58 protein-coding genes (2 of these 58 cut by a window edge) are annotated in these 57671 nt (G+C 40.9%); 14 read left to right on the plus strand and 44 right to left on the minus strand.

Features of this window, described 5'->3' with window-relative positions; all coding sequences use genetic code 11:
* Positions 1 to 827 carry the end of a MacB family efflux pump subunit gene (locus F935_RS12635; protein ID WP_016139268.1) on the plus strand. It extends 1168 nt beyond the left edge of the window, so 827 of the gene's 1995 nt are visible here — the last part of the coding sequence; the start codon falls outside the window, past its left edge; the stop codon is at positions 825 to 827.
* A 22-nt stretch (positions 828 to 849) separates the two neighbouring features.
* Positions 850 to 2244, plus strand: coding sequence for an efflux transporter outer membrane subunit (locus F935_RS12640; protein ID WP_080645766.1), 1395 nt, complete (start codon positions 850 to 852; stop codon positions 2242 to 2244).
* Between the two features lie 68 nt (positions 2245 to 2312).
* On the opposite strand, the gene F935_RS12645 is transcribed toward F935_RS12640, so the two are convergent.
* The 3 genes from F935_RS12645 to orn form a co-directional block, all read right to left on the minus strand.
* On the minus strand, positions 2313 to 3116 hold the full coding sequence (locus tag F935_RS12645) for an enoyl-ACP reductase FabI (RefSeq protein WP_035366526.1): 804 nt from the start codon (positions 3114 to 3116) through the stop codon (positions 2313 to 2315).
* 137 nt (positions 3117 to 3253) lie between these two features.
* Complete coding sequence (locus F935_RS12650) at positions 3254 to 3985, minus strand: Bax inhibitor-1/YccA family protein (RefSeq protein WP_016139271.1); 732 nt, start codon at positions 3983 to 3985, stop codon at positions 3254 to 3256.
* A gap of 154 nt (positions 3986 to 4139) precedes the next feature.
* A complete protein-coding gene (gene orn / locus F935_RS12655) occupies positions 4140 to 4706 on the minus strand; it encodes an oligoribonuclease (protein WP_004794671.1) in 567 nt (188 codons plus the stop codon).
* Between the two features lie 124 nt (positions 4707 to 4830).
* On the opposite strand from orn, the gene rsgA reads away from it, so the two are divergent.
* The 4 genes from rsgA (at position 4831) to secB (ending at position 7156) form a co-directional block, all read left to right on the plus strand.
* Positions 4831 to 5892, plus strand: a complete 1062-nt coding sequence (gene rsgA / locus F935_RS12660; RefSeq protein ID WP_016139273.1) for a ribosome small subunit-dependent GTPase A — start codon at positions 4831 to 4833, stop codon at positions 5890 to 5892.
* 98 nt (positions 5893 to 5990) lie between these two features.
* A complete protein-coding gene (locus F935_RS12665) occupies positions 5991 to 6407 on the plus strand; it encodes a rhodanese-like domain-containing protein (RefSeq protein ID WP_003654928.1) in 417 nt (138 codons plus the stop codon).
* A gap of 11 nt (positions 6408 to 6418) precedes the next feature.
* Positions 6419 to 6676: a glutaredoxin 3 gene (gene grxC, locus F935_RS12670; protein ID WP_016139274.1), complete on the plus strand. Its 258-nt coding sequence runs from the start codon at positions 6419 to 6421 to the stop codon at positions 6674 to 6676.
* 27 nt (positions 6677 to 6703) lie between these two features.
* Entirely contained in the window at positions 6704 to 7156 is a 453-nt protein-coding gene (gene secB, locus F935_RS12675) for a protein-export chaperone SecB (RefSeq protein ID WP_016139275.1), read from the plus strand.
* Between the two features lie 57 nt (positions 7157 to 7213).
* Here the strand turns inward: secB and F935_RS12680 are convergent, their stop codons facing one another.
* The 33 genes from F935_RS12680 to F935_RS12840 all read right to left on the minus strand — a co-directional run bounded on the left by F935_RS12680 (position 7214) and on the right by F935_RS12840 (position 38608).
* Positions 7214 to 7882 carry a 4'-phosphopantetheinyl transferase family protein gene (locus F935_RS12680; RefSeq protein ID WP_016139276.1) on the minus strand — a complete coding sequence of 223 codons (669 nt, stop codon included), beginning with the start codon at positions 7880 to 7882 and terminating at the stop codon, positions 7214 to 7216.
* Positions 7883 to 7906: 24 nt separating this feature from the next.
* On the minus strand, positions 7907 to 8341 hold the full coding sequence (locus tag F935_RS12685; protein WP_004794675.1) for a hypothetical protein: 435 nt from the start codon (positions 8339 to 8341) through the stop codon (positions 7907 to 7909).
* 11 nt (positions 8342 to 8352) lie between these two features.
* Entirely contained in the window at positions 8353 to 9579 is a 1227-nt protein-coding gene (locus tag F935_RS12690) for a beta-ketoacyl-ACP synthase (RefSeq protein ID WP_016139277.1), read from the minus strand.
* Positions 9579 to 10304 carry a 3-ketoacyl-ACP reductase FabG2 gene (locus F935_RS12695; RefSeq protein ID WP_016139278.1) on the minus strand — a complete coding sequence of 242 codons (726 nt, stop codon included), beginning with the start codon at positions 10302 to 10304 and terminating at the stop codon, positions 9579 to 9581. The genes F935_RS12690 and F935_RS12695 overlap by 1 nt, the downstream gene beginning before the upstream one ends.
* 23 nt (positions 10305 to 10327) lie before the next feature.
* The gene (locus tag F935_RS12700; protein ID WP_016139279.1) at positions 10328 to 10753 is read right to left on the minus strand and encodes a hotdog family protein; all 426 of its coding nucleotides are present in this window, start codon (positions 10751 to 10753) and stop codon (positions 10328 to 10330) included.
* Positions 10753 to 11955: a beta-ketoacyl-[acyl-carrier-protein] synthase family protein gene (locus tag F935_RS12705; RefSeq protein ID WP_016139280.1), complete on the minus strand. Its 1203-nt coding sequence runs from the start codon at positions 11953 to 11955 to the stop codon at positions 10753 to 10755. Before F935_RS12705 ends, F935_RS12700 begins: the two co-directional genes overlap by 1 nt.
* Positions 11952 to 12497 (minus strand): DUF3261 domain-containing protein, encoded by a 546-nt coding sequence (locus F935_RS12710; protein WP_016139281.1) that lies wholly within the window; start codon positions 12495 to 12497, stop codon positions 11952 to 11954. The genes F935_RS12705 and F935_RS12710 overlap by 4 nt, the downstream gene beginning before the upstream one ends.
* 2 nt (positions 12498 to 12499) lie before the next feature.
* Positions 12500 to 13795 (minus strand): NAD(P)/FAD-dependent oxidoreductase, encoded by a 1296-nt coding sequence (locus tag F935_RS12715; protein WP_016139282.1) that lies wholly within the window; start codon positions 13793 to 13795, stop codon positions 12500 to 12502.
* Positions 13796 to 13824: 29 nt separating this feature from the next.
* Positions 13825 to 16140, minus strand: a complete 2316-nt coding sequence (locus F935_RS12720) for an MMPL family transporter (protein ID WP_016139283.1) — start codon at positions 16138 to 16140, stop codon at positions 13825 to 13827.
* Positions 16115 to 16744, minus strand: a complete 630-nt coding sequence (locus tag F935_RS12725) for a LolA family protein (protein WP_016139284.1) — start codon at positions 16742 to 16744, stop codon at positions 16115 to 16117. Before F935_RS12725 ends, F935_RS12720 begins: the two co-directional genes overlap by 26 nt.
* Positions 16744 to 17172, minus strand: a complete 429-nt coding sequence (locus F935_RS12730) for an acyl-CoA thioesterase (RefSeq protein ID WP_003654902.1) — start codon at positions 17170 to 17172, stop codon at positions 16744 to 16746. The genes F935_RS12725 and F935_RS12730 overlap by 1 nt, the downstream gene beginning before the upstream one ends.
* Positions 17173 to 17181: 9 nt before the next feature.
* A complete protein-coding gene (locus F935_RS12735; RefSeq protein ID WP_016139285.1) occupies positions 17182 to 18717 on the minus strand; it encodes an HAL/PAL/TAL family ammonia-lyase in 1536 nt (511 codons plus the stop codon).
* Between the two features lies 1 nt (position 18718).
* Positions 18719 to 19645, minus strand: coding sequence for an LpxL/LpxP family acyltransferase (locus F935_RS12740; protein WP_016139286.1), 927 nt, complete (start codon positions 19643 to 19645; stop codon positions 18719 to 18721).
* Positions 19646 to 19647: 2 nt separating this feature from the next.
* A complete protein-coding gene (locus tag F935_RS12745; RefSeq protein WP_016139287.1) occupies positions 19648 to 20388 on the minus strand; it encodes a glycosyltransferase family 2 protein in 741 nt (246 codons plus the stop codon).
* 2 nt (positions 20389 to 20390) lie between these two features.
* Positions 20391 to 22049, minus strand: a complete 1659-nt coding sequence (locus F935_RS12750; RefSeq protein WP_016139288.1) for an ApeI family dehydratase — start codon at positions 22047 to 22049, stop codon at positions 20391 to 20393.
* 9 nt (positions 22050 to 22058) lie between these two features.
* Positions 22059 to 22613 carry a COG4648 family protein gene (locus F935_RS12755; RefSeq protein ID WP_016139289.1) on the minus strand — a complete coding sequence of 185 codons (555 nt, stop codon included), beginning with the start codon at positions 22611 to 22613 and terminating at the stop codon, positions 22059 to 22061.
* The gene (locus F935_RS12760) at positions 22610 to 22864 is read right to left on the minus strand and encodes an acyl carrier protein (protein WP_080649511.1); all 255 of its coding nucleotides are present in this window, start codon (positions 22862 to 22864) and stop codon (positions 22610 to 22612) included. Before F935_RS12760 ends, F935_RS12755 begins: the two co-directional genes overlap by 4 nt.
* Positions 22865 to 22869: 5 nt before the next feature.
* Complete coding sequence (locus F935_RS12765; protein ID WP_016139290.1) at positions 22870 to 23130, minus strand: phosphopantetheine-binding protein; 261 nt, start codon at positions 23128 to 23130, stop codon at positions 22870 to 22872.
* A 1-nt stretch (position 23131) separates the two neighbouring features.
* Complete coding sequence (locus tag F935_RS12770) at positions 23132 to 23935, minus strand: lysophospholipid acyltransferase family protein (RefSeq protein WP_080645605.1); 804 nt, start codon at positions 23933 to 23935, stop codon at positions 23132 to 23134.
* Positions 23920 to 24534, minus strand: a complete 615-nt coding sequence (locus F935_RS12775) for a beta-ketoacyl synthase chain length factor (RefSeq protein ID WP_016139292.1) — start codon at positions 24532 to 24534, stop codon at positions 23920 to 23922. The genes F935_RS12770 and F935_RS12775 overlap by 16 nt, the downstream gene beginning before the upstream one ends.
* Positions 24535 to 24729: 195 nt before the next feature.
* Positions 24730 to 26139, minus strand: coding sequence for a ribosome biogenesis GTPase Der (gene der / locus F935_RS12780; RefSeq protein ID WP_016139293.1), 1410 nt, complete (start codon positions 26137 to 26139; stop codon positions 24730 to 24732).
* A 185-nt stretch (positions 26140 to 26324) separates the two neighbouring features.
* Positions 26325 to 27470, minus strand: coding sequence for an outer membrane protein assembly factor BamB (gene bamB / locus F935_RS12785; RefSeq protein WP_016139294.1), 1146 nt, complete (start codon positions 27468 to 27470; stop codon positions 26325 to 26327).
* A complete protein-coding gene (locus F935_RS12790; protein WP_016139295.1) occupies positions 27470 to 28168 on the minus strand; it encodes a YfgM family protein in 699 nt (232 codons plus the stop codon). Before F935_RS12790 ends, bamB begins: the two co-directional genes overlap by 1 nt.
* A gap of 28 nt (positions 28169 to 28196) precedes the next feature.
* A complete protein-coding gene (gene hisS / locus F935_RS12795) occupies positions 28197 to 29489 on the minus strand; it encodes a histidine--tRNA ligase (protein WP_016139296.1) in 1293 nt (430 codons plus the stop codon).
* Positions 29486 to 30601: a flavodoxin-dependent (E)-4-hydroxy-3-methylbut-2-enyl-diphosphate synthase gene (gene ispG, locus F935_RS12800; protein ID WP_016139297.1), complete on the minus strand. Its 1116-nt coding sequence runs from the start codon at positions 30599 to 30601 to the stop codon at positions 29486 to 29488. The genes hisS and ispG overlap by 4 nt, the downstream gene beginning before the upstream one ends.
* Positions 30602 to 30622: 21 nt before the next feature.
* Positions 30623 to 31414 (minus strand): helix-turn-helix domain-containing protein, encoded by a 792-nt coding sequence (locus tag F935_RS12805; RefSeq protein ID WP_016139298.1) that lies wholly within the window; start codon positions 31412 to 31414, stop codon positions 30623 to 30625.
* On the minus strand, positions 31405 to 32202 hold the full coding sequence (pilW, locus tag F935_RS12810; RefSeq protein WP_016139299.1) for a type IV pilus biogenesis/stability protein PilW: 798 nt from the start codon (positions 32200 to 32202) through the stop codon (positions 31405 to 31407). The genes F935_RS12805 and pilW overlap by 10 nt, the downstream gene beginning before the upstream one ends.
* 15 nt (positions 32203 to 32217) lie before the next feature.
* Entirely contained in the window at positions 32218 to 33453 is a 1236-nt protein-coding gene (gene rlmN, locus F935_RS12815) for a dual-specificity RNA methyltransferase RlmN (RefSeq protein WP_016139300.1), read from the minus strand.
* A 123-nt stretch (positions 33454 to 33576) separates the two neighbouring features.
* On the minus strand, positions 33577 to 34008 hold the full coding sequence (gene ndk, locus F935_RS12820) for a nucleoside-diphosphate kinase (protein WP_003654870.1): 432 nt from the start codon (positions 34006 to 34008) through the stop codon (positions 33577 to 33579).
* A 113-nt stretch (positions 34009 to 34121) separates the two neighbouring features.
* Complete coding sequence (gene iscX, locus F935_RS12825) at positions 34122 to 34322, minus strand: Fe-S cluster assembly protein IscX (protein WP_003654869.1); 201 nt, start codon at positions 34320 to 34322, stop codon at positions 34122 to 34124.
* Between the two features lie 99 nt (positions 34323 to 34421).
* Complete coding sequence (locus F935_RS12830) at positions 34422 to 34973, minus strand: phosphatase PAP2 family protein (RefSeq protein WP_016139301.1); 552 nt, start codon at positions 34971 to 34973, stop codon at positions 34422 to 34424.
* A 24-nt stretch (positions 34974 to 34997) separates the two neighbouring features.
* Positions 34998 to 36287 (minus strand): glycosyltransferase family 4 protein, encoded by a 1290-nt coding sequence (locus F935_RS12835; protein ID WP_080645607.1) that lies wholly within the window; start codon positions 36285 to 36287, stop codon positions 34998 to 35000.
* Positions 36288 to 36424: 137 nt separating this feature from the next.
* Complete coding sequence (locus F935_RS12840) at positions 36425 to 38608, minus strand: carboxy terminal-processing peptidase (RefSeq protein ID WP_016139303.1); 2184 nt, start codon at positions 38606 to 38608, stop codon at positions 36425 to 36427.
* 192 nt (positions 38609 to 38800) lie between these two features.
* On the opposite strand from F935_RS12840, the gene nagZ reads away from it, so the two are divergent.
* Both nagZ and F935_RS12850 read left to right on the plus strand, forming a co-directional pair.
* Entirely contained in the window at positions 38801 to 39820 is a 1020-nt protein-coding gene (gene nagZ, locus F935_RS12845; protein ID WP_016139304.1) for a beta-N-acetylhexosaminidase, read from the plus strand.
* Positions 39821 to 39903: 83 nt separating this feature from the next.
* Positions 39904 to 40746, plus strand: coding sequence for a class I SAM-dependent methyltransferase (locus F935_RS12850; RefSeq protein ID WP_016139305.1), 843 nt, complete (start codon positions 39904 to 39906; stop codon positions 40744 to 40746).
* Positions 40747 to 40801: 55 nt separating this feature from the next.
* Here F935_RS12850 and F935_RS12855 read toward each other — a convergent pair whose 3' ends face one another.
* The gene (locus tag F935_RS12855; RefSeq protein WP_016139306.1) at positions 40802 to 42115 is read right to left on the minus strand and encodes an alpha/beta fold hydrolase; all 1314 of its coding nucleotides are present in this window, start codon (positions 42113 to 42115) and stop codon (positions 40802 to 40804) included.
* Between the two features lie 299 nt (positions 42116 to 42414).
* Between F935_RS12855 and F935_RS12860 the strand changes: the two genes are divergently transcribed.
* Entirely contained in the window at positions 42415 to 43680 is a 1266-nt protein-coding gene (locus F935_RS12860) for a glutamate-5-semialdehyde dehydrogenase (RefSeq protein ID WP_016139307.1), read from the plus strand.
* A gap of 115 nt (positions 43681 to 43795) precedes the next feature.
* Here F935_RS12860 and F935_RS12865 read toward each other — a convergent pair whose 3' ends face one another.
* The 5 genes from F935_RS12865 to edd form a co-directional block, all read right to left on the minus strand.
* Positions 43796 to 45424 (minus strand): NADP-dependent glyceraldehyde-3-phosphate dehydrogenase, encoded by a 1629-nt coding sequence (locus tag F935_RS12865; protein ID WP_016139308.1) that lies wholly within the window; start codon positions 45422 to 45424, stop codon positions 43796 to 43798.
* A gap of 158 nt (positions 45425 to 45582) precedes the next feature.
* On the minus strand, positions 45583 to 46095 hold the full coding sequence (locus F935_RS12870) for a gluconokinase (RefSeq protein ID WP_016139309.1): 513 nt from the start codon (positions 46093 to 46095) through the stop codon (positions 45583 to 45585).
* Between the two features lie 17 nt (positions 46096 to 46112).
* The gene (locus F935_RS12875; protein WP_016139310.1) at positions 46113 to 47471 is read right to left on the minus strand and encodes a GntP family permease; all 1359 of its coding nucleotides are present in this window, start codon (positions 47469 to 47471) and stop codon (positions 46113 to 46115) included.
* Positions 47472 to 47657: 186 nt separating this feature from the next.
* A complete protein-coding gene (gene eda, locus F935_RS12880) occupies positions 47658 to 48287 on the minus strand; it encodes a bifunctional 4-hydroxy-2-oxoglutarate aldolase/2-dehydro-3-deoxy-phosphogluconate aldolase (protein WP_016139311.1) in 630 nt (209 codons plus the stop codon).
* A 20-nt stretch (positions 48288 to 48307) separates the two neighbouring features.
* Positions 48308 to 50161, minus strand: a complete 1854-nt coding sequence (gene edd, locus F935_RS12885; protein ID WP_016139312.1) for a phosphogluconate dehydratase — start codon at positions 50159 to 50161, stop codon at positions 48308 to 48310.
* A 659-nt stretch (positions 50162 to 50820) separates the two neighbouring features.
* Between edd and F935_RS18550 the strand changes: the two genes are divergently transcribed.
* From F935_RS18550 to F935_RS12905, 5 genes are all read left to right on the plus strand, one after another.
* Positions 50821 to 50940, plus strand: a complete 120-nt coding sequence (locus F935_RS18550; RefSeq protein WP_080645608.1) for a hypothetical protein — start codon at positions 50821 to 50823, stop codon at positions 50938 to 50940.
* A complete protein-coding gene (locus tag F935_RS12890) occupies positions 50922 to 52124 on the plus strand; it encodes an acetate/propionate family kinase (protein ID WP_016139313.1) in 1203 nt (400 codons plus the stop codon). The genes F935_RS18550 and F935_RS12890 overlap by 19 nt, the downstream gene beginning before the upstream one ends.
* A gap of 41 nt (positions 52125 to 52165) precedes the next feature.
* Positions 52166 to 54310 (plus strand): phosphate acetyltransferase, encoded by a 2145-nt coding sequence (gene pta, locus F935_RS12895; protein ID WP_016139314.1) that lies wholly within the window; start codon positions 52166 to 52168, stop codon positions 54308 to 54310.
* Between the two features lie 231 nt (positions 54311 to 54541).
* Positions 54542 to 56068 carry a fumarate hydratase gene (locus F935_RS12900; RefSeq protein WP_016139315.1) on the plus strand — a complete coding sequence of 509 codons (1527 nt, stop codon included), beginning with the start codon at positions 54542 to 54544 and terminating at the stop codon, positions 56066 to 56068.
* A gap of 141 nt (positions 56069 to 56209) precedes the next feature.
* Positions 56210 to 56764 carry a DUF2059 domain-containing protein gene (locus F935_RS12905; RefSeq protein WP_003654848.1) on the plus strand — a complete coding sequence of 185 codons (555 nt, stop codon included), beginning with the start codon at positions 56210 to 56212 and terminating at the stop codon, positions 56762 to 56764.
* Between the two features lie 24 nt (positions 56765 to 56788).
* Here the strand turns inward: F935_RS12905 and F935_RS12910 are convergent, their stop codons facing one another.
* Together F935_RS12910 and clpX are read right to left on the minus strand one after the other, a co-directional pair.
* Entirely contained in the window at positions 56789 to 57505 is a 717-nt protein-coding gene (locus F935_RS12910) for a DUF2846 domain-containing protein (protein ID WP_016139316.1), read from the minus strand.
* A 154-nt stretch (positions 57506 to 57659) separates the two neighbouring features.
* Positions 57660 to 57671: the final stretch of an ATP-dependent Clp protease ATP-binding subunit ClpX gene (clpX, locus tag F935_RS12915; RefSeq protein WP_005302193.1), read on the minus strand. It continues 1302 nt past the right edge of the window; 12 of the gene's 1314 nt are visible here — the last part of the coding sequence; its start codon lies off the right edge, out of view; its stop codon occupies positions 57660 to 57662.

The raw sequence follows: 57671 nt of genomic DNA on the forward strand, positions 1-57671 counted from the left end.
ATTATTTCGATGTAAAAGGTTTAGTCTTTAAAGATGGCCAAACTTTTGACCAACGTAGTGTGCGTGATCGTTCACAAGATGTAGTGATTGATACCAATACACAAAAACAATTCTTTAGTGATGGTACTAACCCAATTGGACAAGTGGTGTTACTTGGTAGTGTACCGGCCCGAATTATCGGAATTGTAGAACCTCAAACCAGTGGAATGGGTTCAGATGATACATTAAATGTATATATGCCTTATACCACGGTCATGAGCCGTATGTTAGGTCAAGCCCATGTCCGTAATATCGTGATTCGCATTAATGACAAATATTCAACTACAGCCGCGGAAAATGCGATTGTAAACTTATTAACTCAGCGCCACGGTGCACAAGATATTTTCACCATGAACAGTGACAGTATCCGTCAAACCATCGAGAAAACAACCAGTACGATGACCCTTCTGGTTTCAGCAATTGCCGTAATTTCACTGGTGGTTGGTGGTATCGGGGTGATGAATATTATGTTGGTTTCGGTGACTGAACGTACTCAAGAAATTGGCGTGCGTATGGCTGTGGGCGCGAGACAAAGTGACATTTTGCAGCAATTCCTGATTGAAGCAATTTTAGTGTGTTTAATTGGTGGTGTGCTTGGCGTCTTACTGTCGCTTGGCCTTGGACAACTTATTAATAAATTTGCTGGCGGTAACTTTAGCGTGGCTTATTCAAGCACTTCTATTATTGCAGCATTTGTCTGTTCAACACTGATTGGTGTCGTTTTTGGTTTCTTGCCTGCCAAGAATGCCGCGAAACTTGACCCTGTTGCCGCACTATCTCGAGAATAAGGAAAATTGCATGTCTTTCTCTATGACTAAACTCAGCACAGCACTTCTTCTCACGGGTTCTCTTGTAGGATGTGCAGCTGTAGTAAAAACCCCTTATGAAACACCTGTGGTACAAGTTCCGGGTAGTTTTCAGTATGATGCCACCAAAGCAAAAACCATGTCTGCCGATCAATATTCTGATCGGTGGTGGACGCTTTTTGGCGATGCACAGCTTAATCAGCTCGTAAGCAATGTATTAGAGCGTAACAGTGATTTAGCAGTTGCCGGAATTGCATTGAAGCAAGCACGTCTACAAGCTGATCTAACTGCAAACAAACAAGGTTTACGTACCAGCTCTAGTGTTTCTACAGGACATTCTTTCGATTTAAATTCGGGAGATGATAGCTCTAAAGGTCTATCAATGAGTGCGGGTGTAAGCTATGAGCTTGACTTGTTTGGCAAGCTTGCACGCCAAACCGAAGCAAGTAAATGGGAAGCTTTAGCAACTGAACAAGATCTACAAGCCACTGGGCAAAGTTTAATTGCCACCACTGCCAAACTCTATTGGCAACTTGGTTATTTAAATGAGCGTTATACAACTGCACAGCAAAGTCTAGCAACTTCTCAGAAGCTTTATGACTTGGTACAGATTCAATATAAAGCTGGCGCAGTTTCAGGTGTAGATCTGACTCAAGCAGAACAATCGGTACAAAGCCAGAAAGCGAGTTTAAGCCAGATTGAACAACAATTGGTTGAAACACGAACGGCTATTGCAGTGCTATTACATGAACCATTGCAACAGTTAAATATTCAAGAGCCTAAACGTTTACCACGCAATGCACTGCCGGTAATTGGTGCGGGCTTACCCGCTGATATTTTATCGCGTCGTCCCGATTTACAAGCCTCTGAGCTTCGTTTGAAAAAAGCACTCGCGACTAAAGATGCTACTAAGGCGAGCTACTATCCATCGATTAGCTTAACCAGTAGTTTGGGCTCAAGCAGTACATCGTTGACAGAACTGTTACGTAACCCTGCCCTGACGCTTGGTGCAAGTTTAAGCTTACCATTTTTGCAATATAACGATATGAAGAAGGATATCGCGATTAGCAATCTGGATTATGAAAAAGCGATTATTCAATATCGTCAAACGCTTTATCAGGCTTTTGCTGACGTAGAAAATGCTTTATCGAGTCGTACCGAACTCGATAAACAAGTAGCACTACAAGAACGTAATGTTGAACTTGCAGAAAAAACTGAACGTTTAACTGAAGTCCGTTACCGCTATGGCGCTGTTGCATTAAAGACGCTTCTTGATGCTCAACAAACCACACGTACTGCACGGTTAAGTCTTGTTGAAACCAAGCAAAGCCAATACAACGCTTATGTCACCCTCATGCAAGCTTTAGGTGGTTCACCTGTAAAAGAACTTCCTCAATAACTTGCACCAATTAAAAAAGCCGTAGTCCTTCAACTACGGCTTTTTTATGGCTGAATAAATTTTAAAACTTATTCATCATCCATCATAGATTGGCTCATACCTACAGTATTGAAACCAGCATCTACATATAGAATTTCACCAGTAATACCTGAAGCCCATGGCGAACAAAGGAATAATGCTGCATTACCCACTTCGTCAATGGTCACATTACGTTTTAACGGAGCAACTTTTTCATTAGCATCTAACATCTTACGAAAAGATTTGATACCAGAAGCAGCCAATGTACGAATTGGACCTGCAGAAATCGCGTTCACACGAATACCGTCAACACCCAAGCTTGATGCCAAGTAGCGAACACCCGCTTCTAAAGAAGCTTTTGCCATGCCCATAACGTTATAGTTAGGCATAACGCGCTCAGAACCTTGGTAAGTCAAAGTCAATAAACAACCTTGGCGAGCTTGTAACAATGGTTTTGCAGCGCGAGCCATCGCAATAAAGCTGTATGCGCTGATGTCATGAGCAACTTTAAAACCATCACGGTCAGTCACGTCAGTAAAGTCACCATCAAGCGTATGTGCAGGAGCAAAGCCAATAGAGTGAACTACGCCATCAAGACCGTCCCAATGTTTTGCAAGTTCTGCAAATGCATTGTCAATTTCACTATCAACTGCTACATCACATGGAAACACAAGCTTAGAACCGAATTGCTCAGCAAAGTCATCCACACGTTTTTTTAATTTTTCGTTTGGATAAGTAAACGCAAGCTCTGCACCTTCGCGGTGTAATGCTTGGGCAATACCAAAAGCAATTGATAATTTACTAGCAACGCCTGCAATCAAAAAGCGTTTACCTGCTAAAAGTCCTTGTGTCATGCCGATCTCACTCAAAACAATTTCAAGCATAATGCCAATATTCAACGTTTTTCGAAATTGCATAATGCATCTTTTTTCAAAAATCGCACGAAAAAAAATCGCTCCTCATAAGGAGCGACTTCTAGGTGAACACAATCTTAGTCGTCAGATAACAAACCAATCAAACGTAAAAATGAGATATACATCCAAACTAAAGTTGAGAGTAATGCAATTCCACACAGCCACTCCATAAACTTTGGAGCACCGTAAGCTGCGTTGGTTTCAATTAAATCAAAATCTAAAATCAGGTTAAGTGATGCAATCACAGCAATAAATGCAGCAAAGCCAATGCCTAACCAGTTACTTTCAAAAATATAAGGAATGCTTGAACCAAACGCTAAACGCATGATCATCTGCACAATAAATACAAGAAAAATAGCCAGAGATGCAGAAATCACAACTGACTTAAATTTTTCAGTTGCACGTACAATCTTGAATTTATAGAGACCAAACATGACTAATGTTGTCACGAAAGTGGCAAGTAAGGCCTGTAACGGTACACCTGGGTATTTCATTTGAAAAGTAAAAGAAATACCACCTAAAAATGCGCCTTCAAAAAGTGCATAAGGAATTGCCAAGGTCGGTGCAGTGGTTGGTTTAAATGTGGCAATCAAAGCTAAAACCAATCCACCAATTGCACCAACAATTGAAGCGGCGTAAGCAATACCAACATTTGCAGTAAAAGCTGCGTATAAAAATAAAGCAATGCCCACAGTCGCTGCAATGACTGTCAGCATAATAGATTTTTGAATCGCACCTTGCACAGTCATCGGTTGACTATAGTCACTGACCGTTTCAACACGGGTCAGTATCGGGTTATTACTTTGCATAAATGCTCTCTTTTTATAATAAAAAATTTAAAACATCATTTTAAGCAAAATGAATATGAAAGCCAAATCAAGCGATCGGCATTATTGTAACAATCCCCTTTAAACAATAAAAAAGGAGGCAATAGCCCCCTTTCATATCACGCGGGCAAAATTATTAATCTTTACCGTCAGTGTTCATGATAAAGAAATATTCACGGTAGTATTTCAACTCAGAAATCGAGTCACGAATATCATCCATTGCCAAATGCGATGCATTCTTTTTCAGACCGCTCATGATTTCAGGGCGCCAGCGTTTTGAGAGTTCTTTTACCGTAGATACATCAAGATTACGATAGTGGAAATACTGCTCTAGTTCAGGCATAAGACGATGTAAGAAACGGCGATCCTGACAGATCGAGTTACCGCACATCGGTGAAACTTTTGGATTAACCCATTTTTTTAGGAATTCTAAAGTCTGTAACTCAGCATCACGAGCGGTTAATTTGCTGCGACGAACTCGTTCAACCAACCCAGATTGCCCATGTTGGCGAGTATTCCACTCATCCATTGCATTTAAAATACGGTCAGGCTGATGAACGGCTAAAACCGGACCTTCGGCAAGTACATTTAAATGATCATCTGTAATAATTGTTGCGATTTCAATAATTTGGTCATTATCGGTATCTAAACCGGTCATTTCCAGATCAATCCAAATTAATCGTGTATTTAAAGTACTGCTCATGTATGTACGTTCTAAATGCCGTAAAAACATCAATAGTAGCAAATTTCTTGCATCTGCGCTGTAATTCTATAGCCGCTTCATGCTATTTTTGCCATCTTCAAACAGTGGTTTTTTTGGGATATGAATGGCTTTAATTCGTAAGCGTCGTTTAACTGAACAACAGCAACGTCGTATTGAAAAACAGCACAAAACTCGCCAAGAAGAGGCAGATACTTCACAAGATCTGGACGGACTCGTTGTACAACATTATGGCCGCCAACTCGAAGTACAGGCACTCTCCGTACCTGAGCATCACCCAGAAAAACCTCAAGTTGCCGAAGGAGAGCCAGAACCTTTCTGGAAACCTATCGAGCTCAAAAGCGTATGGCGCTGTCATACTCGAACAAACCTTGAGTTACTTGTGACTGGTGACCGAGTTAAATGGCAAGCTGACCCAAACACGGGTTTAGGCATTATTACTGCTATTCATCCACGCAACTCGTTGCTTACCCGCCCAGACCGTTATCACAAGGTTAAACCAGTTGCAGCAAATATCAGTTTGATTGTAATTGTATTTTCTCCCCTTCCTGAGCCAGCTCCGACATTAATCGACCGTTATTTAGTAGCTTGTGCAGACGCTAACATTCCCGCACTTTTAGTCTTAAATAAATCGGATTTGCTCACTGAAAATGACCCAATTCTTACCCTATTAGAAGAATATAAAACTTTGGGTTATGAGGTGATGATTTGTCAGTCTAAACAGGGAGATATCTCTGTTTTATCTGAACGTTTAGATGGTGAAACAGTAGCTTTCGTTGGACAATCGGGTGTAGGAAAAAGCTCTTTAATTAATGTGCTTATTCCAGATGCAGAGCAGAAAACAAATATTATTTCTGAAAACTCTGCCCTCGGTCAGCACACAACAACATCTACACGTTTAATGAATTTCGGTAAAAATGGTGCGTTAATCGATTCACCGGGAATTCGTGAGTTTGGACTTTGGCATCTTGATTTAGAAAAAATTCGTATGGGCTTTCCAGAAATTGAAGCACATTTGGGTTCTTGCCAATTCCGTAATTGTACCCATACTCATGAAAAGAACTGTGGGTTAAAACACGCTGTAGAATCTGGTGAAATTTTACCACGGCGCCTAGATAGCTTTTTGCGTTTAAATGATGAGATTCAAGAAGCACAGCAAAAAAACTAATTTTCTGTCCGCTTTGCCCTTGAAGTGGTGATTTTGATCACCATCTATATACGCTATACTCTAGGTCAATTTTGTTTTTAATTTTTTTTAGGTGACTTGTGGAACGCTGGTTAGAGTTTATGGGGAATCACCCCATTTTGTTTGGTACGCTCGGAGTCTTGGTCGTGTTGTTCTTCATTTTCGAAGGTCAACGTAACGGTCGTAAAATTTCACCACAGTCGCTTGGTATTTTAGTGAAAGCAAAAAATGCCATACTCATCGACTTGCGCGATAGTAAAGATTTCCGTGAAGGTCATATTAGTGGCAGCCGCAATATTCCTTTCAGCCAAATTGCAAGTCATGCTGATGAATTAAAAGCAAGTGAGCGTCCATTAGTATTTATTTGCAACCTCGGGCAAGTTGCTGGTAGTGCTTTGCAAAAAGTTGCTCACCATGACAGCTATCGTCTTGATGGTGGTATTAGTAACTGGAAAGCACAAGGCTTACCTCTTGTTAAAAGCAAACCAAAAGCTTAAGGAGAATTATTATGACTGCAAATGTCATTGTTTACTCAACTTCTGTATGCCCGTATTGCGTTCGTGCTAAACAGTTACTTGAGCGTAAAGGTGTTGCTTACAAAGAAGTAAATCTTTCTGTTGAAGCACCAGAAGTACGTGTTGAATTAATGCAACGTACTAATCACCGTACTGTCCCACAAATTTTTATTAACGATCAGTTTATTGGCGGTTTTGACCAACTTTACGCTTTAGAGCGTGAAGGTAAACTTGACGAATTATTGGCTTAACATCGCATCCATATTAAGGAAAAAACAATGAGCGAAGAACAACAAGTTCAACCACAATTAGCTTTAGAGCGTATTTATACAAAAGATATTTCTTTTGAGGTTCCTGGGGCGCAGGTTTTTACTAAACAATGGCAACCTGAACTCAATATCAATCTTTCTTCTGCTGCAGAAAAAATTGATCCAACTCATTTTGAAGTTTCTTTAAAAGTTGTGGTGCAAGCCGATAACGACAACGAAACAGCGTTCATTGTAGATATCACTCAATCAGGTATTTTCTTGATTGATAACGTTGAAGAAGATCGCTTACCGTATATTTTAGGCGCTTATTGCCCAAATATTTTGTTCCCGTTCTTACGTGAAGCGGTAAATGATTTAGTGACTAAAGGTAGCTTCCCACAGTTACTTCTTACTCCAATCAACTTTGATGCAGAGTTCGAAGCGAATATGCAACGTGCTCAAGCTGTTGAAGGTCAAGCTTAATTTTATAGCTTGCTTTAAACTAAAAAAACCGCGTAATTCGCGGTTTTTTTATATGTGCTATTTGGCGGACTCACCATCAAGTGAATGAAGCTGAATAGTAGGAAACTGAAAACCACGGCAAGATAATTCTGAGCGCCATGCCACTGTTAGCATCATATTGCCTACAACGAAGTTTTGATAAGCAAATGTCCCAATAAGTGCATGAGAACATATTCCGCCACGGTCTGTAGGATGTGCTTGGGTATTTAAAGTATTTAAATCTAGGCGGATGCCGAGACCTGAAGCTTTTAGAACAGCCTCTTTAGTTGTCCAGACTTTAAACCAATATTCTCTGTCTTGTTCTAGACTTTGCCATGTTGCATATTCATCGGGATGAAATGCATGCTGAGCTAATGCTTCCAAACGTACTTTACGATCTAGGTCTTCAACGTCTACGCCTATATCTTTAACCTGCTGACTCATCGCTAAAGCATAATATTGTTGGCTATGAGAGTGATTAAAATCGAAATCGTGATTCAATAAATATGGTTTGCCCTGCTCATGCTTTGCAAACGCTAAATCCGTTATTGTAATTTGTAATTTCTGTGCTATCAGCTCATTTCTAATATTATGTATTTGCTGTTTTTTATAATGATTAAATGTGCGAAAGTCTGGGAAATCTTGTTTAGATTTTAAAAGAAGCTGGGACAATGTCTGTGTATAGACTTCAATATTACGTTTAGACATTATCCCGACCTTATTTAAAATTAATTAGAATTTAACCACGTCGCCTTTTAAGGTAACACCCGCCATCATGGCACCTTTATAGCAATCGTAAGTCGTGGTACTTGTGGTTTCATTGGCTTTAAAATAGCTCACAATATTGGTAACAGCGTTTGCACCTTGTGCTTTAGCATTGTTTTGCATTTGGATCAGTGCTGAACGCAAAACCCAGTCACAAGACGTTGCTGCTGACTTACCAAAACCATTGGTCTTTTTATTGGTTACCGCATCTTTTTGAATAATTTTACCGCCAGACTTTGTACCCTTTAAATAAAACTTTACTGAACCATCTAAAGTTCCATCTGCAACTGCACGGTCTACAGCTTCTTTAAAATTTAACTGATGTACTTCATCTCCAGCCTGAACAGTGGCAGTAAAACCCGCACTTAGCATTGCTACAAATAAAAGTTTTTTATTTAACATTGTTGTGTTCCTTATTGTTTAACACGTTTAAAAATAAGCGAAGTATTTATTCCGCCAAAAGCAAAGTTATTGCTCATAATAATGTCAGCATCCAAAGTTCTCGGTTGCTGAACGATATAATCGAGATCACCGCACAATGGGTCTATTTCATCTAGGTTTAAAGTTGGAATGAAGCGGCCACGATTCATCATTTCAATGCTCAGCCAAGCTTCAATAGCTCCACACGCCCCCAGCGTATGTCCAAAGTAGCTTTTTAAAGAGCTGATCGGTTTACGCCCCAAAACTGTTGCTGTCGCCTGACTTTCAGCCACATCACCCTGATCAGTTGAAGTGCCGTGCGCATTCACATAAGCGATGTCTTTAGCTTCTACAGATGCATCTTTAAGTGCCAATTGCATACAGCGCCCCATCATCTCGGCGTCTGGTTTTGTTACATGTTGCCCATCGGTATTGCTACCGTAGCCAATCACCTCTGCATAGATATGAGCACCTCGAGCTTTGGCATATTCGTATTCTTCTAAAATTAAACAACCTGCCCCTTCACCAATCACCAACCCATCTCGCTTCGCATCAAATGGACGTGGTGTTTTTTCTGGTTGGTCATTCATGCCACTGGTCGCGAACAATACATCAAAAACCGCTGCACCTGCTGCACTGAGTTCCTCAGCACCACCCGCAATCATGACCTGTTGTTTACCATATTTAATCGCTTCATAGGCTTGACCAATGGCCATAGAACCAGAGGTACATGCACTTGAGGTCGGTAAAGTTAAGCCTTTTAGACCAAAATATACGGTCATGTTCACTGCACTTGTGTGAGCCATCATGCGAATATAGGTTGTTGCATTAATCTTACTCATGCTCTGATGAAGCAACATGCTGGCAAACTCACCTACGGCCTCTACACTACCCGCAGAGGAACCAAAAGCAACACCAGCTTCGCCACTAGACAAAATTTCATGCCCAAGCAAACCAGCATTTTGTAAAGCAGTTTCGGCACAAACTACAGACATAAGCGCTACACGTCCCATCCCACGCGTAACCTTACGGTTAAAATGTTTTGGAACATGGAATGTTTCAACAGGCCCACCAAGCTTGGTCCGAAGGTCAACATATTGCTCCCACTCTGGCATATAGCGTATACCGCTTTTGGCAGCGTCAAATCGAGCAAAGATCTCATCGGAGGTTTCACCTAAAGAGGTAATCCCAGCCATTCCCGTTACAACCACACGTTTCATTAAATGAGCCCCCCATTCACAGAGATAACCTGTCGGGTTATATAAGAGGCTTCGTCTGAACATAAGAATTTTACTACGCTCGCCACTTCATCGACCTGTCCCATGCGTTGCAATGGAATCATTTTAAGCGCATGTTCTTTAACTTCATCGGTGACCATTTCAGTTTCAATCAGTCCAGGGGCTACACAGTTCACGGTAATTTTTCGCTTTGCCAATTCGAGTGCCAAAGCTTTGGTCGCACCAATCAATCCTGCTTTTGCAGCACTATAGTTGACCTGACCACGGTTACCCATAATCCCAGAAACCGAAGATAAGGTGACAATACGACCACCTTTACGCAAATGAATCATTGGCATAACTAATGGTTTTAATACGTTATAAAAACCGTCTAGGGAAGTCGAAATCACTTCATCCCAATCTTGATCGGTGAGTGCAGGAAAAGCTCCATCATGAGTAAGACCTGCATTGAGTACAACACCATAGAATCCGCCGTGCTGTTCTACATCTTGTTCCAAAATCTGTTGAACAGTTTGGCGTTCATTTACATCAAACATTAAATAATGACTATTTTGTCCTAACGCTTGAATCTCTTGTACGACTTGCTCAGCCTCTGCCTGACGCGAACGTGCATGCACAGTTACATCAAAACCAGCCTTTGCAAGTTGTAACGCAATTGCTTTCCCAATTCCTCGACTTGAACCTGTTACTAAAATTCGTCTTGTCACAATGTATTCCTAATTCTTTGTGGTTATTTAAATGGTGTTTCTGTTGGCTCAAATACACTTAACGTTGCCTGAATGCAGTGTTCAGCATATTGAATTTCACAGGAAAATTGCCCAAGTCCTTCATGAAAATATTGTTGTTCTATTTGAATGATCAATCGAGAACCCAAGGCGAAATAAGGGATCGGTAAATTTAACTTACGCGTTCCCAATAAAAAACCGACTTTTGGCGCTTGTTTTGACTGCTGACCTTGCCAGCCTGAATAAGCACTAATCGTTTGTGCCATAATTTCAATGCTTGCCCATGTCGGCAAACCTTCTGCTTCACAAAACATCAGCTCTGGCGTAATCGTGAGTTCTGCTTGCGCTCGCCCTTCTTCAACCTCGGTTAAATGATCAACAAATACCATCGGTTGCTCATGAGGAATATATTGAATTGCATCGAGTTTCATCAGGGCTTCACTCCAAAAACAAGACTAATATTACTTCCCCCAAAAGCGAAAGAATTACTCATGACATAGCGAATGGATTGTTTTAGTTCAGCATCTTGCACATAGTTTTGGTCAGCCAAATCTGGATCAACCTCAACATTTTGATGTACAGGCAACCAACTTTGATCTTTTAAAACTTGCTCACAAATAAAAGCTTCTATGGCACCCGCTGCACCGAGACAATGTCCAGTTTTATGTTTTGTACTACTTAAAGCAACTTGGTAGTCGCCAAAAACTTGCCTTACAGCCTTAATTTCCATTGCGTCATTTTGTGGAGTTGCTGTTCCGTGCAAGTTGATATAACCCACTTCTTGAGCGGAAATATGTGTCATATCTAATGCACGTTGCATAGCTAAAGCTGCACCTTTGCCTTCAGGATGCGGGGCCGAAATGTGCCATGCATCCATAGATTCACCCGCCCCCATTAACATGACGGGTGCGGATGCTTTACTTAAAACAAAGAATGCAGCAGCTTCACCAATATTAATACCATCACGGTTTACACCGCAGGGCTGGCAAACATGTTCAGATAAACTTTCTAGGCTATTAAATCCATTTAGGGTCAACTTACACAAGGTATCGACGCCACCCACCAGCACAACATCGGCTAAGTCTGCGTGAAGTAATCTCTGCCCTGCAGCTAATGCTTTAGCGCTTGAAGAACAAGCTGTTGAAATCGTATAAGCTGGCCCTTCCCATCCTAAGTATTGCTGTAATGCTTTCGCTAAACAACTCATTTCTTGGGGATAGTGGGATATCGATAGATCGGTTTGTCCTTGAAAATATTGCTTAAGTAACAATTCATTATCTGCAATACCAGAAGTAGAGGTGCCCACCACAATGGCCAAACGTTTATTTTCAAAGGATGCCGTATAGGCTTTTAACTCTATTTCAATTTCAGATAATGCGGTTAATGCAAAACGTAGATTACGTGAATCTACAGACTGTAAAGCATCAGGTACGCTCGAACATAATGGATGCGTATATTGTCCCACCCAAACATCACGATCAGCGATTAAATCATTACGCAAACTTAAGGTTTGCTGCGGCTGTTGTAATGCTTGTTTAATTTGATTAAGTTCGCAGCCTAATGCAGATAAACCAACACTAAATTGTATGCCTACTGCCATTGGAGCTGCGTTTTCTGAAGGTAAATGTTTCATTGCGTAGGACTTTCTTCTGTCTGCAAGGTGTTCTCAATCGAACTCAGCGTCATGGTATAAGGGACTTGTTCATTAATCAATTCAATGCTTCCTTGCCCTTGTTTAACCTGCAACACAGGCTGCTTTTCAATATAAACAATCTGCTTGTCTGCTTGTTGTTTCATCTCTACAGCTTGCTGCCCTAAATGCGAAAACTGAGGGTATGTCGCAAACAAAAGGTCACGCACCACAAACTCAAAAGGCAATAAACGCATTTGATCAATACGCTGTTCAACATGGACCCAATGCCCATCAAACTGTAACTTAAATAATTGTTGGCCTGTCAGGCTTAAAGCGACCATATCCAGTACAGCACCCTTTTGCTGTTGATATAACAAGAAGCTAAAACTTTGCTGCTTCCACTGAACTTCAACCTGATCTTGCCGTTGATAAGTCTGAGCCTGCCATAGAGGACTTTGCAGTCCTTTGGCATGTGGCATGACCTGACAACCATTTAAAAATATAAAGCTACTGAGTAATATCGTTGCCCATTTGCGTTGCATGGTTATCCCTCAAGTACCTGTTCTTGCGCCAAGCCTTCACGACAATATTCTGCCAAGGTGCTGAGTCTACGTTTGGCATTTTTATGGATTGGATTTTTTTCATCCCATGCATAACCAGCCAATAATGAAGAAATCATACGGCGAATACCTTCATTCTGATTTTGCGAGAACACCACATCTTGGAACTCACCTTCGTACCATGACTCAACATAGGCACGAAATACCTGAATGCCGCGGCGTAATGGTTTTTCATATTCTTCTAACCAGTCGACTTGCTCACCTTTTAAAACTCGTTCAACTAAAGGAACCGCCAAACTTGAAGATTTAAGCGCAATCGTCACACCTGATGAAAAGACTGGATCAAGAAACTCACCCGCATTACCTAATAGTGCATAGTTGCGGTCTGCCAAATGTTTTACATTCGCTGAGTAGCCCACCAAAGTACGCACTGGTGTATCAAACTTTGCACAGCGCAAGACATGTGACAAACTTGGCTCATCGGCTAAAATGCGTTTGAACATTGCCTCAGGCTCATTATCTTCAGCATTTTCAACTGTGTATTTATCAAAAAAATCTTGTTCTGCAACGATACCAAAAGAAGCCCGTCCATCTGCAAATGGAATCAGCCAATACCATGCACGGTGATCTTTTTCATGCACCGTAATTAAAATTTTATTGCGGTCAAACTCTGGGTCATCTGTAATTCCATCTTCAATATGGGTAAACAGTGCACGTCGTACTGGAAAATTTGATGGGCTCTCTAAATCTAATAACTTTGGCAAAATTCGCCCAAAGCCACTCGCATCTAATAAAAACTTAGTTTGAATCTGATAACGCTGTTGTTCTTCATCTATTACAGTAAGTACAGGCTGTTCAGATGCAACATCCACATCTAAGACTTCATGTCCGAAGCGTATATCGGCACCATAAACTTGAGCCTGTTTGGCAAGTAAATTGTCAAAATCTGCACGGCGAACCTGCCAAGTAGTCCCCGGACCATCCGTAAATTTTTCTGTAAAGTTATAAAAGCTATGTTGTTTGCCGCGTAAAAAAGCGGCCCCATTTTTAAATTGAAAAGCATATTGCTCGACATGCTCACGGACTGTTTCTAATAAACCAGCTTCTTCTAAAAATGCCATAGATTGAGGTAGCAATGACTCACCAATCGAAAAACGAGGAAAATACTGTTTTTCAATGACCGTAACGGTATAGCCTTTTTTTCGAAGAAGTGCAGCAGCAGAACTACCTGATGGCCCAGCCCCAATAATCACGACGTCAATTTTTTCTATAGTGCTCATAGCACAATTTCCTTTTTAATTTATTCAAATTATGAATGGTCTTTTAAATTTACAATATGTTTTTCATCTGCGGGGGTTAACAAAGTCGCATAGATAAATGAGAAGATAACCCCAAATAAAACCGTTAAACCAAAACAATGAATTGCATATGTATGGCTAAATGAAAGTAATCCAAAGCCGAGTAAGGTCGACATCATACATAAAAATAATGCCATTCCAACTACTTGCGGGTGATCATGTCCATGTCGATAAAAAATTGCATAGTCAACTCCAATCCCAATAATCAGAAAAGTCGCCATAATGCTAAACAAGTTAATTTCTACACCTAACCATGCCTGAACAGCAAAAGTGCTCAGTAATGCCAAGCTGACTGGTAGGACCAAAGGTACAATCGAACTTAATCCATAAATAAGCGCTAAACCAACCGCCAGACCAATTAAGGCATAAATCAGAAGATGTTGAGCCTGTACTCGATGTTCAGCAAACATTTGCGACATTTCGCTAATCGGTTGCTGGAAATGTATTTGATCATTCTGAAGTTGCTTTAACACGTCAGGTTGTTTTACCCCTGTCACCATGACTAATCGTTCATTGGTTTGAGGCTGTAAAAAAGCTAAAGGGTGACCTTTAAATACTGAAAAATCTAATAGTGGTTGTGTCGCCAGTTGCTGTTGCCACTGTAAAACGTCATTAACATTTAGCCCCATGCTTTGGGCATATTGCTGCAAAGTCGCTTTTGGAATATTTTTTAAAAGTTGTACATTGTGTTGCTGCTCTGCCAATGGTGGAATCCATTGTCCCAGAGCTTGAAATGCACTGATTTTTCCGCTTGTTTGTAACTGTCGCAAGTGTCCAATCAGTTTCTGCTCTTGTTGCTGCATTTCATTTGCAGAAGCTGCTCGTACTACAAAATAATCACTGCTTTGTTGCTGGCCAAATTGTTCACGAACCGCTTGGTCTTGCTGTTTTAAGCTCGCGTCCATACCTTGTAAATTACGAATATCATCGTTACTTTTAAGATAGAAAAGACTCGCCGTACCTACTGCTAAAATGATTGCAATCAAGCTATAACGTATCTTCGCTCGCTCTTGGAACCATAACCGCGCTTGTCCAATCCACGACAGTGCTTTTATTGCTGGCTGGGCATTGAGTGCAGGTAATCTTGGTAATAGTAGAACACTACTGATCCACGCCGCAGTTAATCCTACAATTGAAAAGACCGCAATCTGCTTAAATCCTGGAAATGGAGTAAAACTCAAAAAGATGTAAGCAACCAATGTGGTCATTAGGCCCATGAACAAGCTTGGCAATAATGGTTTTAAAATCTGGAACCCACCAAGCTTTCTATGCTGCGATTGCATCGCCATAAAATAAAATGAAAAATCGACACAAACACCAATTAGACTCGCACCAAAGACCAACGTCATCAGGTGAATTTCACCAAACACCCAATGGGTGACTGCAAATGCTACAAAGCTGCCAGTCGAAACTGCAATAAACTCGGTCACCAAAGGTCGCAGTGAGCGAAAGCCAAACCAAACCAGAAAAATTAAGCCCAATGTTGAGCCAACACCAATGGTTGAGATTTCCTGTTTGGCCGATTGCGTCCCAAAATTTGAAAACAAAATAGTTCCAGTCCAATGAGATTTTAATCCCATTGCAGCTAACTTTTGCTTAGTTTGCTCAATCCAAGTAGAGGTCTTTTCTTGATAATCAATATTGTATGGGCTTTGCGTCAACTGTAATACGAAAAGCCGAGAAATGCCTTGCTCATGATGAATGGTGGCAAAGCCCTGCTCCATTTCAATATCTTGTTGTGACGGCGTTGCCAACTGCATGGCATAACGAGGGAACAATAACAGCGGGTCTTGCTTAAGTGACTCAGCAGTGACAGGCATACCTGGACTCATCATCTGCATCAGACTTTGTTCAGCCAGCGCCTCGTAATCCTGTTTTTGCAATAAGGCTTGATCTTGCGCACCCAACAAACCTGTTCGATGTTGATACAACTGTTTTGCAAATTGATCAAAATCAAGTTGTGGTTTGAGCGGTTGCCATAACGCACTTTGCTTAGCTTGTGCTGTTAGAAACTCGGTGGCGTATTGTATCGCAGCTTCATCTTTGGCATCTACCACCACAAATACTTTATTGTTGAGTTGCTCATTCATGTACTGCTGAGTACGTGCAAGTTCTGGGTCTTGCTGAACTTTAGGCAATAACGCAAAAATATTAGTTTGAATATGAATATCTTTATTCAGCCACGTCACGCCAAGCCCCACTGCAATGAGCAGCAGAGCAATTAACCAAAGCGCGGTGAACTTATTTTGCCAATTGGAAAATCGCATGCTCAGCAGCCGTTAGAGTCATCGGTTGAGAAGTCTGGTGACTAAAGCGAATAGTCGTTAAATTATTCGCTTTCTCGGTAATCACGATTTGGTTGACATACTGTTGCCCTTGAGCATCAACACGTACAAACAGCTTTTTAAACAAGCTACTTTTCGGAGTTAAGCTCATGCTCCAACCCGCTGGACTATAATTCGCACTTACCACATTAAAATTCTTTGCCAAAGCCTGTTCATTACCAGACATGAGCTGTAAGAATAAAGTCGCGACCGAACTATATGGCGATTGATCAACTTGTATTTGGCTAAATGTACGCTGAGTTTTCTGTACCAATTTGGTTGGGGTAACAATCAAATCTGCCTGCACAGGACGTTTGATTTGCCACGCTACACCATAAGATTTTGAGAACAACAAAGAGCCGTTGGATACAAAAGTTTTATTCAACGATGGCAATTTTTTTTGCTGCTCAAAATCAGCACGAACCGTAGGAGACTGTGACAGTTGCTGAAAAATTTGAGTGATCTGTGTTGGCGCTGCATAGACTGCACTTAAACTGCTCATCCAAACAGCAGCACCTAAACCTAAAGTTTTGATGAATTGAGACATCACGTATTCCTCTTCGGTTGAAACTCAGACCATGCATTTAAGCGATCAAATAAAACCTGTGGCGACTGGAAACACATTTCACGAGCTTCAATATTCACCGCTACCTGTGTGGTATAACCCTTGGTTAAACGTTTCCCTGACTCAGCATCAAAAATCAAATAATCAATTTTCAAACGGTTTTCCCATTCTTTTAAAATGGCCCGAACCCGAATCTTTTGTTCAAACTCGATACCGTATGCATAGCGAACATGGCTTTCAATCACAGGCCATGCATAGCCTGATTCTTTCATCTGCATATAGTTGTAATGAAATTGATCGAGCAATTTACAGCGCGCAATTTCAAAATATTTTAAATAGTGCCCATGCCAAACCACATTCATGGTATCGACATCATGAAATGGAATTTCAATGATTACATCTGCATGCATTGGCTCACCTTATCCCATAAATTCTGGTTGATTAAACAATTCAAGTTGGTCTAAACGATCAACAATATGTTGTAATTCGGTTTGTAATGGTCGGTCTTCTTCGACAAATGCAAAGCTTTGTAAGGTCCATTGCATAAATGCTTGTAATGTCGGACTTAACTGTGTGGTTAAACCTTTCAAATGAATTGCCTGCACACTCGCGCAGCAAAGTGCTGCAATGACTTGCTGTGTTAAGGTAATTACGCGGCTCGCATCACGGGCAGCAATGGTTCCCATGCTGACTTTGTCTTGGTTATGACATTCGGTTGAACGTGAAAAAATTGAAGCTGCCAAAGTGTTTTTCAAAGCTTCAGCCGTCCACGCCGACACTCCGATTTGTACCGCTTTAAAACCATGATTCAATGGTAAACGTTCAGCCGTTGCACCCGTTAAATTACGTGGTAAACCATGATTCATTTTATGATCGACCAATTGTGCAATCTGTCTGTCCATCAGATCAGCAATATTGGCAATCATAATTTTTAAGCTATCCATTGCTTGTGCAATGTGTCCACCGTAAAAATGACCGCCATGCAATACACGCATACCGACTGGATCAATCAGTGGATTGTCGTTACTTGAATTCAGCTCATTTTCAGTAAACTGACGCAACCATACTTTTGAATCTTCAAACACACCAATAATATGCGGTGCACAGCGCAACGAATAACGGTCTTGCAAACGTGGACTTTGATGTGCTGTTTGTACTTCACTGTTCAGCCAGTCACGTAATTGCTTGGCAATTTTCTGCTGTCCCGGATGCGGTTTTTGTGCAAACAGTACTTCATCAAAATGACTAGGATTACCTTCTAAAGCCAATACATTTAGAGCAGTAATTAAAGTACTTGCAAGTGCAATTTGCTCTGCTTTTTTATAGTTCAAACAAGCAATTGCCGTCATCACTGCTGTGCCGTTCATGAGCGCCAAACCTTCTTTAGGTCTAAGCGTTAAAGGCTGCATATTCTTTTCAGCATAGACTTGAGTAACAGGAACAATTTGTCCATCGACATAAACATCACGCTCACCGACTAAAGTTCCCGCAATATAAGACAACGGCGTTAAATCGCCACTTGCCCCGACTGAACCTTCAGATGGAATGACTGGAATTACATTTTCATTCAGCAACCAAACCAAGCGCTCAAGTAGTGCTATCGATACACCCGAATAACCGCGAGCCAAAGAACATAACCGTGTCACCACTACTGCACGTGCAGTGATGACATCTAAATTTTCACCTAAACCACAACCATGAAAACGTGAAAGATGCAGCGGTAATTCATTAACCTGATGTAATGGTACTTCAACCAAACATGAGTCACCATAACCCGTGGTCACACCATAGATAACGCCTTCTTCTTCAAGTAACTGATCGAGAAAATCAGCACCTTTTTGAATCAGTTCACGCCACGAAGATGATTCAGGTAAAGTCACCTGACATTCGCCTCTGGCTACAGAAACGACATCTTCAATACTCAGTGGTTGTTCACCTACGGTTAACACACGCATGTTATTTCGTCCAAAAATTATAAAAATTAAACCATTGATAAGGGGCACGCATGCAATGCTGTTCTAATATAGCAACATAAGTTTTAGTTAAAGTTTGCATGCCTTCAATCCGATTAGCGCGGGGTAAATTTACCTGCTCGGCAATTGAATGAATATGCACTTGAAAATGCTGCTGCATGCGGTAGCAAAAAACTGCAATAACAGGCACTTTGAGTAAGCTTGCCAGAATCCATGCCCCTTGCGGGAAAGCTGCTGACTCCCCTAAAAAATCAACATGCTGTACACGATCTGACTGCACAGGGACTCGATCTGCCGCCACAATGACCCACTCACCTTGCTGCATTTTATCTTGCAGCAACATCGCGGTTTCAATACCCAACTCATCGACTGATAAAAGACAGACATCCGCCTTATCATTTAGTTTTTTCAAAAAATCATTAAATTTTGTCGCGTGCTTTTGATAAACCAGCACGTTAATTTTCTGTGGATGCTCAGACTTAATGGCTCGAAGCAATTCAATATTGCCAAAGTGAGAGACAACAATAAGAGCGCCTTTTTGATAATGCTGCGAGAAGTTTTCATGTCCAAAAACTTCTAGATTTTGCTCGGAGATATGACCTAGCCAACCTTCAATCTTATCTAAAATACATTCGCCAAATTGCATAAAATGCGCATAGCTATTTGCCCACGTTGGCTGGTGGTTAAACGGCGACTGTGCTCCAGCAAAATGATGCAGTTTACTTAAATAAAGTAAGGAGGCCTGTCTTGCTGTGACAGCAAATAACCAGTACCACATAATGACAAAGTACATCACCAACTTGCATAACCAACGTCCACCAAAACGGTAAAACCACAACACGAGCATAAGGGGCAACATGCCTCCTCGCTCCTTAATATCGTTCCATTTTGGAGAGGCTGAATCTGTCATAATTAACCTTGAAGCTTTTGCTTTAACAGCTTAGGTAAACGAATCAACATACCCATAAACAAAGTTGCATGTGCTTTACTCAGGCCTAGGTTATCTCGCCAAGCATGAAAATGAGAGATACCCTGCTCTGGATAAACCACAGGTGTTGGTACATTAATAAAAGGGGTATTTTCCCATTTTAAACGCACTAAAATTTCACTATCAAAGCCCATACGTGGCTGGAATTTAGCGCTATTCAATACCTTCATTGTGCTTTCAAGCGGGTACACGCGAAACCCGCACATGCTGTCTTTAATTTCAAAAGACAAACTATTTAACCACACCCAAAAATGGGTGATGTAACGACCATATAAGCGCTTTTTAGGAATAGAGGCATCAAAGTACGGCTGACCAATCACCATTGCATCTGGATGTTGTCGAGACTGCTCAATAAATTTTGGAATATCATCCCAGCAGTGTTGACCATCTGAATCGAGTTGTAATGCATGACTTAAATCAAGCTGATGAGCTGCACGTAGTCCAGTCATGACTGCCTGACCCTTACCCTTATTCACCTCATGTTCAATAAGATGAATTTGAGAATATTGCTCTGCCAATCCTTTTAAAATTTGGCTACAAGCATCATCACTGCCATCATTGACCAACACAATCGGTAAATCAAAACCGTCCAGATAAGAAATCAAATCTGCTAAATAATGTGGATGATTATAAACTGGGATAACAAAGCCATAGTTGGTCTGCATTTTTAACCCTCTACTTCCGTTTGCAAAGCGAATAATAAACGCCCAGAAGCCAAAATCTGTTCTGAATCGCGTAGCTCAAAACTCACTTTATGCTCTTTTCGAGAAAGCTTAAGTTGTACAATTGCATAAGGACGGATCAGGTTTTGAAATTTTAGTTGTTCATAACCCTGACACCAATTTAAGTCCGACCAAATTGATTTAGCAAAATGTTGTAAGAAACCAATCTGCCCAACCCCAGGATAAATCGGTTGTGTTGGAAAATGTCCTTTAAAACAAGCCAATTCAGGTGGAAACTCAAGGCTAAAAATAGAGCCTTCGGAACTGTGTGACTGCGACAGCACCACGGGTTGTAACATCGGCTTAAAGAGAGTCTCTAAATAGCTTTTATTGAGTTTAGACTGCGAGTTCTGCGGTAGCTGACTTAAGAATCGCCATTGACGTGGAATCGCAATCGTTTCCAAGTAATCTTTCAACTGTTGTTTTAAGTGACCAACAAAAGCAGACTTACCTAGTTGCTGTAACTGTGCTCGAGCTTGTTCTGTCAGAACGACAATACAACCCAATATTTGACGCTGCTCATGTTCAAGTACCAATACATGACATTGTTGGACCGCATCCAAAGCTCGAATGCTTTGCTCGATTGCATCTAGACTCAAACGCTTTTCTTCAAGTTTTACAATTCGATCTGTACGCCCCATCAGCTTAAAGGTCTGACACATTTCATCTGTCCATGCTGCGCCATCACCTGTGGTAATCCAATCATTCTCATAAGCATGATTACTCTTGACCATGAGGTGTTGCTCTTCAATCCGAATAGCTACATTACTAAAAGCAGTCCAAGCATCTTCATCTTTAGCGCGATGGGCAATACCACCAGTTTCAGAACTTCCTAAAACTTCAATAATCGGACGATTTAATAAAGGACGAACACCACTTTCCAGTTTGCCACCAGAACTAAAAACCATCTGGCAGTTTTGTAAAATAACATCGGTTGTCCAGCGTTTTAATAATGCAGGACTTGAGATCAAATAATTTCTAAAACCTAGTGTCTGTAGTTGTTTTTGAGCTTGCACAACATCTTCAGGAAATGCCATTTGAAGCACATAAAAACTTCGACCTGTAGCAAGTGGTAGCAGTAATTTAAACAGTAATCCATAAATATGTTGATGACTGACCGTTGCAATCGCAATTGCATGTTCATCAAAACTAAAGCTTTGGCTTAACCCTTGAACTTCGTTGAGTAATTGTTTGAGTGTTCTTGGGATTTTTTTAGGTTCACCAGTTGAACCTGATGTATAAAAATAGAGTTGCGCCTGCTCTAAAAAAGCATCATCCAAGGTTAAAGATAAAGGAACAACTTTTTCAGTGTTTTGGCGCTTTAAAAAATAAATCTGCTGTGCTGCAAATTGCTGCTCTAGTTCACGTACTCGATTGGGTGGTAAAAGTATTTGCTTTTTCGCGAGCAGAGCAGCAAAGAATAAGACCAGAAATTCATAGCTATCTGCTTCCCATAATGCCCAAGTTAAATTTTCCATTTGAGCAATTGCAGCAGCTTGTAAGGCCACGTCCTGCCAAAATTGAGTAAAACTGGTCGAATGCAAAGCACTATCTATACAAAGTGGCTGAACTGAATCGATGAATTTCTGAAAATGACAATGCATAGTTTTTAATTAATGATTTGAAGAATGTAAACGCTGATGTCGCTTACGCAAAATAAATTCACCAAGGAACAAAATGCCCATCAGCACATAAGAAATAAAGCCATTATAAATGACCCAAACCTGCATTGAAGTAAAAAGTACAGTGGTCAAAGCAATTAATGCATTACACAAAAAGAAAACACACCAGACTTTAGTCACCTGTCTGGTCCACTGCACGCCAGAAGCAGGTAAATCGGGCTCAACGAGCCGGGCAAAGCGTTCAATCATAGACGGTGGCTTGATGAGTGTCAGCGCAAAAATAATTAATGCACCTAAACTCATACCGACTGGATATAACTTTAACCAAGCATGATTATGTGACAATAAACTTAGACTGCCACAAACAATGGCAAAACCAGTTAAAGGCCATAATAACGAGTTGCCTTTACCAAAAAGTCTGACGACACCCAACCCGATGAGTAATAGGCTCACCCAAATGAATTGACCGTGTGTCAAACTCCAACCCACAATAAAGGGATACAGCACAAAAAGTGCTGCAACTATCCCTTTAAGAATAAATTTCATTCAGCAGTCATGTTCTGGATTACCGTCACAACATCGAGTACGGTTCTTACATTTTTAAAGTCTTCAGGCTTTACTTGTTTGCCCGTTAACTCTTTAATTTTTACAACTAAATCAACCGCATCAATACTGTCGACATCAAGGTCTGAATAAAGGTTCGAATCAAGTTGAACAGACTCTGGTTCAATTTCAAACAAATCTTCCATCCATTCGCGGAGTTTAGTTAATACTTGTTCTTGAGATAACATCATCACGCTCCTTATGACTTCTGTTGTGCTTTAACTAAAGCAACCAAACTCTGGATTGATTTAAAATGCTGTTTGGTTTCATCCGACTCTGCATTTAAATGAATGTTGTAACGCTTTTTTAAAGCCAGTCCCAACTCAAGTGCATCAATCGAGTCTAATCCTAAGCCTTCTCCAAATAATGGAGCTTCTGTATCAATATCCGCAATAGTGATATCTTCTAGTGCCAAAACATCAATAATCATTTGCTTTAGTTCATCAGCAAGATTGCTCATTTCAAGATAACTCTTCATCAAAAATTTTATAAAAACTACGACTTAACTGACGAACTTGTTTAGGTCCTACTGTTAAATCATCTAACAAATCTGATACCTGTACAGCATCTAAAACCTTGACCTCGATATGAAAGGGTTGAGATGGTACGTGGTACCATTTTTCATTCTTGGTTAATGTCGATGGTGTGCAGGTAATAATTACTGGGCGAATTGGTACATTTGCACGAATGGCAATGTTGGCTGCACCACGCTGAAATTCGTTTAGGGTCATCCCTTTTTCAGTGCGCGTTCCTTCCGGAAAAATTAAAAGAGAAGCCGAATTATTTTCTTTCAGACGCGTCACACAGTCTTCAACAAATTGCTGAGAGCCAGCGTTCAAAATATAACCCGCACTTTGTACAGGTCCTTTGGTAAAAGGGTTTGACCAAAGAGACTGCTTCACTACACAGTTAGCCTGCTGCATCATACCAATTAGTACTACAACATCAATCAAACTCGGATGATTGGCGATGACTAGCTCTTGACGACTATTCTGTAGCTTTTCCAAACCTTCTACCGAATAAGTCATGATGCCCAGTTTGACCATCATTTCAGTAAAGCCTTTAAAGCTATACTTAATCACATTCTGTGCACGTTGCTGACGCTTTTCAGAGTCAGAGGTTGTGGCATTCAGTACTGGTGCAATGACGGTGGCAATTGCCATACCACCCAAACCGAAACTGGCAAAACTAAAACCAGTTGCAGCTACACGCCAGCAATAATTACCTTTTTGTTTCAGTTTTTTAAGATTTAGCATTTGTTCCACCCAAATGCAGATATTAACTGGTCAGCATCCTGCCAAAAATGAGCAAAAGTAGGACCATCTGCTTCATCTGTATGCGTCCACGCAGTAATTTGTAAATTAGGTTGCTCTAGAGTAACGACCGCAGCCATAGCATAAGCAGGGAAATCGACTGCCTCAGCATAAATGGAAGGTAAAGGTTCATCATAAGCAACGACTAATACCCGCTGGATATCTTTCATTGACTTTAAAAGTGCATAGGCTTCAATCAAACTTTCAGTCCATGAACAGCTTAGGCTAGTAGATGGCGTATCATCCTGACATAAAATAGAATAAAGCCCAGAAATTGCATTATGGACAGACGTTGAAAATTGTGTGGGTGATGGCGTTTGCTCACTTAAAACGTCTTTCAATATATTCAACGTTTTAAACTCGTCACCATATCGTGACACCCAAACAATATAATCGGCTTTACTACCATTTAATGCACCAAGCGCGCTGTTCAAAGCAAGTTTAGCCAATGGCGATAACCGTCTACGCTGCATAGCTGGAATACAGTCAAGGGCTGTATATGAGGGCTGAGCATGTGTAAATGCAAGCTGAGCAAGATGTAATGTTACCATGCTAAAAGTGAACCCTAAGCAGCGTTATTCTGTCGGAATATAAATTATTTTATAAAGATGCTGATTATAGCATTCGTTATGAAATTTACAAAAAATTACGTTTATCACTCACATTTTTTCATAACTCTTGGCACAGCTCATTTATTTGCAATAAAAAACCCAAAGAAAACTTTGGGTTTTTGAACTTTAAAAAGCTTAACGTTTAAACTTTTTCTCAGCTTTTTTGAATTTCTGTACATAACGACGTTTACGTGCCGCAACGCGCTCATCCACTTGTGACTTACGTCCTTCAAATGGGTTGTCCGACGTTTTAAAATCGACACGCACTGGCGTTCCTTCCAGTTTGTAAACTTTGCGGAACACATTCTCAAGGTAACGACGATAATCCGCTGGGGTTTTATCGACTTTATTACCGTGAATTATGATCGTTGGTGGATTTTGTCCACCCATATGCGCATAACGCATTTTAATACGTTTACCACCCACCATTGGTGGCTGATGTGCATCTGTAGCATCATTCAAAATTTGGGTTAATTTCGCAGGTGAAACTTTTAAATGTGATGAGTCATAAGCACGATGGATGGATGGGTACATTTCCCCTACACCAGTGCCATGCAATGCCGAGATTAAATGAACTTTCGCCCAAGGAATAAAGTCAAAACGACGATCAACATCCAACTTACACTGTTTACGATCGTATTCAGTCATGTTGTCCCATTTGTTAATGGCGATCACCATGGCACGACCAGCTTCAAGCGCGTAACCAATCAAATGTAGATCTTGTTCAACTACGCCTTCACGAGCATCCAACACCACTACAATCACATGTGCATCTTTAATTGCTTGTAGTGTTTTCACGATTGAGAATTTCTCAATCATTTCATCAACTTTACCTTTACGACGCACACCTGCTGTATCAATAAGGGTATATTGACGACCATCACGTTCAAATGGGATGTAAATCGAGTCGCGCGTTGTTCCTGGTTCGTCAAATGCAACCACACGGTCTTCGCCCAGTAAACGATTGACCAAAGTCGATTTACCCACATTCGGACGACCAATAATCGCTAAACGTAAGCCTGTTGCTTTGTCATGTTCTTCTGGATTTTCATCTTCAGGTACGTCTACTAAGACATCCTCAAGCATTTGCTGTACACCACGACCATGGCTGGCAGCAACTTGTAGGGGTTCACCCATACCAAGTTTGTAGAACTCAACCAACGCAGCTTCTGCATGAACACCATCAACTTTATTGGCAACCAAGTAAACTTTTTTACCCAAAGTACGCAGCTCACGTGCAATTTGTTCATCTGAAGCCAATAAGCCAGCACGGGCATCAACTACAAAAATGATAATATCTGCTTCATTGATCGCCGTTTTTGACTGCTCGGCCATGTAGTTATCAATACCACCTTCATTTTCACCAATACCGCCAGTATCAACAACAATGAAAGACTTATTCTGATAAGTTGCATCACCATATTTACGGTCACGAGTCAGGCCCGCAAAGTCGGCTACAAGTGCATCACGACTCTTGGTAATCTGGTTAAATAACGTTGATTTTCCGACATTCGGACGACCAATGAGCGCAATAACGGGTTTCATACAATAACCTTAATTCAAGACCTGCCATATCTCATGGCATGAGCATTAAAAACAGTACAGGAGATATTTTTAAGGTCAGAGATGACCATAATAAAAGACGGGGCTTTGAACTGATTTAATTCAAACACCCCGATATTTTAACAGCATAATTTGTTAAGCGCTTATTTTAGCACAAGCGAACGAAATTAACGATTCTGCCAAATACTTAAATCGCCTTTTCTGGTCGAAACATAAAGTTGATTTTCGATAACACGTAATGTATTAACTTCACCACTTGTTTTTGAACGACCAATTAATTTACCTGTTGCCGGTTCAACAAGATGCAATACGCCATCTAAATCACCTACAACAAGATCTTGTCCTAGCACAACTGGATTACTTAAATGACGGTTTAACAAACTATCATTTTCCCAGATTTTTTCACCAGATGCTAAATCGTAAGCTGTTAACTTACCATCTGTTGAAGATACAAATACTTTGTTGTCATAAACTTCTGGGCGTTTAGTACTGCTCGAATCTTCACTCCAAACTACACGTTGAGAAGCAAGATCGGTAACAGTTACTTGACCTTGAAAACTGGTCGTTACCATAAACTGTCCAACTACAGTTGGATCGCCATCGATATCAATTAAACGTTGAATATCAGAACGACCTTCGCTCACTGCAACACGACGTTGGAAACGTGGAATACCACTAATCGTATCAATTGCATAAACATACGCATTGGCAGATGCAATTAATACAGTACGAGGATCAAGGCTCACTGGTGATGCCTGACCACGTAAACTAAATTGGACATTTGGTAATTTATAAGCCCAAACTTGTTGGCCCGAAGTAGCATCATGCGCAAACACAGTACCATCATTCGCAATGGTAATAACGCGTCCAGATTGAACCAATGACGGGCTTAACAATGCACCCGATAACTGTGCAGTCCACTTCTGTTCGCCTGTTGCCTGATCTAGTGCAAAAAGTTGCCCTTTACTATTACCAACAACAACAATTCCTTCAGCAGCTTCAACACCAGAGCTCAAGCCTAATTTGCTGACTTTCTTTTCCCAAATGCGTTGTTTACCACGATATGCAGCGACTTCACCTTTTGGATCAAGAGTGAAAACCACACCATCATTTGCATCAAGTTGCAAACGTAATGGATCAGCCTTATCAGTAGAAGAAACACTACGCGAAAACACTGGCGTTAAGGTCTTTTTCGACTCGGTCAATTTCGGTAGCGGATTAGGTTTTACTTCTTTTACTTTATTACTCGAACATCCCACCAGTACAGCCGATGCGATTGCAATTGCCAAAGGCAGTTTGAATTTCTGATTCATTAAGACTCTTCCACCTGTGTTTCCAAAATTGGGCGCTCAATCTGTGGATCTTCAACTAAAACGCCAACACTTTCGAGTTTAATTTGTAAAATTTGTCGCTCTTGTTTACGTTCTAGTAACGTATTCCAAGCTGCCTGATACGCTTTTTTAGCAGAATCAACATCTTTCTTAGCAACAAAGATATCGCCACGTAACTCTTCTACCGTTGCTTTAAATGCAGGATCGACGTTACCAGACAAGGTTTTTAATGCTTCATCATATTTGTTTTGTGCCAATTGTGCATCTGCTAAACGCAATTTCACAACCTGAATCAAACCTTCATCTTTTACTTTTGAATTTTCAACTTTTTTTAATGCTTTTTCAGCAGCAGCATAATCCTGTTTTTCATAGGCTAATTTTGCTAATACAAACTGAGTCTGTATGGCCTGAACAGAATCGATATCATCTTTTACAATTTTATCTGCCGATGCAGTTACTGAGCTTAAGGCATTAGGATTATCAGCACTCGCATTTGCATCATCCATTAACTGCTGTACTTTTGCAGTTTCGACTTGGCTAGTTGCCAAATTCTTTTTTTGCCAGTATGTCCACCCAAAAAAGGCAATCAACGCAATGAGAATTCCGCTAATCATGGCAGAACCATATTTTTTGGCGAACGACTTTAAGCTGTCGAATTGTTCTTCATCACTTACGCTCATGTGATTGTCCTTTTCCAGATGTTTCAGTTTATTTTGTAAATTTTTGGATTAAAAATGGTACGAGGTCAGCAATTGCAACTTGTGACTGCTCAGCTGTTGCCAACTCTTTGATAGCAAGCTGCTGCGCTTCCCACTCTCGTTCCCCTAAAATCAAAGCAAAGATTGCTCCAGCCTGATCAGCTTTTTTCATCTGGCTTTTCATGCTGCCTTGCGAACCTGTTTTGATTCGAATACTGCTATTTGCAGCTTCTAACTGGTCACGTAATTGTTCTGCCAAAATCAAAGCGTTCGTTTGATAAGCAGGTTCTGCAACCAAAAAGACTTCACAATCACGAATGACTTCGGCCTGTTCAACCTGCTCAAGCAGAAGCAATAAACGCTCCATACCCATTGCAAAACCAACAGCTGGGACAGATTGATCTGGCTTACCTTTTAACTGACCAACTAAACCGTCGTAACGTCCACCAGCACATACAGTACCTTGTGAACCAAGTGCTGTAGTTGTCCATTCAAAAACAGTCTTGTTGTAATAGTCCAGACCGCGTACTAACTTCTGGTTAATTACAAACTGGATACCAGCAGCAGTCAAATAATCTTGTAACTGCTTAAAATGATCCAAACTATCTTCTTTTAAGAAATCGTGCAATTTCGGCGCATTTTCCAAAATTTTCTGGGTAGATTCAGTTTTAGAATCTAAAATACGTAACGGGTTTGTCGTTAAACGACGCTGAGAATCCTCATCCAACGCATCTTTATGTTCATTTAAGAACGCAACCAATGCATTGCGGTATTCAGCACGTTCATCTGCCTCACCTAAAGTATTCAACTCAAGTTGAACCTTATCAGCAACACCCATACGTTTCCATAAGCGTGCAGTCAACAAAATCAATTCGGCATCAATATCAGGTGTTGCTACGCCAAAAGTTTCCACACCAAACTGGTGAAACTGACGATAACGGCCTTTTTGTGGCTTTTCATAACGGAACATAGGTCCCATATACCACACACGCGGTGTAGCACCACGCAACAAATTATGTTCAAGCATAGCGCGAACACAACCAGCCGTACCTTCTGGACGTAAGGTTAACGACTCAGGTGGATTGCCTTTGTCAAAAAAGGTATACATTTCTTTTTCAACAATATCAGTGGCATCACCAATAGTACGTTTAAACAATCCCGTTTGTTCAATAATCGGCAAACGAATTTGTTGATAACCATAAGCATCCATTAAAGATGCTAAATATTTCTCGAGACGTCTCCACGCTACTGTTTGCGTTGGCAAGACGTCATTAAAACCTTTGATTGCGACTATTGAACTCATGATGAACTACGAATAATTTCTTTAGATTTAGCTTCTTCAAGCTCTTGGACACGTTGACGAACCATTGTTTCGATTTCATCAACCAATTGATCGGTATCGATTAAATGGCTTTTCTCACCATTACGATAAACCAATGAGCGAGGCGCGGCCCCAACAACCCCGATATCGGCTTCTTTTGCTTCACCCGGGCCATTTACCTTACAACCAATCACAGACACATCCATTGGAGTACGAATATCTTCTAAACGTTCTTCCAAAGCTTGCATCACTTGAATAACGTTAAATTCTTGGCGCGAACAACTCGGACAAGCAATAAAGTTAATTCCGTTAGAGCGAAGCCCCAATGATTTTAAGATATCAAAACCAATCTTGATTTCATCTTCTGGTTCGGCAGCAAGCGAAATACGCATCGTATCGCCAATACCTTCCATCAACAATCCGCCCAGGGCAATCGCTGATTTCACAGTACCAGTACGGTAAATACCCGCTTCAGTTACACCAAGATGTAATGGATTATCGATTTGTTTTGAAAGTAAACGGTAAGCATCCATCGTTAAAAACACATTAGATGCTTTTACACTGACTTTAAATTCATGGAAATTGAGTCGATCTAAAATATCAATATGGCGTAACGCTGACTCAAGCAGCGCCTCACCTGTAGGTTCGCCATATTTCTTTTGTAAATCTTTTTCTAGAGAACCGCCATTAACGCCAATACGTATTGAAATACCATGATGACGTGCAGCAGCAACGACTTCACGAACTTTCTGATCTGACCCGATATTCCCCGGATTAATACGTAAACAGTCTGCACCAAAATCTGCAACTGCTAGAGCAATTCTATGGTCAAAATGAATATCGGCAACTAATGGTACTGAAACGCGCTTACGAATGGCGCCAAATGCCTCAGCAGCTTCCATAGATGGGACCGAAACACGCATAATATCAGCACCTGCATCAACGCAACGCTCAATCTGAGCAACGGTTGCATCAACATCGCAAGTTTCAGTGTTTGTCATACTTTGCACACTAATAGGTGCATCGCCACCGACATACACCGACCCAACACGGATTTTACGTGTTGGTCGACGTTTAATTGGGTTCTCTATCATTGTATCGCTCAACTCATGGTATTAGCGGGATAAACGGAATTCAGCTTTACCGTTTACCGTATATGGAGACAATGAAATCTGTTCTTGGTTTAAACTTAATGACACAGCAGTTGCATCATCAAGACGAATCTGAAATGGAGACTCACCATTTAAGTTTAAAGTTGATGACTGACGACCTGTCGCCAAAACTTTACCTGTTGCATCAACAATATGAACAGAAGTTGGTCGGTTAAAGTTTAACACCAATTGATCACCCACTGTTGAGGTGGCATTTCCCTTCATAGGTAAAACTTCAACATTAGATTGATTTGCTTTAGGTAAATCAGCATCTTCTTTCTTGGAAGTCCATTTTTGAATACCCATGACAATCAATGACACAACAACAATAACCACGATTGCAAGAAGTGCGCGCTTCAACCATTTCTTATTACGGTCACTATTAGAACCAGGGAGTTTACCCATAATTTTAATCGGTGAATTATTTAAGGCATGGTTTGGTAAAAGCCCAGTATCATTTGCATAAATCTCATCGAAGCGCTGAATAATTGCCGTCGCATCTGTTTTTAGATATTTTGCATATGAACGGTAATAACCCTTGATAAAAGTCGCTTCTGGCAATGACTTGTAATCATCTTGCTCTAAAGCTGTTAGAGTTTTGACTGGCATGTTTAAATCTGAAGAAACTTGCCCTAACTCTTTATTCTGAGCCACTCGAATTTGACGTAAATACTCACCAGGACGTTGAATATTTCCTAAAGCAGAAGTCGGTAAGCTTGAGCCAGTTGGCTGCTGTGAATTAGGATTTATTTCCATACGGCCTCAGTACTATACTGTAATTGCAAATAACGTTGATATTCTGGACTTTCCGGGAACAAAGCACGTAACTGGTTTACTAAGACTTGCATTCCCATTTTATCCGCATTGGCTCGAGCCACTCTTACACCAATCCAAAGTGCTCTTGCACCCTGATTTTTCTGCCCCACTGTATGAACATATTGCTCATACATTTGTGTAGCAGCCGGAATCTGCTGCTGCAAATAAAAAATTTCCGCTAACTCTAACATTGAAATATAAGAGTCGCGGTTAGCAAGGAGTGATTGTTTGAATGTTTTTTCAGCATTCGCAACATCACCCAATTTTAAATAAATACGCCCCAGATTTTCTAATGCCTGATAGCGTTGGTCATAACCTAATGTTGTACCAGCAATGCGAAATTGCTCGATCGCATCATTATAGCGTTCCATTTGGTATAAATAAGTACCATAGTTATTATGTGCTTGAGCATTATCTGGTTCAGATGAAATTGCTCGTTTAAAATAATGTTCCGCTTTTTCTAAGTTAGGCTTACTACCTTCTTGCTGTAGTAAAATACCCATCATCATATTTGCCGTTGCGTCACGGCTATCTACACTTAAAGCTTGATCAAGAGCTCGCTTTGCCGAATCCAAGTCACCCGAACGGATATGTTCAGCAGCAAGTTGTGTACGTACTTTTACCGCTTTTTCTGGGTCTTTTTTTTGCAGATGCGTTGTCTGGCAACCACTTACCAAAAGTGCAACTGCAACCCCCATTAATACCGCTTTTAACTTTGGAGTACTCAAAGCCTGCCCTCAATTTTATCCTTGTGTACGCAAAATCTCTTGACGCTGTGTGACTTTTTTCTGCCACTGTTCAGCACGACGAGTTCTATCAGCCACTTGACCGACTAACTGTCCACATGCAGCATCAATATCATCACCACGTGTTTGACGAATCGTACACACAAATCCTGCATCAGACAAAGTTTTTTGGAACGAGATAATTCGATTTCGGCTTGAGCGACCATATGGTGCATGCGGGAACGGATTAAATGGAATTAAATTAATTTTACTTGGTAAGTTCTTTAACAATTTAATCATTTGCTGTGCATGTTCAGGATGATCATTCACACCCTCTAACATCACATATTCAATAGTCACATGTTTACGCGAACTTTCATTACCATCTTTGGCAATATAACGCTGACATGCAGCAATTAACTGAGCCAATGGATATTTCTTATTAATTGGCACTAATTCGTTACGTAATTCATCATTTGGCGCATGTAAAGAAATTGCTAAAGCAACATCAATGTCTTTTGCAAGTTGATCAATTTTAGGTACAACACCTGATGTTGACAAAGTTACACGGCGCTTAGACATGCCATAGGCGAAGTCATCAAGCATAATCCGCATTGAGCTTAATACAGCATCATAGTTGAGCAATGGCTCTCCCATACCCATCATCACGACATTAGTCACTGAACGCTCGCGCTCGGCAACGGGCACTTCTTCCATATAAGAATAGTTTGCCATCCAGAGTTGTCCAATGATTTCATCTGGTGTTAAATCACGTTGGAAACCTTGTTTGCCTGTTGAACAAAATGAACAGTCCAATGCACAACCGACTTGTGACGAAATACACAAAGTTTTGCGCAAGCCTGTTTTATCTTCAGCAGGAATCAATACAGTTTCAACTAAAGAACCTGCACCATCACCTACACGAAAAACCCACTTACGTGTACCGTCTTTTGAATAGTGACGGTGAACAACTTCAGGAGCCTTAACTTCACAAATCTGTTCAAGCTTCGCACGTAATTTGCCTGAAATATTGGTCATTTCAGCAAAATCAGTAATGAAGTATTGATGTATCCATTTCATGACCTGTCCGGCACGAAACTTTTTCTCGCCAATATCTTCAAAGAATTTTTCTAATTCAGGACGAGACATGCCGAGTAAATTCACTTTATTTTCGGCAGCAGGCATTGCCAGCGTGGACGAAGATTGCTGCTGTCCATCAAGATTTTCAGATGAAACGACCTCTGCAGAACTCATGTGTATTTACCTAAACCATGTCAAAAAACTGAAGATATTGTTCAAGAATCAAACAATATTCTCTTGAGAGAATAAAAAAACCAGATAAGTAGTATACCACTTATCTGGTTTGAATGCTTTCGATTAACGAGTGCGTGGGCAGATCTCGTTGTCAGCAAAGAAGTAAGCAATTTCACGCTCTGCAGAAGCAACTGAGTCAGAACCGTGAGCAGCATTTTCATCGATGCTTACAGCGAAGTCAGCACGGATAGTGCCAGGAGCAGCTTCTTTAGGGTTTGTAGCACCTAAGATTTCACGGTGTGCAAGAACTGCATTTTCGCCTTCAAGTACAGATACTACAACTGGACCAGAAGTCATGAATGCAACTAAGTCACCAAAGAAACCACGTTCTTTATGCTCAGCATAGAAACCTTCAGCATCAGCTTGAGAAAGGTGTTTCATTTTAGTCGCAACAATTTTTAAACCCGCTTTTTCAAAACGAGCAAAAATATCACCGATGTGGTTTTTAGACACTGCATCAGGTTTTACGATAGACAAAGTACGTTCAATAGCCATGAGTGGCTCCTTTATTTTAAGATTTAAACTTTAAAAAATTTGCCGCATTATACCGATGTCATAGGCAATAATCAGCTTTGAATGTGTAAAAGTTGCGATTATTTCTACTGTTTTTAGCGAACTTCGTCTATCCAGGCCATTTGAATCCCTTCTAGCAATCCTTCTGTCGATTTATTTGGGTCATCATTGAAGTCTGGTAAAGCACATACCCATGCATGTAAATCGGTAAAACGAATCCATTGCGGATCAACTTCTGGATGTGCTTCTGACAATTCAATGGCAATATCAATCGTATCTGTCCAACGCAAGCCCATAGCGGCTCCTATCTGTTTAATCTGCTAAATCAAGAACTGTGTACTTTAGCAAATCCACAAACCTAATCGATAGCTTAAGCTGATAAAAATTACCGATGCTTATAAAGCGATGTGCAAGAGCGGAGCCATAAAGATAATCATACTCGCGACTGCCGCACCGATGAGTGCACCGACAATCACATCACTTGGGTAATGAAGACCAAGCACCATTCGAGACAATGCTACAAGCACCATGAAAGGAAACATCGCCGCAAGCAAAGCGGGCTGGATATAACCCAACACAATTGTCACCATCACGGCATGAAGCGTGTGACCCGATGGAAAGCTGAAATGATCAAGTGGTCTTTCACCGAGCACAATCACCTGATGTACCTGATAAGGACGAGGTCGTGTGGTTTTGTGTTTTAAGAATTTATAAATTGCTGTACCAATAGAACCACCTAATAACAAGTAGATGATTTGCAGGCTATAGGTGATGCCTTGCATCCCCCACACGATTGCCAGCATTAGATACCAAAATGGACCGTCACCCACACGACTGATGATTTTGAAGAAAAGGGCAACACGCTGTGAGTGCGAGAAATTATTAAGATATAAACAGCCTCTTAAATCTAAATCGAGTATTTTTATTTTTGCATTCTTAAATTTCATGGTCATTCTCCTATTTTAGGATACTTAGGTGAAGTCCACCGAGGGCTCCTTCACTACCTGATAAAATGCCTGCTCCAATTGCTGAACCGGAAGTTGCCAACCGCTTTGCTGTACTTTCTGACAGGCTTGTACGCCCATTTCTCTAAGTTGTTGTAATGAAGGAAGCTGATAAATTTGTTGTATAAAGTGGCTTTTTTGTCCAAGTGGGCTTAACCAGCCATTCACACCATGGGTTAAATATTGATGTGCACATGCATAATCATACGCGATAACTGGCAAACCGCTTGCCATCGCCTCTAAAACTACGTTACCAAACGTTTCAACTTGACTCGCAAATACGAATACATCGGCACTCGCATAGGCAGCTGCCAAATCTTGACCTCTCAGACTTCCCGTAAAAATAACACCCTTCGCTTCAGACAATAACTTTAAACGAGCAAAATCTGGGCCATCTCCCACAATAACCAATTTAGTTTTATGTGGCTGGACAGTTTGTAAGTTGGCATAACTTTCAATGAGTACTTGCACTTCTTTTTCTGGCGACAAACGCCCTACATAGAGCATAACGCGAGTATTCTCGTCGGCATCCCATTGCTTTCGCAAATTTTCAGAGCGATGCTTTGGTGAAAATCTTGTTGTATCTACACCGCGTCCAACAACAACCAACGGACAAGTAATACCGAAACCGCGTAATGCTTCTTGTGTATCTTTACTTGGCACACAAGTCACTTGAGTATTGTTATGAAACCAGCACAGGTATTTTTGAATCGGTTTGACTAAAAAAGCCAAATCAAAGAATCGGCTAAAATCTTGAAACGGTGAATGAAAGCCGCTAGAAATTGGAATAGCTTTTGCCTTGGCAGCTTGCATGGCAGTTAAACCTAAAGGCCCTTCAGTCACAATGTGAACGACATCTGGCACAAACTTTTCAAAAGCTTTCGATACTTTTAAATATTGTGGCCAACCAAACTGCAAAGTCGGGTATTTCGGAATAGCCTGCGACATCACTAGACATTCTTGCTCTGGGGTAAAGTCATGGCATTTTGCTTTTTGTTCTGGGCGAATCAGTAAAATCTTATGCCCCAGTTTTTGCAAACCTTGGCATAGTTGTAATAATGAAAGTGCCACACCATTGATTTCGGGTGGCCAAGTTTCAGTAACAATCGCAATTTTTAAACGTGGGCGTACCAAATCATGCAATGAATGCGCATTTGATAACTGCTGCTTTTGTTTAAAAAAGAATTGGAAGCTTTCAGGAAGTTGCTGTTCTTTTAATAGTGCTGTCGCATATGAGCTTTGCATAGCGCCATCCATCAATGTATTTATTTTCATGCTTAAAGATTAAGCAATTTTTTTGACATTTTGATGATGAATGCATGACAGTTTACTGACATGAAAAATAAAAAAAGCACACTGATAACAGCATGCTTTTTCTTAAGACTTAGTAATACTTAGCGATTTTGTAATTTTGCATAATCCATAAGTACATTTGCAGCTTCAGTCACAAAAGTTTCTTCTTCTGGCAATGCAGGACGTTGTGATGCTTTCATTTTAGCGCGAGATTCAGCTAGAGCATCTAATGAAGCTTGATAGCTTTCCCAATTTGCAAAAGGCTTTTGACCACTTGCTGCACGGCGTTCATTTTCTGCATCTAAAGTCTGTTTCTCTAGACCAAGTAATTCTGCACGGCGTTTATCAATATCAAGTACCACTTGTTTCTGGTCACTCGTAACCTTGGCAATCGCAGTACGTTTATCTAGATATTTAAACTGAGCATCATTGCTAACACGTTGTTCAGAGAACTGAGACAACTTTGTAACATACGGTTGAACAGAACCTTCACGTTTAAATGGTGCAGTAGGAATTGTGTCCCACTTCAATGCATTCTTCGATTTACGTTCACCAAACTCTTCGTTATAGATATCGACGAGTTTAATGTCTGGCACTACACCTTTATTTTGTGTACTACCACCCGTAATACGGTAGAACTTACGCTGAGTTAGAGTCGCTTGACCATATGCCAGAGTGTCAAGTTGTACCTGAGCTGTACCCTTACCAGTCGTTGTGCTACCAATAATAATACCGCGCTCATAGTCTTGGATTGCAGCAGAGTAAATCTCACTTGCAGATGCAGATGCCAAGTTCACCATTACAGCGAGTGGACCTGTGTAAACTTGCTGACCACCATCGTTGTCTTCAAAAACACTTACGTTGCCATTGCCATCACGAATTTGAACTACTGGACCAGACTTAATCACTTGACCGAGCATACGTGCAACTTCTTCTAATGAACCACCTGGGTCATTACGTAAGTCAATAATAATGCCTTCCACTTTCTTCGCTTTTAACGCTTCAAAAGCATTTGCAGTATCTTCAGAAACTGAACGGTATTGTTGGCCTGCACGACGTGAACGATAATCAAAATAGAATGATGGAATTTCAATCACACCTAACAGATGCTTTTTACCATCGCGGTTAACTTCAACTGTACGTGAACGCACACCAGCATCTTCTTCTTGAATCACATCACGTACTAAGGTCACATTACGTGCTTGACTCATTGATGCGCCAGCACCAAGAAGTTTTAACGTGACTTTGGTTCCGCGCTTACCACGAATAAGTCCAACAATTTCAGAACTTGTCCAACCAACCACATCAATCATTTTCTCGCCTTCTTGGGCGACTCCAACGATTCGATCGCCTGATTTCACTTGGCCAGACTTACTTGCAGGACCACCTTCTACAATGGTTTCAATCTTGGTGTAATCTTCATTACCACGCTCTGGACGAATCGACACACCAATACCTTCTAGTTGCAAGGTCGTTTGGCGATTCAATTCGATCGCATCAATTGGCGGGTAATAGTTACTGTGTGGATCATAGGTCGCCAACATGGCATTTAATGTTTTGTCCAACACATCATCGCTTTTCACACGACTAATTCTTTCAAGCTGACGCGTATAACGTTTAGTTAAGGTCTGAGCTGGTGTTAAATCTTCTGGGCCAGTTAAGTCTTGACCATCAGCAAGTGAAGGATTTTCTTTAAGCGCTTTTTGTTTCGCTTGCTCTTCTTCACGACTAATCGTTAAGTTGATTAACTGCGAAACCAACATTTTGCGCCAATGATTTTGTTGATCAGCCGCAGTTTTGAAATACGGTGCTTTTTCACGATCAACTTCAATATAGCTGTTTGGCTGTTTTAAATTTTGCTGCTGTTTCAACTCAGTCAACATGAACTCATAAAATTGTTTTAAGCGTTCACGATATTGCTGATGAATTGCAAACGGTCCAGTTAAATTCCCCGCTTTTAATGAAGCACCAAAATTTGAACCATATAGTTTTTTATAATTTTGAACTTCAGCGTCTAAAAATAGTGAGTGATCCGGATCAAGACTATCTAAATACATATCGAGAATACGATTTGATGTCGTCGCATCCAGACGCATATTCAAATAATGTTGGCGATCAACTAAAGTTGCCAGTTGGCGAGCCACCAAAGCCTGTTCTTGCGTTGGCTGGATCGATTGAGAAACTACAGCAGTATTCGTTGCTGCTCTCGCTTCATTCATCGTATGAGAGAAGAATAAACCGCCAGTCGCGATCGCTACTGCACAAGCTATAGTTTGAAGTTTCATAAATTTTTAATACTTCCTTGGGTATTCCTATCTTACACGCTCTGTTTTCGATATGAACTAAGCAGATTCAAAATCTTAACCAACTAAATTGTTTATACCGTGTAGTTTTATCATATTCTGTACTGACAAAATGTAGCAAAACATTGCAAAATTCGCTTATTGTTTTTCAATCAAAATTCAAATGGAACCAATATGATTGGCGCATTGATGCTGGACATCGCCGGCACAGAACTTACTCAAGAAGATATTGAACTATTACGCGCTCCGCAAGTCGGTGGCATGATTTTATTTGCACGAAATATCGAATCTCCACAACAAGTCCGTGCGTTAACGGACCATATGCGTCAAATTCGTCCAGATATTTTAATTGCTGTCGACCAAGAAGGTGGCCGAGTTCAGCGCCTAAGATCAGGTTTTACCTTATTACCGGCCATGGGTCGTTTCGGTGAACTCTATATTACCCAACCTCAAAAAGCACTTGAACTGGCTGAACAGTGTGGCTGGCTCATGGCAACTGAAGTCCTTGCTGTCGGTATCGATTTTAGTTTTGCACCCGTTTTAGACCTCAATGCAATTAGTGATGTGATTGGTGATCGTGGCTTCTCTAAAAATATTGAAGACATCGCACCACTTGCTGGCGCGTTTATGCAAGGTATGAAAAAAGCTGGAATGGCAAACACGGGCAAACACTTCCCGGGTCACGGTTCAGTAAAAGCAGACTCTCATGTCGCAGCTGCAATCGATAGCCGCAGTTATGACGAAATTTATAACCATGATATGCAAAGCTTCATTAAGCTCATGCCACAGCTTGATGCGCTCATGCCTGCACATGTAATTTATGATCAGATCGATCCAAATCCAGCAGGCTTCTCACCTTTCTGGATTCAAGAAGTTCTACGCAACCGTTTGAAGTTTGATGGTGTGCTTTTCTCTGACGATTTAACTATGCAAGCCGCGTGTGTAGCAGGTGGTGCAGATGCACGTATTCAAGCAGCTCTAGCGGCAGGTTGTGATATGGGACTTGTGTGTAACGACCGAAGTGCAGCGTGTACAGCACTCGAAGGTATTGCGAACTTAGAACTACCAAATCAAGAACGCCTTGAACGCATGCGTGGTCAAATTCCACAAATTCAGATTGGTGAAACCTTATCGCTTGGCGAACACTGGCAAGCTGTCAAAACAGCCATTGAAGAGTTTAAGAATTCGATTTAAATTCCAAGTAAGACTACATTTGACTGATGATTAAAAAATTGTCAGTCAAACCACACAAAAACAATAAATCGAGCTCAGGACGAATGACACAACAACTTTCAAAACACCGCCACATCTCTTTTACAGCCCATTATACAGGCTATATCTGGTATCAAATGGGGATCTCTCATGAAGCACTTGCTACAACCAAAGGCAAATCACTAGCGTATTTGGTTCATCCGATAGAATCGTGGGCAGAGAAATATGTGGGCGGTAGCATGCGCACTACGCTCAAACAACGCCACACCATGCTTGATCACCATTTAGAACAACTCATTCAAGAAAGTCCTGATTTACAAGTTCTAGAAATAGCATGTGGTTTATCTCCACGTGGCTGGTGGTTTAGACAGCATTACCCTTCGATTACCTATCGGGAGCTTGATTTACCCGATATGGCGCAAACTAAACAAAATGCATTACAACAAATTGAAAAAAATGCGCCTGAAATTTTATCGGTTGATTTATTTACAGAAGCTTTTGCACAAGCATTTGAAGTGTTTGACCCCAATCGCCCATTGGTTGTAATCAGTGAAGGTTTAGTTAATTACTTTGATAAAGATTTATTAAAACAGCTGATTCAATCGATTGCTCACTATGGCGCTTCTTTTAAAAATTTTCATTATTTAACAGATCTGTACCCTGAACCAGTTAAAAACAAACTTGCCAGTATTATCTGGAACAGCAGTAAATTATTGAAATTAATGTCTCGAAGCTCGTTTAGTTTTCACTTTAAAAACCCCAAAGAAGTTGAAGACTTTTTTAAAGATACAGAGTTTGATCAAGTTAGCGTGGAACAACCACAAATTTTCTTTGGACAAGCTTCTAAAGATCGTCATGAGCAACATTTAGGTGATTTAGTCTGGACTATTCACGCGCAAATAAAATGACAAATATAAAAAATGGAAGCTCGAAATAAACGAGCTTCCATCTATAAAAATATTATTAAGCTGCTTGTTTTTGACGAGCAATGAAACGGCTTAAACGATCAGCAAGCTCAAAGCTACCATGTTTAAATAAAGCTCGAATACCCTGCTCTGTACTCTCAAAAATTAAGCATTCAATTGCAAAAGTACCTTCTTCATCTTCTAAATGCAATGCTAAGTCACGTGGATGGTCACTTACAAAATCAAGCTGCGAAACATCATCCATTTTTAAATACATGCCGAAGAAAGTGACATCAACAATCTGCACAGATACCTGTACATCAGACTCTCGATGAGTAAGTTGAGTTTTTGGCTGCAAAACCCGAACTCGCTCTTCACCACGGCGTTCCATGTTTTGCATTTGTTCACGTGTCATGGGAATAATGCCATCCAGATTTTGGATAGATTCCCCTTTCAAAAATGAAGTGAACAAACTCATGGTTTCTTTGCGGCGCTGCAATTGAGGTACATGATCTGCGTTTGCAATAAGTGCAAATTCCATGTCAGGGCATTGCAAAGCAAAGTTCGCATTTTCATGAGGCAGAGTAAAGCTATCATACTGCCCTGCTGCAACCAGCGTTTTACACTCTGGAATAGGTACATCAGTTAAACGCAAAAGACGATTACAGTTAATTTCATAACGTTCTCGCTCTGTGCCCGTAAACTCAGCCATTTGCCTAAAAAATAATTTTTTAGCTGTTGGTGACATGCGGGTTTTATCTAATTTTGCATGGTTAACTAAATATAGAATTACAGCTTGTCCAAACTCTTCCATGCGGTTTTCTTGCATGAGCTTAAGCGACTCTTCCAGAATCATTCGCCAACTTTTTCGGGTCTTTTGCATAACGCCCATCAAAATCATGCGATCCATTAATTCTGGACGATGATAAGCGAAGCAAGATGCGATTACTGATCCTAAAGACATTCCCATCACAGAAACTTTTTGTAGTCCAACAATATCTAACCAGCGTCCCAACATTTTAGACAAATCAGGTAGCTCTAAAATACCCGCAGATACTCCGGTGTCCCGATTAGTAATTTGCTGATTTGCGCCCATAGAAGGTAAATCAATTAAAATGACCGGACCACTTTCAAATAATTGTTCAACACAATATTTATAAGAATTAAAATTCTGGAAAGCACCGCCCACAATCACAATTGGCGTATTGTGAATCGTTTTTGGATCGGCAATCGCCATATATTCAATTTTCCAGCCGTCAATCCATGTTGTCCGAGCAGGTTGTTTAAAACTATCTCTATGGTAGATATCGAAAAAGCCAAAACCGGCATAAGCTTGGTTGATCTCCGAATCCATTTGAATAATGGAATTCATATCCTTGCTTCCTCCTTGCTGTAATTTTTTTATGCTGCAAGAGTTCCTTCTTGAACACGTAACCTTTTATGCACAAAACTTTAAAATTTGTATTAGTTTGTATTGCACAATAACATTCTAAACAATTGTGTGAAATATACGCAATCGCTCAAATGACCGCTCATCTTGTTTAAGTCGCTAATAGTTTGCAAAATATTTAAATGTTTTTTTATGGCGGTCACATTTTTCAAAAAAAGCCATTCATTGTTCCGCATTTGACTGCTACTATCTTAGTCATTGGTAAATGATTAAAAAATGCTATGCACGATTCAATTGAACAATATATGCAAACAGTTGGGCAACAAGCACGTCAGGCCTCTCGTGTCCTTACAAGTGCTTCTACCTCACTAAAAAACCATGCACTCTCTGCTATTTATACTGCTTTAGAAAATAATCAGGCAGCAATTTTGGCAGCGAATCAAATCGACATGGATAAAGGTCGTAGCAATCAGCTCGACAGCGCATTGCTTGATCGTCTTGAACTGACACCCGCACGTTTTAAAGGAATGTTGCAAGGTCTTAAAGATGTGATCGCACTTGTCGATCCAATTGGGGAAATTACTGATCTTGCATATCGCCCCACAGGCATTCAAATTGGAAAAATGCGTGTACCTCTAGGTGTTGTTGGTATGATTTACGAATCACGTCCAAACGTAACTCTTGAAGCTGCATCTTTAGCGATTAAATCGGGCAACGCCATTATTTTACGTGGTGGTTCCGAAGCACTTGAGTCAAATAAAGCAATTGCTGAAGCGATTAAGCATGGCTTAAAAGTTGCTGGCCTACCTGAACATTCAGTGCAAGTGATTAACACTTCTGACCGTGCGGCTGTTGGTCATCTCATTACCATGACTGAATATGTAGATGTGATTGTTCCTCGTGGCGGCAAAAGCTTAATTGAACGTGTAACCAATGAAGCTCGCATTCCAGTCATTAAGCATCTTGATGGTAACTGCCATGTATTTGTTGAAGCACAGGCAGACTTGCAAAAAGCCTTACCGATTACTTTAAATGCCAAAACACATCGTTATGGCGTTTGTAATGCGATGGAAACTCTGCTTGTTGATGAAAAAATTGCAGATGTTTTCTTACCACGTATTGCTGAACTGTATGCTGAAAAACAAGTTGAACTCCGTGGCTGTCCAGAAACACGCCGTATTTTGGGTGCATCGGTAAAACCTGCTACAGAAGAAGATTGGTATACCGAATATTTAGGGCCAATTCTTGCTGTTAAAGTAGTTAGTGGTATTGATGAAGCAATTGACCATATCAACAAATATGGTTCACATCACACCGATGCAATTGTGACTGAAAACTACACCTTGGCTCGTCAGTTCTTGGCTCGCGTAGATTCAAGCTCAGTCGTGATTAATGCCTCAACTCGTTTTGCTGATGGTTTTGAATATGGCTTAGGCGCAGAGATTGGTATTTCTACCGATAAAATCCATGCCCGCGGTCCTGTTGGCTTAGAAGGCTTAACTTCTCAAAAATGGATTGTGTTAGGTGACGGGCAAATTCGCCAATAACTGATTTAACACTTCAAAAAAACGCCTGATCAATATCAGGCGTTTTTTATTATTCAAGTTATAAGTAATTATAAAAAAACCAGCCCGTAGGCTGGTTTTTTTATTCATATATTTATTAGAAAATAAAGTCGGTATTTACAAATTTAGAATAGTGCTCAGACACCATAGAGGCCAACATGCCTTTGCTATCATCGGTCTGTTTAGCAGCGATCATAGAACGGATAGAGAATGCACGTAACGCATCATGCACAGATAGTGTGCCCTCTGCAGAATCTTTACGACCACCAAATGGGAATACATCAGGACCGCGCTGGCACTGACAGTTGATGTTTACACGACAAACTTGATGTACAAGTGTATCGACTAAATGACCAATTTGCTCAGGGTTGCTACCAAAAATACTCACCTGCTGACCGTGATCAGAAGTCGTAACATATTCCAGCACAGTTTCAATGTCATCATAAACAGAGACTGGCACCACTGGACCAAACTGTTCTTCGCGATACAGTCTCATGCCCTCTGTCACCGGATAAACTACGGCTGGATAGAACATGGTTTTGCAGAATTCACCACCTTCCGGATTAACGACTTTAGCTCCTTTAGCCACGGCATCTTCAATGACTTCAATCATATAGGTCGTACGGTGCATACCTGGCAATGGAGTAATAAATACACCTTTTTCCCATGGCATACCCACTTTTAGTTTAGCCAGTTCAGCTGTTAAACGCTTAACAAATTCGTCGGCGATTGACCGATGCACCATCAGCATTTTGAGCGCAGTACAACGCTGTCCATTAAACGACAATGCTCCCAACAGGCACTCTTTCACAGTCAAATCCAAATTAGCATCTGGCAGAATAATGGCTGCATTCTTCGCATCCAGTCCCAAAATTGCACGCAGACGGTGAGACTTAGGATGTTGTTTTTTCAAGTGATCGGCCACTTTGCTAGAACCAATCAATGCCAATACATTGATTTTTCCAGAGGCCAACAGATGTGGTACCACCAATGAACCTGGTGCATAAATGGTATTGATCACACCTTTCGGGAATGAATCACGGAATGCTTTCAGTAGTGGTTCAAACAATAAGGTACCAAATTGAGGCGGTTTAAAGATAATCGTGTTGCCCATCAGCATAGCTGGAATCAAGGTAGCAAAGGTTTCATTCAGTGGATAATTGTATGGTCCCATACACAGCACTACGCCCAATGGAGTACGACGGATTTGACCAATGGTACCTTCAGCAATCACAAAGCGGGAGTTGGCATTATCCAGATCTTTCAGGGCATCAATAGTTTGACGCATATAGGTGATAGTACGGTCGAACTCTTTCTCGGAATCCGCCAAACTCTTACCAATTTCCCACATGATCAGTTTAACAATGAGGTCACGCTGTTCCACCATACGCTGAATGAAATTCTGCATACAGATGATGCGCTCACCAACTTTCATCATTGGCCATTTACCACGACCATTATTGTAGGCACGTACTGCCGCTTCTAGCGCTTCGTCACTTTCTTTCTCACCCATGACTGGATAACTGCCAAGTTCAACTTGCTGCAAGCTACCGTCAGGCTGCTGAATCCAGATTGGGGATAATGTCTTCTTGGTTGAACCAGCCCATAACTTTAACTCGCCATCTACTAATGAAATACGCTGATGAATCTGGGATGGCAAACGTACGCCGTCAGGAATACCGTCTACTATAGGAAATTTCTGCTGCAAATTATTTGAATAACTCATTCTTCTTATCTCCGGTTATTTATAATTTATGTATTTATATATTTGAAGCTAGCCCGTTGTGATCGGGCTTTTTTTCTGTAAATACCAGTACCATTACTAGTATTCACTTTTTTAATTTATAAGCCATCAAGACTTTGTATGTTTGTTTCTAACTTAAGTTAACCGCGACACACACTGTCAGTTACCCCTAATTTCTGCATGACTTGCGCAACAATCTGTTCAGGCGTCAAAGCAATATCAATCGTAATTGCCTCATGAAGATCTGGTTCTTCTAATGTATCAAGCTGGGTTTGTAGCAATGATGGATCAAAGAAATGGCCAGATCTTGCTGCAAGTCTTTGTTGCAATAACTCATACGAGCCTTTGAGGTAGACGAACTTAACATTCTGGTCTTGCCCTCTCAAAATATCGCGGTACATGCGCTTTAAAGATGAGCATGTAAATACAGCTGTTTCACCATCTCTTTGTTTGGTTTCAATGACCTGACGAATCGCCTGTAACCATGGCAGACGATCATCATCAGTTAAAGGAATCCCTTGGCTCATCTTACTTTTATTTGCAGCCGAATGAAGCGTATCACCGTCGAGAAACTCACAAGCCAAACGCTCTGATAACAACTCACCAATCAGGGTTTTACCTGTTCCACAGACACCCATTGCAATCACAATCATGGATTACTCACCTTTAATTATAAAATAGTGCTAAGCAGTAGCGTGAAAGATAAACCCAACACTGAAATGATCGTTTCCAATACCGACCAAGTCTTGAGCGTCTGCCCCACGGTCATACCAAAATATTCTTTGATTAACCAAAATCCCGCATCATTTACATGTGAGAAAACCAATGAACCTGAGCCTGTGGCAAGCACTAAAAGTTCCGGCCTAACTGCAACACCAGCCGTGGCTGCAATTGGAGCCACAATGCTACAAGCAGTAGCCATAGCAACCGTTGCAGAACCTGTTGCCAAACGAATCAGTGCTGCAACAAACCAACCTAACAATAACGGCGACAAATTTGCCTTTAAAGCTGTAGAGACGATTTCATTAGAAATACCACTGTCACGTAAAATGCCACCAAAACCACCACCAGCACCAACAATCAACATGATTCCGGCAATAGAAGCTAAACATCCGCCACAGAATTTTTCAATTTGCTCACGGTTAAAGCCCTGCATCGTACCAAAGGTAATAAAGCTGACCAGCACAGCAATAAGTAATGCAATATCAGAAGTACCAATAAAACGTAGTAAATCGTTTGCGAAAGTTTTCGGGGCAAAGAAAAGATCAGCCCAACTTCCGATCAACATCAACACTACTGGCAACATAATCGTAAATAAGGTTATTCCAAAGCTTGGTAGCTCACGAGTTTCTTTTGTATCCGCCTCAACAAACTGCTTAAACAATGGATTGTTTTCAGGCAATTTGACATATTTATTGATCCATAGCGCATACAATGGCCCTGCCACAATCGCAGTTGGTATGCCCACCAACAAGCTGTAAGCAATCGTTTTACCAATATCAGCGTGATAGGCCTGTACCGCCAACAAGGCTGCTGGATGTGGTGGAATTAAACCATGCACCACAGACAAACCTGCCACCATCGGCAAACCCACTATCAGTAAGGATTTACCTGTGCGTTTAGCAATGTTGAATGCGATTGGAATAAGTAGAACGAAACCAACTTCGAAAAATACGGGAAGACCAACAATAAGGGCAATAAACATCATGGCCCAGTGAATATTTTTCTCACCAAACCATTTAATTAAGGTAATTGCTATTCGCTCAGCACCACCCGACTCGGCCATCATTTTGCCGAGCATTGTTCCCAGTGCGATGACAATCGCAAGGTGGCCCAAGGTTTTACCAGTACCAGCTTCATATGACTTAACAATATCGCCCATTGGCATGCCAACAGCTAAAGCTAAACCGAGTGAAACAATAATAAGAACAAGAAATGGATAAATTCTGAACTTCGCGATCATGACAACCAATGCAATAATCGCGATTACAGTGTAGATAAGCAACATGCCACCCTGAACGGTCTCCATGTGATACTTCTCCTTGGAATAATGCTATTTAGGCACACTGCCCAAACAAAGGTCTTCAACCACAGTAATTCCTACTGTTAAGACACTAAATTTTTATATTTAGGTGTGACCAGCACAAACTGGCCACCTCAATACAGCCTTAAAGCACATAGAATGTGCTTCATTTTTTATAAATATTGACTACATTTACAGTGCTCTCAACTGACTCGCAATTTGCGCTAAGCGAGTAATTTCAGCCCAGTCTTGTGCAGCTACAGCAGCTTTAGGCGTCAACCACGAGCCACCTACACACACTACGTTTGGTTGCTTTAAGAAATCTGGCGCTGACTCTGCCGTAATTCCGCCTGTCGGGCAAAAACGTAAGTTTGGAAATGGACCATAAAATGCTTTTAGCATTTCAACCCCACCTGCTTGTTGAGCTGGAAAGAACTTCACAATCTCATAACCTAACTCAATCGCCTGAATCACGTCACTTGGTGTCATCACACCCGGTAATAAAGGTAAACCAGCATCTTGTGCAGCCAAATGCAGATCTTTAGTTAAACCCGGGGACACACCAAATTGAGCACCTGCTTTTTTGGCTTGAGCACAATGTTCTGGCTTGGTAATCGTACCTACACCCACCACAATGTCATCCGCCAATTGGCTAGCACGCTCAATAGCAGCAAGACCCGCAGCGGTACGCAACGTAATTTCAAGGACTTTTACACCGCCAGCATGTAAAGCACGTGATACATCTTCACCTTGTTCGGCAGAATCGAATGCCAACACGGGAATGACTGGGCCTAATTTGACGATATCTTCAATTTTAATCATTATTTTTCAGTTCCTTTGACTCAAATCTGCTCTGGTGAAGTTTCACCAACTAATGCACCAAATACAGATGCTCCATGTTCAGCTGGCGCAGCAGCAGCACGGAAAACACCAAATAATTCACGGCCAAAACCGACTTCGTTTTCTGCCTGATGTTCTGGCTGTGCAACAGGACGCGACTGCCAAGTCTGTTCATCTATTTCAACATCGAGTACGCCTGCCTCAGCATCAATAATCAACATATCGCCTGTTTGCACTTTAGCAATCGGCCCATTTAATAAGGCCTCAGGAGATAAATGAATCACCGCAGGAACTTTGCCTGAAGCACCAGACATACGCCCATCAGTGACTAAAGCAACGTGGAAACCTTGGTCTTGTAAAACACCTAACACAGGAGTTAAACGATGCAATTCAGGCATACCGTTAGCACGCGCACCTTGGAAACGAACAACTGCAATAAAATCTCGATGTAACTCACCACGATCAAACGCTGCTTGTACTGCTTCTTGAGAATCAAACACGATTGCCGGAGCTTTAACTTTACGGTGCTCTGGCGCAACAGCAGAAATCTTGATAACACCACGGCCAAGACGACCTTGCATTAAACGCAAGCCGCCATCTGGTTGAAACGGCTCGTCAATGCTACGTAGAACCTTGTCATCAAGGCTTTGAACCACACCATCAACCCAAGTGAGCTTGCCATCAATCAGTTTTGGTTCTTTGGTGTAATGCTGCAAACCTTTACCAGCCACTGTCGTTACATCGTTATGCAACAAGCCAGCTTCAAGTAAGTTACGAATAAGGAAAGCAACCCCACCCGCAGCTTGGAAATGGTTTACATCGGCCTTACCATTTGGATAGATTTTTGCGAGCAATGGAACAACAGCCGATAACTCATCGAAGTCATCCCAGTCAATCAAGACACCAGCGGCACGAGCAATCGCAATCAAATGCAAAGTATGGTTGGTTGAACCACCTGTAGCGAGTAATGCCACAATGCCGTTTATAATTGCTTTTTCATCAACCACATGACCAATCGGCGTGTAGTTTCCGCGCTCAACTGTTAAATCAAGTACACGAATCGCAGCTTCTGCGGTAAGCGCATCACGTAATGGTGTGTGAGGATGAACAAATGCAGCGCTTGGCAAATGCAAACCCATCACTTCCATCAGCATCTGATTACTGTTGGCTGTACCGTAAAAAGTACAAGTCCCTTGTCCGTGATAAGCAGCTGACTCAGCTTCTAGCAAAGCATCTCGGCCAACTTGGCCCGTTGCAAATTGCTGGCGAATTTTGGCTTTCTCATCATTAGATAAGCCACTACTCATTGGGCCAGCTGGCACAAAAATAGTCGGCAAATAGCCGAACTGCAAAGCACCAATCAACAAACCTGGTACAATCTTGTCGCAAACACCCAAACATAAAGCTGCATCAAACATGTTATGAGACAATGCAATCGCCGTGCTCATTGCAATCGTTTCACGAGAGAACAATGACAGTTCCATGCCAGCATTACCTTGGGTAATACCGTCACACATTGCAGGTACACCACCAGCAAACTGTGCTACTCCCCCATTTTCACGAGCGGCTGTTTTAATTAAATCTGGAAATGTTTTATAGGGTGCATGAGCCGACAGCATTTCGTTATATGACGACACAATGCCAATATTTGGTTCACGGCCTACTTTAATAATTAATTTTTCATTATCTTCCATGCCGGCAAAACCATGAGCCAGATTGGCACATGAAAGTGCTCCACGAGCCGGAAATTTGCCTTGTGCATGTTCAATACGTTGTAAATATGCAGAACGAGTTTTTTGACTACGTGCGATTACACGCTCAGTCACTTTTGCCAATATTGGATTCGGCAAGTCCATGCTGGACGCTCCTGTACAACCGGATAAGCCGGAAAATAAAAATAGACCAAATGATATATTTTTTATGATCATTTGAAAAAGGATGAACAATATTATTCAGGCAAAAAGAGACATGCAACCCCAGCCAATTCTGCTGTAATGACCTCAGCACAAGCTTTAAAGGCATAGCAAGTCTATGTTTGAGACAAAAGATTTATTTAATATTTAGGTGTATTTACAGTTAAGCCAACCCTTAAAAAATACGGTAAAATTATTGTAAATCAATATAATAAAATAGATTTACCACTATAGATGCGATGGGCTTTTCACTCTAATTTTTAGTTCTAATAACCCTATGTTTTATTCTTTTTAATTTCCACTAATACCGTTAAATCTTAATTTCAATTACGTATATTATTTGTAATATATGCTTAAAATTTAATTTAACGAAGTTGTTCACCCTTTTAATAAACGATCGGCTTTTGGCATTTAAAATGCATATTTGGTTCAGGTTCTATTTTTCATAAATGTATACAAAAAAACCGTTTCTATCTTCATAAAAAAACAAGGAATACAGTGGTTAAGCTTTATACTGGACAAATATTAGTGACAAATAATTTGATGGTCGATAGTGCTTAAGTCTAATGGCCTAAAGTCTATCTTGGACAGAAAAACAACACATGTTAAAACAGGACAACCCGTTCAATCTGTATCGAAAAATAATACATCTTGAACAGGAAGTTAGGGAAACTATTTTAAATCAGGACTTGGGTATTTCAACGTGGCTATATCAGTATTAGTTATCAATTGCGGCTCTTCATCTATTAAATACGCGCTGGTTTCAGAGCGTCGTGAAGATCGTATTTACGGTTTAGCAGAAAACTTGGGGGCAGCTGATGCTCGTATTAAGGGAGTTACTGTTGGTGGTGAACCACTTGAACTTTCAATTCCCTATGCTGACCATGCCAAAGCTTTAGAAACTTTACTTGCACGTCTTGCCAACTACAAACCGCAAGCAATCGGACATCGTGTTGTACACGGTGGTAGTTTAACCAAAGCCGAATTACTCACTCCTGAGATTATTGAACGTATTCGTGCAGCAACGCCTTTAGCTCCGCTTCATAACCCTGCACATTTAATTGGTATTGACGCAACTGTACGCCTATTTCCTGAATTACCTCAAGTTGCCGTATTTGACACTGCATTCCATCAAACCATGCCACCGCATGCCTACCGTTATGCAATTCCTAAGTTTTTATTTACAGATCATAATGTTCGCCGTTATGGCTTCCATGGTACAAGCCACGCCTATGTATCTGACAAAGCGAGTGAACTCGCAGGTAACCTGAAAAAAGGTGGATGGTTAACAGCGCATCTAGGGAACGGCAGTTCAACTTGCGCAGTATGGAATGGACAAAGTGTTGATACCTCTATGGGCCTTACTCCGCTTGAAGGTGTGGTAATGGGAACCCGTAGTGGTGACGTTGACCCGAGTTTACATAGCTTCCTTGCGAAAAATCTTGGTTGGGACTTGGCTAAAATTGATAAAGTTTTAAATAACGAAAGTGGCTTACTTGGCTTATCTCAATTATCTAATGACATGCGTACAGTGATTGAAGCTGCTGAAAATGGCAACGAAGATGCTAGTCTTGCAATTGAAGTCTTTAGCTATCGCCTGGCAAAATCACTTGCTGCATTAAGCTGTGGTTTACCAACTTTGGATGGCTTAATCTTTACTGGTGGTATTGGCGAAAACTCAGCTTATATTCGTGAAAAAACCTTAGCTTATTTACCTCATTTCGGTTTGCAGCTTGATAAAGATCAAAACAATAACCTAAAACATGGCACTGAAGGCCGAATCGACAATGGAACTGGTCCACAAATTTGGGTCATTCCTACAGATGAAGAAGGCCGTATTGCTAAAGAAACTCGTCAAGTTGTTGAAGCGGCAGAAAATACAGCATCTGTAGCAAGCCTTGCTTAATTAGAGCTCAGCGAAAACTCGATATTTATTTATAGGTTTATATGAATACAATTTTATTGATTCCTACAGGCGAAGGGGTTGGTTTAACCTCTGCCTGCTTAGGCATGATTTACGCACTTGATTGCAACGGGATTAAAGCAGGCTTTTTAAAACCATTTTCTCAAGAAGACCAAGAGCAGCTTGACCGAACAACTTCATTATTCGGTCATTTATTTCAAAGTAAAACTGTTCAATCTATTTCGCATGAAAAATTAACTCAGCTTATTGCCGCTGGGGAAGTAGATGAATTACTTGAAGAAGCTGTTAGCCTTCACCGTAGTGTTGCAGCAGATCACGATGTCATTATTGTGGAAGGCTTATTACCTAACGGACAAGACCACTTCGCCAGTGAACTCAATGCAAGTCTTGCTCAAGCGCTTGATGCAGAAGTCGTATTGGTTAGTACAGCAGATATTCAAAACCCGAAAAAAGCCGCAGAAAAAGTAGATGCTCATTTACGTCAATTTGGTGGAACATCTTCAAATCGTACTGCTGGTGTACTCTTTATGCGTACCCGTGGATTAACTGAAGAAACAGCACAAATTCCTGTTGCGTTTGATCCATCGTTACGACCGACTGAAGAAATCGCAAAATTTACGACCGAACTGCAAAAATATAATCGTTATTTTGGCTCTAGCGATTTACCAATTATTGGACTAGTTCCATTTAGTAACACGCTAAGCGTACCAAGAACACTTGATATTGCAAATGTCATTGATGGGCAATGGGTACATCAAGGTGAAGCTAAAACACGTCGTATTTTGCATTCGAGTTTAATTGCTTCAAGCATTGAATATGAACTGAACAAGTTCATTGCAGGCGAGTTGATTATTAGTGCATCTGAGCGTACCGACGTTTTACTTGCAAGTAGTTTGGCAACCAGCAATGGTATTCCTCTGGCGGGTTTGGTACTTACAGAAAGAGAAGCACCAGCACCCGAGCTTTTAGAGTTTTGTCAAAGTGCGATTAAACAAGGTTTGCCGATTTTACATACCCGTTTAAACACACTTGAAACCGCTCAGCGTCTATCTAATTTTGGCAATGAAATTCCAACAGACGATACCGAACGTGCTGAGCAAGTGACCCGATTTGTTTCAAGTCATATTGATGTTGAATGGCTTAAACAGCATAGCAACAATGCAGCTACCCCTCGCCTGTCGCCATCGGCTTTCCGTCATGAACTGGTACAAAAATCGATTGCAGCGAAAAAACGGATTGTACTGCCTGAAGGTGATGAACCACGCACGATTCAAGCAGCGGCAATTTGTCAGGCACGCGGTATTGCTGACTGTATTTTGCTGGCTAAACCAGATGTAGTACAGGATGTTGCAAAAGCACGCAGTATTGAATTGCCTGCTGAGCTGGCAATTGTCGACCCTGATAGTATTCGCGATCAATATGTGGGACCAATGGTTGAGCTACGTAAAGGTAAACTCAACGAGCTTCAAGCAAAAGAACAACTTCAAGATACTGTTGTGCTTGGCACCATGATGTTAGCTTTAGACGAAGTCGATGGTTTAGTTTCAGGTGCAGTACACACCACTGCAAATACGGTCCGCCCAGCATTCCAGCTCATCAAAACAGCCCCTGATTATTCACTGGTTTCATCAATCTTCTTTATGCTTTTACCAGATGAAGTTTATGTGTATGGCGACTGTGCAATTAACCCAGACCCGACAGCAGAACAACTTGCTGAAATTGCAATTCAGTCGGCTGACTCAGCGAAAGCATTTGGAATTGACCCACGTATTGCCATGATCAGTTACTCAACTGGCACTTCTGGAACAGGTGCTGATGTTGAGAAGGTACAGCAAGCAACTCAAATTGCTCAGCAACGCCGCCCTGATTTACTGATTGATGGTCCACTTCAATACGATGCAGCTTCAGTTGAAAGTGTGGGACGTCAAAAAGCACCAGACTCACGTGTTGCTGGTCGTGCCAATGTATTTATTTTCCCAGATTTAAATACGGGTAATACCACTTACAAAGCGGTACAACGTGCTGCCAATGTCGTGAGCGTTGGACCAATGCTGCAAGGTCTAAACAAACCAGTTAATGACTTGTCTCGAGGCGCATTAGTAGATGACATCGTCTTTACCATTGCATTAACAGCAATTCAGGCAGAGCAACAAGCCGCTGCTAAATAATTAATATAATTTTAACTGTTTCTACCTCTCGCCATTTGATGTCCGCTCAAATGGCTTTTTTTTATTTTAGTCACTCAAAAATAAATAATTTTCCCGATTTTTCACTTTTAAATCACTTCAAATCTTCTTATGCGACTTTCGGTCAAAAGATCAACCAATCTCCCACAACACTGTATTTTTGTCATATAATTTAGCCCGCTAGCTAACAGCCCGCTCAAGAGATTTTCTGGTATGACAACGATTATCAAACAAGATGACTTGATTACATCGATCAAGGACGCCCTACAGTTTATTTCGTACTATCACCCGCAAGACTTTATCCAAGCGATGAGCCGTGCTTATGATCGCGAAGAAAACCAAGCTGCAAAGGATGCAATTGCACAGATTCTAATTAACTCTCGCATGTGTGCGGAAGGTCATCGTCCAATTTGCCAAGATACTGGTATTGTTAACGTTTTCCTTGAAGTGGGCTTAGATGTTAAATTCGATTTAACAATGAGCTTAGACGATGCAGTAAATGAAGGTGTTCGCCAAGGTTACCTTGAAAACAGCAACGTTCTTCGTGCATCTGTACTTGCAGATCCAGCATTTGGTCGCAAAAATACAAAAGATAATACCCCTGCTGTAATTCACTACAAACTCGTTCCGGGTAACAAAGTAGATATTACTGTTGCTGCTAAAGGTGGCGGTTCAGAAAACAAATCTAAACTTGCGATGCTTAACCCATCTGACTCGATTGTTGACTGGGTACTTAAAACTGTTCCAACTATGGGTGCAGGCTGGTGTCCTCCAGGTATGCTCGGTATTGGTATTGGTGGTACTGCTGAAAAAGCCATGATGCTTGCTAAAGAAGCACTCATGGAAGAAATCAACATGGACGAATTACTTCGCCGTGGACCAGAGAACAAAATCGAAGAACTTCGTATCGAAATCTTTGAAAAAGTAAACGCACTTGGTATTGGTGCTCAAGGTCTTGGTGGTTTAACGACTGTTCTTGACATTAAAATCAAAGACTACCCATGTCACGCTGCTGGTAAACCAGTAGGCATGATTCCTAACTGTGCTGCTACTCGTCACGCTCACTTCCAGCTTGATGGTTCAGGTGTAGCTCATATTCACGCACCAAAACTTGAAGACTATCCATCTGTAACTTGGGATTCTTCAAAGTCTAAACGTGTAAACCTTGATACCATTACTCAAGAAGAAATGGATTCTTGGAAACCAGGTGATACATTACTTCTTAGCGGAACAATGTACACAGGTCGTGATGCTGCTCACAAACGTATGGTTGAAATGATCGACAACGGTGAAGAATTACCAGTTGATCTTAAAGGCAAGTTTATTTACTACGTAGGCCCAGTTGATCCAGTGGGTGATGAAGTCGTTGGTCCTGCTGGTCCTACAACTGCAACACGTATGGATAAATTCACACGTAAAGTATTAGAACATACTGGTCTATTCGGTATGATCGGTAAAGCTGATCGTGGCCCTACAGCAATTGAAGCAATCAAAGACAACAAAGCAACTTACTTAATGGCAGTTGGCGGTGCGGCTTACCTCGTATCTAAAGCTGTTCGCGAAGCTGAAGTTGTTGCGTTTGCAGACTTAGGTATGGAAGCAATCTACAAATTCGTAGTTGAAGATATGCCTGTTTCTGTTGCAGTTGATGTAAACGGTACATCAATTCATGCAATTGCTCCAAAAATCTGGCAAGCGAAAATTGGAAAAATTCCAGTAGTCGACGCTGCGGCAGGCTAATCAAGAAAAGCACCGAATTCGGTGCTTTTTTTATGCATTCTTTTTTATTTTAAAATCTGAAAAGAATTGTAACAATTACTTCTTCAATCTGTGCTATTAATAAATGCACTCTCTCGCCATATATTGAATATAGGTCATTTCATGACTATTCGCCCTATTCTTAAAAATCTTTCAATTAGCCTCTGCCTAAGCTGCATTACTACAAGCTTATTTGCTTCTCCTGCCAAATTAAGTTCAGTCAAAGAACTCATGCAAATGAGCCAAATTGATTACCTGCTTAAAGAATCAATTAATGAATTAACACCTTATTATGATCAACAGGCGGAACAGATCGTTAGTAATATCACAGGCATCAAAACTTTAGGTCCGAAAGAAAAAGAGGCCGCGAAAAAGTTAGGTTTGCTCTTAAAGGATTCGAGCAATCAGCTCATTAGCAACCCTAAAACTGCCCAAGCCTTACAAGATATTTATTTAAAGACATATTCTGAAGAAGAAATTCAGGCAAATTTGAAGTTTTTGAAAACTCCAGAAGGCCAATCAATTACGCGTAAAAACGTACAGATTATGGGACAAATTTCAGAATATATGATGGAGTTGGGACAACAGACCTTTAATGACCCTAAAGCACGAGATCATATGCAAGAAGAGATGCTTAAAATTATTGCTCCACTCATGAAAGATAAAGAAAAGTCTTAACTTTTCTTTATCTTTTGTAGGCCATTACCAAGTTAAAGGATTCCATAATTTAAATGGTTTAATCAGATGTACATCTGATTTTTCATCATATTTGGCTGGCTTTAATTCCTGTGGTTTATGTCGAATCTTTCCTGAAGCATCTTCAGCCACAAAGTTGTAGCTAGAAGATTTAAGCTCTGTAAATGCTATCTCTCTACGTCCAATATTGTCTTGCATTAACATAAATGGGCCAGTGTGTTCACCACGATCCATTTTGTTCTCTTCATCATATTTCAAATAATAAGACGTTCCAGCCTCAACAGTTATATCCATATATTTCGGTTCTTGAAAATGAATACCAAGTAAAGGCCGGCTCGCAGAAAGACGATAAGTTCCTGCTGGTAATTCAATCCAGTAATAATGATTATGTAATAAACTCGGAATGCGCTTGCCATTCACAAAGAGATTTATCGCCGCAATTTCCTGACGATTCCATTTCGTGTCTGGTCGATAAAGATAAACTACAGCAGCTTGTTGATTTTGTGGTTTGACTGGAGCAAAAGTCTGACCCAACTTTTGATTAACCCAACCACCTACAGCAAAACCACCTACATGATATTGATCAAATAAACCAGGTTCTTTTTCAACATCAACTTTAGGTAAGGTTGCAGTCAATTCACCCGTATTTTTTTCTAAATGAGATGAACTTTGACAGCCCACAAACAGTCCGGCACAGCACAAAGATACGATTAAATAACGCATGGCATCCCTCAAAGCGTTTTGTTTTTGATTTATTTTTTACAACGCAAAACTATGCGTATTTTGTATTTTTAAGATTAACACCACGCACATAAATTGAAAACAAAAAAAGCATGAATCACTCGCGCGATTCATGCTTTTTAGATGAATGAAATCTCTATGCAGACTT

Origin of the sequence: Acinetobacter calcoaceticus ANC 3811, assembly GCF_000399665.1 — a bacterium.
GTDB lineage: Bacteria > Pseudomonadota > Gammaproteobacteria > Pseudomonadales > Moraxellaceae > Acinetobacter > Acinetobacter calcoaceticus_B.

What these genes read in the sequence shown, in the direction of transcription:
- F935_RS12840 (WP_016139303.1), bottom strand. Translation starts at nt 38,608, where the DNA reads ATGAAACTTCAAACTATAGCTTGTGCAGTAGCGATCGCGACTGGCGGT.
- F935_RS12860 (WP_016139307.1), top strand. Translation starts at nt 42,415, where the DNA reads ATGCACGATTCAATTGAACAATATATGCAAACAGTTGGGCAACAAGCA.
- F935_RS12650 (WP_016139271.1), bottom strand. Translation starts at nt 3,985, where the DNA reads ATGCAAAGTAATAACCCGATACTGACCCGTGTTGAAACGGTCAGTGAC.
- grxC (WP_016139274.1), top strand. Translation starts at nt 6,419, where the DNA reads ATGACTGCAAATGTCATTGTTTACTCAACTTCTGTATGCCCGTATTGC.
- F935_RS12720 (WP_016139283.1), bottom strand. Translation starts at nt 16,140, where the DNA reads ATGCGATTTTCCAATTGGCAAAATAAGTTCACCGCGCTTTGGTTAATT.
- F935_RS12640 (WP_080645766.1), top strand. Translation starts at nt 850, where the DNA reads ATGACTAAACTCAGCACAGCACTTCTTCTCACGGGTTCTCTTGTAGGA.
- F935_RS12740 (WP_016139286.1), bottom strand. Translation starts at nt 19,645, where the DNA reads ATGACAGATTCAGCCTCTCCAAAATGGAACGATATTAAGGAGCGAGGA.
- F935_RS12805 (WP_016139298.1), bottom strand. Translation starts at nt 31,414, where the DNA reads ATGGAAATAAATCCTAATTCACAGCAGCCAACTGGCTCAAGCTTACCG.
- F935_RS12865 (WP_016139308.1), bottom strand. Translation starts at nt 45,424, where the DNA reads ATGAGTTATTCAAATAATTTGCAGCAGAAATTTCCTATAGTAGACGGT.
- F935_RS12680 (WP_016139276.1), bottom strand. Translation starts at nt 7,882, where the DNA reads ATGTCTAAACGTAATATTGAAGTCTATACACAGACATTGTCCCAGCTT.
- F935_RS12745 (WP_016139287.1), bottom strand. Translation starts at nt 20,388, where the DNA reads ATGCAGACCAACTATGGCTTTGTTATCCCAGTTTATAATCATCCACAT.
- F935_RS12725 (WP_016139284.1), bottom strand. Translation starts at nt 16,744, where the DNA reads ATGTCTCAATTCATCAAAACTTTAGGTTTAGGTGCTGCTGTTTGGATG.
- F935_RS12835 (WP_080645607.1), bottom strand. Translation starts at nt 36,287, where the DNA reads ATGGATGGCGCTATGCAAAGCTCATATGCGACAGCACTATTAAAAGAA.
- ndk (WP_003654870.1), bottom strand. Translation starts at nt 34,008, where the DNA reads ATGGCTATTGAACGTACTTTGTCTATCGTAAAACCTGATGCAGTGTCT.
- F935_RS12750 (WP_016139288.1), bottom strand. Translation starts at nt 22,049, where the DNA reads ATGCATTGTCATTTTCAGAAATTCATCGATTCAGTTCAGCCACTTTGT.
- F935_RS12900 (WP_016139315.1), top strand. Translation starts at nt 54,542, where the DNA reads ATGACAACGATTATCAAACAAGATGACTTGATTACATCGATCAAGGAC.
- der (WP_016139293.1), bottom strand. Translation starts at nt 26,139, where the DNA reads ATGAAACCCGTTATTGCGCTCATTGGTCGTCCGAATGTCGGAAAATCA.
- F935_RS12830 (WP_016139301.1), bottom strand. Translation starts at nt 34,973, where the DNA reads ATGAAATTTAAGAATGCAAAAATAAAAATACTCGATTTAGATTTAAGA.
- F935_RS12700 (WP_016139279.1), bottom strand. Translation starts at nt 10,753, where the DNA reads ATGAAACTCGATGCAATTCAATATATTCCTCATGAGCAACCGATGGTA.
- hisS (WP_016139296.1), bottom strand. Translation starts at nt 29,489, where the DNA reads ATGAGTTCAATAGTCGCAATCAAAGGTTTTAATGACGTCTTGCCAACG.
- nagZ (WP_016139304.1), top strand. Translation starts at nt 38,801, where the DNA reads ATGATTGGCGCATTGATGCTGGACATCGCCGGCACAGAACTTACTCAA.
- F935_RS12645 (WP_035366526.1), bottom strand. Translation starts at nt 3,116, where the DNA reads ATGACACAAGGACTTTTAGCAGGTAAACGCTTTTTGATTGCAGGCGTT.
- ispG (WP_016139297.1), bottom strand. Translation starts at nt 30,601, where the DNA reads ATGATAGAGAACCCAATTAAACGTCGACCAACACGTAAAATCCGTGTT.
- pta (WP_016139314.1), top strand. Translation starts at nt 52,166, where the DNA reads ATGAATACAATTTTATTGATTCCTACAGGCGAAGGGGTTGGTTTAACC.
- F935_RS12710 (WP_016139281.1), bottom strand. Translation starts at nt 12,497, where the DNA reads ATGCAACGCAAATGGGCAACGATATTACTCAGTAGCTTTATATTTTTA.
- edd (WP_016139312.1), bottom strand. Translation starts at nt 50,161, where the DNA reads ATGGACTTGCCGAATCCAATATTGGCAAAAGTGACTGAGCGTGTAATC.
- rsgA (WP_016139273.1), top strand. Translation starts at nt 4,831, where the DNA reads ATGGCTTTAATTCGTAAGCGTCGTTTAACTGAACAACAGCAACGTCGT.
- F935_RS12855 (WP_016139306.1), bottom strand. Translation starts at nt 42,115, where the DNA reads ATGAATTCCATTATTCAAATGGATTCGGAGATCAACCAAGCTTATGCC.
- F935_RS12875 (WP_016139310.1), bottom strand. Translation starts at nt 47,471, where the DNA reads ATGGAGACCGTTCAGGGTGGCATGTTGCTTATCTACACTGTAATCGCG.
- F935_RS12790 (WP_016139295.1), bottom strand. Translation starts at nt 28,168, where the DNA reads ATGAGCGTAAGTGATGAAGAACAATTCGACAGCTTAAAGTCGTTCGCC.
- F935_RS12850 (WP_016139305.1), top strand. Translation starts at nt 39,904, where the DNA reads ATGACACAACAACTTTCAAAACACCGCCACATCTCTTTTACAGCCCAT.
- rlmN (WP_016139300.1), bottom strand. Translation starts at nt 33,453, where the DNA reads ATGAGTTCTGCAGAGGTCGTTTCATCTGAAAATCTTGATGGACAGCAG.
- eda (WP_016139311.1), bottom strand. Translation starts at nt 48,287, where the DNA reads ATGATTAAAATTGAAGATATCGTCAAATTAGGCCCAGTCATTCCCGTG.
- iscX (WP_003654869.1), bottom strand. Translation starts at nt 34,322, where the DNA reads ATGGGCTTGCGTTGGACAGATACGATTGATATTGCCATTGAATTGTCA.
- F935_RS12905 (WP_003654848.1), top strand. Translation starts at nt 56,210, where the DNA reads ATGACTATTCGCCCTATTCTTAAAAATCTTTCAATTAGCCTCTGCCTA.
- F935_RS12685 (WP_004794675.1), bottom strand. Translation starts at nt 8,341, where the DNA reads ATGTTAAATAAAAAACTTTTATTTGTAGCAATGCTAAGTGCGGGTTTT.
- F935_RS12690 (WP_016139277.1), bottom strand. Translation starts at nt 9,579, where the DNA reads ATGAAACGTGTGGTTGTAACGGGAATGGCTGGGATTACCTCTTTAGGT.
- secB (WP_016139275.1), top strand. Translation starts at nt 6,704, where the DNA reads ATGAGCGAAGAACAACAAGTTCAACCACAATTAGCTTTAGAGCGTATT.
- F935_RS12705 (WP_016139280.1), bottom strand. Translation starts at nt 11,955, where the DNA reads ATGAAACATTTACCTTCAGAAAACGCAGCTCCAATGGCAGTAGGCATA.
- bamB (WP_016139294.1), bottom strand. Translation starts at nt 27,470, where the DNA reads ATGAATCAGAAATTCAAACTGCCTTTGGCAATTGCAATCGCATCGGCT.
- orn (WP_004794671.1), bottom strand. Translation starts at nt 4,706, where the DNA reads ATGAGCAGTACTTTAAATACACGATTAATTTGGATTGATCTGGAAATG.
- F935_RS12910 (WP_016139316.1), bottom strand. Translation starts at nt 57,505, where the DNA reads ATGCGTTATTTAATCGTATCTTTGTGCTGTGCCGGACTGTTTGTGGGC.
- F935_RS12755 (WP_016139289.1), bottom strand. Translation starts at nt 22,613, where the DNA reads ATGAAATTTATTCTTAAAGGGATAGTTGCAGCACTTTTTGTGCTGTAT.
- F935_RS12715 (WP_016139282.1), bottom strand. Translation starts at nt 13,795, where the DNA reads ATGAGCACTATAGAAAAAATTGACGTCGTGATTATTGGGGCTGGGCCA.
- F935_RS12870 (WP_016139309.1), bottom strand. Translation starts at nt 46,095, where the DNA reads ATGATTGTGATTGCAATGGGTGTCTGTGGAACAGGTAAAACCCTGATT.
- F935_RS18550 (WP_080645608.1), top strand. Translation starts at nt 50,821, where the DNA reads ATGTTAAAACAGGACAACCCGTTCAATCTGTATCGAAAAATAATACAT.
- F935_RS12765 (WP_016139290.1), bottom strand. Translation starts at nt 23,130, where the DNA reads ATGAGCAATCTTGCTGATGAACTAAAGCAAATGATTATTGATGTTTTG.
- F935_RS12730 (WP_003654902.1), bottom strand. Translation starts at nt 17,172, where the DNA reads ATGCATGCAGATGTAATCATTGAAATTCCATTTCATGATGTCGATACC.
- F935_RS12775 (WP_016139292.1), bottom strand. Translation starts at nt 24,534, where the DNA reads ATGGTAACATTACATCTTGCTCAGCTTGCATTTACACATGCTCAGCCC.
- F935_RS12735 (WP_016139285.1), bottom strand. Translation starts at nt 18,717, where the DNA reads ATGCGTGTGTTAACCGTAGGTGAACAACCACTGAGTATTGAAGATGTC.